46 protein-coding genes, 1 tRNA gene and 1 pseudogene (1 of these 48 only partly in view) are annotated in these 57671 nt (G+C 69.2%); 26 read left to right on the top strand and 22 right to left on the bottom strand.

The features are described 5' to 3' along the window. Positions 1-367: 367 nt before the first annotated feature. From ACWEQQ_RS34265 to ACWEQQ_RS34255, 3 genes and pseudogenes are all read right to left on the bottom strand, one after another. A pseudogene (locus tag ACWEQQ_RS34265) lies at positions 368-1669 on the bottom strand (YibE/F family protein); the annotation flags it as partial. A gap of 588 nt (positions 1670-2257) precedes the next feature. Further along, positions 2258-3517 (bottom strand): pyridoxal phosphate-dependent aminotransferase, encoded by a 1260-nt coding sequence (locus tag ACWEQQ_RS34260; RefSeq protein ID WP_452345659.1) that lies wholly within the window; start codon positions 3515-3517, stop codon positions 2258-2260. A gap of 67 nt (positions 3518-3584) precedes the next feature. Next, positions 3585-4946, bottom strand: coding sequence for an XRE family transcriptional regulator (locus ACWEQQ_RS34255; RefSeq protein ID WP_452345656.1), 1362 nt, complete (start codon positions 4944-4946; stop codon positions 3585-3587). Positions 4947-5201: 255 nt separating this feature from the next. Here ACWEQQ_RS34255 and ACWEQQ_RS34250 point away from each other — a divergent pair, with 255 nt between their 5' ends. After that, positions 5202-5651: a hypothetical protein gene (locus ACWEQQ_RS34250; RefSeq protein ID WP_452351121.1), complete on the top strand. Its 450-nt coding sequence runs from the start codon at positions 5202-5204 to the stop codon at positions 5649-5651. Positions 5652-5891: 240 nt separating this feature from the next. Here the strand turns inward: ACWEQQ_RS34250 and ACWEQQ_RS34245 are convergent, their stop codons facing one another. The 3 genes from ACWEQQ_RS34245 to ctaD form a co-directional block, all read right to left on the bottom strand. Then, positions 5892-7301 carry an Hsp70 family protein gene (locus tag ACWEQQ_RS34245; RefSeq protein WP_452345654.1) on the bottom strand — a complete coding sequence of 470 codons (1410 nt, stop codon included), beginning with the start codon at positions 7299-7301 and terminating at the stop codon, positions 5892-5894. Positions 7302-7482: 181 nt separating this feature from the next. Beyond that, entirely contained in the window at positions 7483-8055 is a 573-nt protein-coding gene (gene dcd / locus ACWEQQ_RS34240; RefSeq protein ID WP_452345653.1) for a dCTP deaminase, read from the bottom strand. Positions 8056-8183: 128 nt separating this feature from the next. Next, positions 8184-9938, bottom strand: a complete 1755-nt coding sequence (gene ctaD, locus ACWEQQ_RS34235; RefSeq protein ID WP_452351120.1) for an aa3-type cytochrome oxidase subunit I — start codon at positions 9936-9938, stop codon at positions 8184-8186. A gap of 298 nt (positions 9939-10236) precedes the next feature. On the opposite strand from ctaD, the gene ACWEQQ_RS34230 reads away from it, so the two are divergent. Next, positions 10237-10310 (top strand) — tRNA-Gly (locus ACWEQQ_RS34230). Between the two features lie 71 nt (positions 10311-10381). Here ACWEQQ_RS34230 and ACWEQQ_RS34225 read toward each other — a convergent pair. From ACWEQQ_RS34225 to ACWEQQ_RS34210, 4 genes are all read right to left on the bottom strand, one after another. Then, a complete protein-coding gene (locus ACWEQQ_RS34225) occupies positions 10382-10804 on the bottom strand; it encodes a hypothetical protein (RefSeq protein ID WP_452351119.1) in 423 nt (140 codons plus the stop codon). 151 nt (positions 10805-10955) lie between these two features. Continuing rightward, positions 10956-11288, bottom strand: coding sequence for a hypothetical protein (locus tag ACWEQQ_RS34220; protein ID WP_452345650.1), 333 nt, complete (start codon positions 11286-11288; stop codon positions 10956-10958). A gap of 50 nt (positions 11289-11338) precedes the next feature. Next, entirely contained in the window at positions 11339-11635 is a 297-nt protein-coding gene (locus ACWEQQ_RS34215; protein WP_364609652.1) for a hypothetical protein, read from the bottom strand. Next, the gene (locus ACWEQQ_RS34210; protein WP_040862373.1) at positions 11622-11846 is read right to left on the bottom strand and encodes a hypothetical protein; all 225 of its coding nucleotides are present in this window, start codon (positions 11844-11846) and stop codon (positions 11622-11624) included. The genes ACWEQQ_RS34215 and ACWEQQ_RS34210 overlap by 14 nt, the downstream gene beginning before the upstream one ends. A 102-nt stretch (positions 11847-11948) precedes the next feature. On the opposite strand from ACWEQQ_RS34210, the gene ACWEQQ_RS34205 reads away from it, so the two are divergent. The 4 genes from ACWEQQ_RS34205 to ACWEQQ_RS34190 all read left to right on the top strand — a co-directional run bounded on the left by ACWEQQ_RS34205 (position 11949) and on the right by ACWEQQ_RS34190 (position 15585). After that, on the top strand, positions 11949-12728 hold the full coding sequence (locus ACWEQQ_RS34205) for an alpha/beta fold hydrolase (protein WP_452351118.1): 780 nt from the start codon (positions 11949-11951) through the stop codon (positions 12726-12728). A 9-nt stretch (positions 12729-12737) separates the two neighbouring features. Continuing rightward, positions 12738-13496: a crotonase/enoyl-CoA hydratase family protein gene (locus ACWEQQ_RS34200; RefSeq protein WP_452351117.1), complete on the top strand. Its 759-nt coding sequence runs from the start codon at positions 12738-12740 to the stop codon at positions 13494-13496. 155 nt (positions 13497-13651) lie between these two features. After that, positions 13652-14758, top strand: a complete 1107-nt coding sequence (locus ACWEQQ_RS34195) for a DUF4185 domain-containing protein (RefSeq protein WP_452351116.1) — start codon at positions 13652-13654, stop codon at positions 14756-14758. A gap of 101 nt (positions 14759-14859) precedes the next feature. Then, positions 14860-15585, top strand: coding sequence for a class I SAM-dependent methyltransferase (locus ACWEQQ_RS34190; RefSeq protein WP_452351115.1), 726 nt, complete (start codon positions 14860-14862; stop codon positions 15583-15585). An 80-nt stretch (positions 15586-15665) separates the two neighbouring features. On the opposite strand, the gene ACWEQQ_RS34185 is transcribed toward ACWEQQ_RS34190, so the two are convergent. After that, a complete protein-coding gene (locus ACWEQQ_RS34185; RefSeq protein WP_452351114.1) occupies positions 15666-16271 on the bottom strand; it encodes an alpha/beta hydrolase family protein in 606 nt (201 codons plus the stop codon). Positions 16272-16572: 301 nt separating this feature from the next. On the opposite strand from ACWEQQ_RS34185, the gene ACWEQQ_RS34180 reads away from it, so the two are divergent. The 6 genes from ACWEQQ_RS34180 (at position 16573) to ACWEQQ_RS34155 (ending at position 25277) form a co-directional block, all read left to right on the top strand. Beyond that, positions 16573-18399, top strand: coding sequence for an acyl-CoA dehydrogenase (locus ACWEQQ_RS34180; RefSeq protein WP_452345658.1), 1827 nt, complete (start codon positions 16573-16575; stop codon positions 18397-18399). Between the two features lie 627 nt (positions 18400-19026). Then, on the top strand, positions 19027-20055 hold the full coding sequence (gene gnd, locus ACWEQQ_RS34175; RefSeq protein WP_452345644.1) for a phosphogluconate dehydrogenase (NAD(+)-dependent, decarboxylating): 1029 nt from the start codon (positions 19027-19029) through the stop codon (positions 20053-20055). A 70-nt stretch (positions 20056-20125) separates the two neighbouring features. After that, entirely contained in the window at positions 20126-21298 is a 1173-nt protein-coding gene (locus ACWEQQ_RS34170; protein ID WP_452345643.1) for a glycoside hydrolase family 3 N-terminal domain-containing protein, read from the top strand. A 174-nt stretch (positions 21299-21472) separates the two neighbouring features. Continuing rightward, complete coding sequence (locus tag ACWEQQ_RS34165) at positions 21473-22081, top strand: TetR/AcrR family transcriptional regulator (protein WP_356995924.1); 609 nt, start codon at positions 21473-21475, stop codon at positions 22079-22081. Positions 22082-22194: 113 nt separating this feature from the next. Continuing rightward, positions 22195-23580 carry a DUF5685 family protein gene (locus tag ACWEQQ_RS34160; RefSeq protein ID WP_452351113.1) on the top strand — a complete coding sequence of 462 codons (1386 nt, stop codon included), beginning with the start codon at positions 22195-22197 and terminating at the stop codon, positions 23578-23580. A 92-nt stretch (positions 23581-23672) separates the two neighbouring features. Next, positions 23673-25277 (top strand): FAD-dependent monooxygenase, encoded by a 1605-nt coding sequence (locus ACWEQQ_RS34155; RefSeq protein ID WP_452351112.1) that lies wholly within the window; start codon positions 23673-23675, stop codon positions 25275-25277. Positions 25278-25481: 204 nt separating this feature from the next. Here the strand turns inward: ACWEQQ_RS34155 and ACWEQQ_RS34150 are convergent, their stop codons facing one another. Then, positions 25482-26348, bottom strand: a complete 867-nt coding sequence (locus ACWEQQ_RS34150; RefSeq protein WP_452351111.1) for a MaoC family dehydratase — start codon at positions 26346-26348, stop codon at positions 25482-25484. Next, entirely contained in the window at positions 26348-27706 is a 1359-nt protein-coding gene (locus tag ACWEQQ_RS34145; protein ID WP_452351110.1) for a 3-oxoacyl-ACP reductase, read from the bottom strand. The genes ACWEQQ_RS34150 and ACWEQQ_RS34145 overlap by 1 nt, the downstream gene beginning before the upstream one ends. Positions 27707-27911: 205 nt before the next feature. Here ACWEQQ_RS34145 and ACWEQQ_RS34140 point away from each other — a divergent pair, with 205 nt between their 5' ends. Continuing rightward, positions 27912-29234: an acetyl-CoA C-acetyltransferase gene (locus ACWEQQ_RS34140; protein WP_452351109.1), complete on the top strand. Its 1323-nt coding sequence runs from the start codon at positions 27912-27914 to the stop codon at positions 29232-29234. A 139-nt stretch (positions 29235-29373) separates the two neighbouring features. On the opposite strand, the gene ACWEQQ_RS34135 is transcribed toward ACWEQQ_RS34140, so the two are convergent. Both ACWEQQ_RS34135 and ACWEQQ_RS34130 read right to left on the bottom strand, forming a co-directional pair. Beyond that, positions 29374-30708, bottom strand: coding sequence for an ADP-ribosylglycohydrolase family protein (locus ACWEQQ_RS34135; protein ID WP_452351108.1), 1335 nt, complete (start codon positions 30706-30708; stop codon positions 29374-29376). Then, the gene (locus tag ACWEQQ_RS34130; RefSeq protein WP_452341064.1) at positions 30705-31145 is read right to left on the bottom strand and encodes a hypothetical protein; all 441 of its coding nucleotides are present in this window, start codon (positions 31143-31145) and stop codon (positions 30705-30707) included. Before ACWEQQ_RS34130 ends, ACWEQQ_RS34135 begins: the two co-directional genes overlap by 4 nt. Positions 31146-31378: 233 nt before the next feature. Between ACWEQQ_RS34130 and ACWEQQ_RS34125 the strand changes: the two genes are divergently transcribed. The 4 genes from ACWEQQ_RS34125 to ACWEQQ_RS34110 all read left to right on the top strand — a co-directional run bounded on the left by ACWEQQ_RS34125 (position 31379) and on the right by ACWEQQ_RS34110 (position 37796). Next, a complete protein-coding gene (locus tag ACWEQQ_RS34125; RefSeq protein WP_364609603.1) occupies positions 31379-31867 on the top strand; it encodes a universal stress protein in 489 nt (162 codons plus the stop codon). 169 nt (positions 31868-32036) lie between these two features. Then, positions 32037-33149: an isochorismate synthase gene (locus ACWEQQ_RS34120; protein WP_452351107.1), complete on the top strand. Its 1113-nt coding sequence runs from the start codon at positions 32037-32039 to the stop codon at positions 33147-33149. A gap of 200 nt (positions 33150-33349) precedes the next feature. Continuing rightward, entirely contained in the window at positions 33350-33520 is a 171-nt protein-coding gene (locus ACWEQQ_RS34115) for a DUF2613 domain-containing protein (protein WP_354841234.1), read from the top strand. Positions 33521-33566: 46 nt separating this feature from the next. Beyond that, positions 33567-37796 carry an alpha-(1->3)-arabinofuranosyltransferase gene (locus tag ACWEQQ_RS34110; protein ID WP_452351106.1) on the top strand — a complete coding sequence of 1410 codons (4230 nt, stop codon included), beginning with the start codon at positions 33567-33569 and terminating at the stop codon, positions 37794-37796. Positions 37797-37833: 37 nt separating this feature from the next. Here the strand turns inward: ACWEQQ_RS34110 and ACWEQQ_RS34105 are convergent, their stop codons facing one another. Continuing rightward, positions 37834-38985 (bottom strand): acyltransferase family protein, encoded by a 1152-nt coding sequence (locus ACWEQQ_RS34105; RefSeq protein ID WP_452351105.1) that lies wholly within the window; start codon positions 38983-38985, stop codon positions 37834-37836. Between the two features lie 200 nt (positions 38986-39185). Between ACWEQQ_RS34105 and ACWEQQ_RS34100 the strand changes: the two genes are divergently transcribed. The 3 genes from ACWEQQ_RS34100 to ACWEQQ_RS34090 all read left to right on the top strand — a co-directional run bounded on the left by ACWEQQ_RS34100 (position 39186) and on the right by ACWEQQ_RS34090 (position 43919). Continuing rightward, positions 39186-40322, top strand: coding sequence for a DUF3068 domain-containing protein (locus ACWEQQ_RS34100; RefSeq protein ID WP_452341060.1), 1137 nt, complete (start codon positions 39186-39188; stop codon positions 40320-40322). A gap of 171 nt (positions 40323-40493) precedes the next feature. Beyond that, positions 40494-41870, top strand: a complete 1377-nt coding sequence (locus tag ACWEQQ_RS34095) for a polysaccharide biosynthesis protein (protein WP_452351104.1) — start codon at positions 40494-40496, stop codon at positions 41868-41870. Between the two features lie 45 nt (positions 41871-41915). Beyond that, positions 41916-43919 (top strand): hypothetical protein, encoded by a 2004-nt coding sequence (locus ACWEQQ_RS34090; protein WP_452351128.1) that lies wholly within the window; start codon positions 41916-41918, stop codon positions 43917-43919. Positions 43920-44007: 88 nt separating this feature from the next. On the opposite strand, the gene ACWEQQ_RS34085 is transcribed toward ACWEQQ_RS34090, so the two are convergent. Then, the gene (locus ACWEQQ_RS34085) at positions 44008-45177 is read right to left on the bottom strand and encodes a glycosyltransferase family 4 protein (protein ID WP_452351103.1); all 1170 of its coding nucleotides are present in this window, start codon (positions 45175-45177) and stop codon (positions 44008-44010) included. Between the two features lie 185 nt (positions 45178-45362). On the opposite strand from ACWEQQ_RS34085, the gene ACWEQQ_RS34080 reads away from it, so the two are divergent. Next, positions 45363-46190, top strand: coding sequence for a class I SAM-dependent methyltransferase (locus ACWEQQ_RS34080; RefSeq protein WP_452351102.1), 828 nt, complete (start codon positions 45363-45365; stop codon positions 46188-46190). Here ACWEQQ_RS34080 and ACWEQQ_RS34075 read toward each other — a convergent pair. Beyond that, on the bottom strand, positions 46152-46454 hold the full coding sequence (locus tag ACWEQQ_RS34075; protein WP_354841217.1) for a hypothetical protein: 303 nt from the start codon (positions 46452-46454) through the stop codon (positions 46152-46154). The genes ACWEQQ_RS34080 and ACWEQQ_RS34075 overlap by 39 nt on opposite strands. Before the next feature lie 203 nt (positions 46455-46657). Further along, complete coding sequence (locus ACWEQQ_RS34070) at positions 46658-46861, bottom strand: hypothetical protein (RefSeq protein ID WP_452351101.1); 204 nt, start codon at positions 46859-46861, stop codon at positions 46658-46660. Between the two features lie 239 nt (positions 46862-47100). On the opposite strand from ACWEQQ_RS34070, the gene ACWEQQ_RS34065 reads away from it, so the two are divergent. Then, the gene (locus ACWEQQ_RS34065; protein ID WP_452351100.1) at positions 47101-48534 is read left to right on the top strand and encodes an aldehyde dehydrogenase; all 1434 of its coding nucleotides are present in this window, start codon (positions 47101-47103) and stop codon (positions 48532-48534) included. 211 nt (positions 48535-48745) lie between these two features. On the opposite strand, the gene ACWEQQ_RS34060 is transcribed toward ACWEQQ_RS34065, so the two are convergent. The 3 genes from ACWEQQ_RS34060 to ACWEQQ_RS34050 all read right to left on the bottom strand — a co-directional run bounded on the left by ACWEQQ_RS34060 (position 48746) and on the right by ACWEQQ_RS34050 (position 53172). Beyond that, complete coding sequence (locus ACWEQQ_RS34060; RefSeq protein ID WP_452351099.1) at positions 48746-50572, bottom strand: phosphoenolpyruvate carboxykinase (GTP); 1827 nt, start codon at positions 50570-50572, stop codon at positions 48746-48748. Positions 50573-50742: 170 nt separating this feature from the next. After that, the gene (locus tag ACWEQQ_RS34055) at positions 50743-52458 is read right to left on the bottom strand and encodes a hypothetical protein (RefSeq protein ID WP_452351098.1); all 1716 of its coding nucleotides are present in this window, start codon (positions 52456-52458) and stop codon (positions 50743-50745) included. A gap of 45 nt (positions 52459-52503) precedes the next feature. Next, positions 52504-53172: a GTPase domain-containing protein gene (locus ACWEQQ_RS34050; RefSeq protein ID WP_452351097.1), complete on the bottom strand. Its 669-nt coding sequence runs from the start codon at positions 53170-53172 to the stop codon at positions 52504-52506. Positions 53173-53412: 240 nt separating this feature from the next. Between ACWEQQ_RS34050 and ACWEQQ_RS34045 the strand changes: the two genes are divergently transcribed. The 4 genes in view from ACWEQQ_RS34045 to ACWEQQ_RS34030 are tightly spaced (at most 58 nt apart) and all read left to right on the top strand, a layout consistent with a single transcriptional unit that may run on beyond the window. Next, the gene (locus ACWEQQ_RS34045; protein WP_452351096.1) at positions 53413-54786 is read left to right on the top strand and encodes a lipase family protein; all 1374 of its coding nucleotides are present in this window, start codon (positions 53413-53415) and stop codon (positions 54784-54786) included. Between the two features lie 58 nt (positions 54787-54844). After that, positions 54845-55678: a tRNA (guanosine(46)-N7)-methyltransferase TrmB gene (trmB, locus tag ACWEQQ_RS34040; RefSeq protein ID WP_452341049.1), complete on the top strand. Its 834-nt coding sequence runs from the start codon at positions 54845-54847 to the stop codon at positions 55676-55678. Further along, complete coding sequence (locus ACWEQQ_RS34035) at positions 55675-56445, top strand: NYN domain-containing protein (RefSeq protein WP_364609557.1); 771 nt, start codon at positions 55675-55677, stop codon at positions 56443-56445. The genes trmB and ACWEQQ_RS34035 overlap by 4 nt, the downstream gene beginning before the upstream one ends. After that, positions 56445-57671: the start of an MMPL family transporter gene (locus ACWEQQ_RS34030; RefSeq protein WP_452351095.1), read on the top strand. Its footprint extends 2058 nt past the window's final position; the window shows 1227 of its 3285 coding nt (coding positions 1-1227); the start codon lies at positions 56445-56447; the stop codon falls past the right edge of the window. The genes ACWEQQ_RS34035 and ACWEQQ_RS34030 overlap by 1 nt, the downstream gene beginning before the upstream one ends.

Below are 57671 nucleotides of genomic sequence, written 5' to 3'. Positions count from 1 at the left end.
CGCTCGGATTGAACCACGACGAGGTCGTGTACCGCCGCTCCTCCGGCGGATTCGGATTCGGATTCGGCTGCACCACACCGGTTCTCGGTACCGTCGGCGACTCACTCCCGCCGGAAACACCGGGCTGGGCGCCGGTTCGCGCCACGGGCTGTTCCCCGGTCCATGAATCCCGCTGTTGCGCACCGGTTCTCGGCACGGCCTGTTGCTCCCCGCTGTGCGGTCCGCTCGGCTGAGCACCTCGGCGCACCACCGGTTGCGAACCCGAGGGGTACTCGCCGGTGCGCGGATCACCGGCGCGACGCATCGCGGGCTGGGATCCGGTGCGCGGCCCACCCGTGCGGCGCGGCGTATTCCGTTGCGCCCCCGCACTTCGCGTCCGCTTGGCGCCCGCACCCGCGCGCACCTCGGCCGGCTTGGCGCCCAGCGGCCGGGCCAGCAGCACCGCGATGGCGGTGGTGAGCGGCACCGACAGGGCCAGCGCGATGCCGCCGACCGCCGACCGCGCGATCTCGATGCCCACCGCGTCGCCGGTCAGCACGTCCCGTATGGGCCGCCCGGCCACGCTGAACAGCAGCAGCAGCGGCAGCGCCCCACCGGCGTAGGCGAGCACCAGGGTGTAGACGGTACTGGCGATATGGTCCCGGCCGACCCGCATGGCCGCGGAGAAGATGCTGCGACGGTTGGCCTTCTGGTCCAGCGCCGCCAGCTCGAAGGCAGCGGAGGCCTGGGTGATGGTGACATCGTTGAGCACACCGAGCGAGCCGATGATGAATCCGGCCAGCAGCAGCCCGGTAATGCTCACGTGCTGGATATAGGCGGCGACATTGGTGTTCTGCTCTTCGGACAACCCGGTGAGGTGGGTGGCCTCCAACGACACCCAGGACAGCACCGCCGCCAGCACCATCGAGGTCAGCGTCCCCAGCAATGCCGAACTGGTGCGCAGATTCACCCCGTGCGCCAGATACAACACGGAGTAGAGGATCACCGCCCCCGCGACCAGCGCCACCGGTATCGCCGGTTTCCCGTCCAGCAGCGCCGGCAGCAGGAACATCACCAGCACCCCGAACGCAATGACGAGCCCGATCAATGCCCGCAACCCCCGCCACCGCGCCACCGCGATAATGACCACCGCGAAAACGATCCCGATGATGCTCAACGGCAACCCACGCGCGAAATCATCGAACGAGTACAGCGTCGCCCCGCCCGGATCCTGCGGCGTCTTCGGCGCCGCCTGCGGCACAATCCGAATCTTGTCCCCCACCCGCAAATTCGGCTGATCCGGCGTAGGCGAATTGACGAAGACCGTCCAACTCCCCTTGTCCGCCCCCGAATCGATCGAGATCACACTCCGCGCACACTGCCGCTGAGCCGCCGCGAGCAACTCCGGCTCAACAGTGAAAACCTTCCCGTTCGACACATCCCCACAGGGCCCGAGATCCTGCTTGACCACGGTCCCCGCCTCGGAGTGCACCGCACCCCCGCCCCCGTTCTGCATGGGCAACGGAATATCGATGTGCTGAGAACTGGGCCAAAGCCAAACCAGCCCGACAACCACCGCCACCCCGATCACCGCCAATAGCCCGACGACAACGCGTGCAGCATTAGTCCCGATAGCAATAGGCCCGGAGTGGTCGTGATGGTGATGATGAGAGTGCTGGTGATCGCTCACCCGAGGAGCCTAAACGAAAACCATTCCTGACATGCTGAGAGGTACTCCCCGCCCATCAGACGAAGGTTCTTCCCGATTCCCAAGGCGACAACTGATTTCGCAACGTTCGGGGTAACTCACCGGGTACCCCCGAAATCATCTCGGCTCCCAACGCAGGCACGGACGCGAACCCGACAAAGGCTTCAAGCCGTCCGCTAAAGGCCCGGGGAGACGGGGGAGAGTGTGGGAGGGGCGGCGGAGAGCAGGGGGATGTCTCCGCCGCCCGGGTCAGCGGCCCAGGGGGGGTAGGCCGGCTAACCAGGGCCGGACGGCCCAGGGGGGGTAGGCGGTCCGGCCGGGCACCTGAGTGCCGAGGACCACTGTACACAAAAGACGGTTCTTTGCGCTAGCTAAGTCTCTAAAAACCCAACTTTTTCGTACCAGCGGTTTGTTTTAGCCAGGGTCTCACCCGCGCCATCCACCCCGAGCAGGGGTGTCCACAGGCGGACAAGATCGAATAACCGCAGGTCGGACCGGGTATTCGCGAAGGCGCGCCGGTACCCCAGCGTACCCCGCGCGTACCCGGTGATCGAGAATTTCCGGCTGGAATTACTGGCGATAGCTCCCGAGGAAGTTCCCGAATCGCTCGATGGCGACCGAGAGGTCCCGCGCCCACGGCAGCGTGACGATGCGCAGGTGGTCGTGGTGCGGCCAGTTGAACCCGGTCCCCTGCACCATCAGGATCTTCTCCTGCAGCAGCAGATCCAGCACCAGCTTCGAATCGTCGTGGATCTCATGGACTTCCGGGTCCAGCCGCGGGAACGCGTACAGCGCGCCGGTGGGCTTCACGCACGAGACGCCCGGAATGGTATTGAGCTTCTCCCAGGCCACATCCCGCTGCTCGAGCAGCCGCCCGCCCGGCAGCACCAGGTCGTCGATGCTCTGATGTCCGCCCAGCGCCACCTGAATGGCATGCTGCGCTGGCACATTCGGGCACAGCCGGGTGGAGGCCAGCAGGTCGATGCCCTCCAGGAAGCCGCCCGCGTGATCCTTGGGACCGGTGATGACCAGCCAGCCCGAGCGGTAGCCCGCCACCCGGTACGCCTTGGACAGGCCGTTGAAGGTGAGGCACAGCAGGTCCGGGGCGAGCGTCGCCAGCGAGATGTGCTTGGCGCCGTCGTAGAGGATCTTGTCGTAGATCTCGTCGGCCAGCAGCAGCAGCTGATGCTTGCGGGCCAGGTCCACCACCTGCTGCAGCACCTCGGCGGAGTACACCGCGCCGGTGGGGTTGTTGGGGTTGATCACGACGATCGCCTTGGTCTTGTCCGTGATCTTGGATTCCATGTCGGCGATGTCCGGCTGCCAGTCATTGGACTCGTCGCACAGGTAGTGCACCGGGGTGCCGCCCGCGAGCGAGGTCATGGCCGTCCACAGCGGATAGTCCGGCGCGGGGATGAGCACCTCGTCGCCATTGTCGAGCAGCGCCTGCATGACGATGGTGATCAGCTCGGAGACGCCGTTGCCCAGGTAGACGTCGTCCACATCGAATTCCGGGAAGCCGGGCACCAATTCGTAGCGGGTGAAGATGGCCCGCCGCGCCGGCAGGATGCCCTTGGACTCCGAGTAGCCCTGCGCGTAGGGCAGCGCCGCGATGATGTCGCGCATGATGACGTCGGGCGCGTCGAATCCGAACGGCGCGGGATTGCCGATGTTCAGCTTCAGAATCCGGTGCCCCTCGGCCTCCAACCGTGCCGCGTGCGCGTGTACCGGACCCCGGATCTCGTAGAGCACGTTCTGGAGTTTGGTGGACTGTTCCAGGACGCGGGGGGACCGATGCGGAAGGTGACTCGATGGGCTCACCCCGTTAATGGTGCCATTCGCCCGCAACCAGGTTTCTTCGTGTCCAGCACACGGCTACCGGACGGTAGCGGGGCGGCTACCTCGAGGTATCGGGCGGCAGCACGCTGCGGGCGGCGGTGGAGCCGCAGAAGTCCTCGATCCGCTCGTCCAGGTCCTGTGCTTCACCGGCGTCCCGGAACTCCGGGCCGGCCAGCCGCTGGCGCACCGCGCTGAGCCGTTCCTCCAACTGCGCGATCCGCTTGTCCTCGTCCAGTTCCAGCACCGGCTCCAGCGCGGCGGCGGCGCCGTCGAGGCTGCCGTTGATCAGGTGGGCGGCCGCATTGTCCACCCGGGCCAGCGACTCCGCGCCGTAGGAGCGCTTGTCGGTCGGGCCGTTCACGTACAGGTCGATGGCCCGGCTGGTGGCGTCCAGGGCGGGCTCGGCCTGGCCCAGATGGATATAGGTGGCGCCGGCGTAGTAGTGACTCTTGGGCTGGTTGAACCCGAACACGCCGCCGACCTCGTCGTGCAGGTTGTCGCTGGATTCGCTGTCGCGGGCGTCATCGGCGGCACGGATGCAGCGCTCGGTGTCGGCGGTGCTGCCCAGCCGCGACCAGATGCGGGCCTCGATGTTCAGCAGCCGCACCCGCGAGGTCGCGGATTCGGCGTAGCGCTGGCCGCTCTGGGCCAGCAGGACCGCGCGGCGCGGCCGCTCGGACCGGTACTCGATGAGCGCCTGCATGCCGCGGGTCCAGGCGCGCAGCGGATCGTGCTCGCACAGTTCGGCGTAAGCCCAAGCGGCCCTTGCCTGTTCACCGGCCGCGTCGAAATAGCCCAGATCCGTACTGGCATTCGCCAGCAGACCGGACAGGGTGCCCGCCAAGAGGTACAGGTGCGCCGTATCGGACGGACGCTGATGGCCTTCCAGCAACCGGTACACCCGACGCCGCACCCGCAGCATCTCCACCATCATCGGCACCGGCGGCATGTGTACGTAATCGTTGGCGATGCGCGTGACATCCGCATCGAGCTGTTCCAGCAGGGTCGCACCCACATTGGTGCCCTCGGCCCTCCCCGCGTGCTCGCTTGCTTCGTGAGCAGCCGCCATGATCAGATCCCTCTCCGAAATCGCCGCTAACGCATCGCCCCTCATCGCACCCGTATCGACGAGTGCCAGCAGTTCCGCGTCGCTGGAATAACTGGCCTGCGCCGGCATCCCGCTCCGAAACTCGGAACCGCCTTGGCGCACATCGAAACCGGGAACGGCGGGGCGGTCGATCAAGGGCTGGTCGATCAAGGCCGCGAACCGTGCCCGCACAACATCGTCGGACCTGGCAAGGGAAGTATCGAGGGCGGCCTGATTGATGGGGCGGGGATGCACCCGATCGCCCCCGGCCTCCCATTTCGAGACCAGTCGTTCGTGCACACCCAGGTGGGCGGCGAACTCCCGGATACTCATGCGCTTGGCATCGCGGAGGGCCCGGGCCTCTTTGCCTGACCAGTGCCGGACCACGGTGCCATCCCTTCCGAACGAACTCCGAACTCCAGGGTACGAGCGGAAAGTGGCCGCGACCACATCCGAAACCTTCTCGGTACCAGGCGTTATACGCACCGGTAATAGTGGCGGCGGAAAGGCAGCGGAAGGCGGGTGTGCGGGCGTTCTCACCGTGGCTCCGGCGCGCGACCCTGGTGACCGGGGGAAGGAGGCGGGGACGTGAACGCGGACAGGCTCAGAACAGTCGAGGACTGGGTTTCGTACTACCGGCACGAGTTCGCGCTGCCGGTCATCGAACGCGGCGGATTCGTCATGCTTCCCGTCAGCGCGCAGATCGGGGTGCTGCACCTACCGGTCGCGCGAGCCGAAATGGTGCGCGGCGCACTGCAACAGCAGCGCTGCGGCGGGCCCATGCTGGCCCGGCAGATTCGCTGGAGCTTTCTGGCCGAACCGGATTCGCGGCCCGGCGACCAGATCATGATGGCGCTCAACCGGCTCGATATCGGCATTCCGGCCATCGGCAGCGCGGTCATGCTCCCCACCGGCCTCGGCCGCTGGACGCGCGAGGGCTGCCACTGGGTGACGCCACCCGCACGTGATTCCACACTCCCACCCCTGTCGGCGATCATCACGACAGCTCTGGCGGTGGGAGCGGAAAGCGAGGACTGAACGCAGCCGGTCCTCGCACCACCGAGTCCGCCCCTCCTGGCAGTCGACGGGGCGGACTCGGTTCTTTTCGACTCTCGAAACTCTGAGGGGCTTCGCCCCCAAACCCCCAGGGAGAAGGGTACTTGGGGGCTGCGCCACCAAACCCCACTGGCGGCTGCCAGGCTCGTTCCCGGCCCTGGTCGCGGCTGCGAACAGTTGATAAGTCTGGCCCACAACGGCTTTCGGGCTCGACGGGGAGCGTCAGCGCGCTTGCTGGGGCGGAGCGGGTGGGAAGAGCGGGGGGAGAGTGGGGACGACCACGGGTGGGAGGCCCGGGATGATCGTGATGGTGTTCGGGCCGGGCGTGGTGGTGGGGGCCTCGGTGGTGGTTGTGGTGTAGGTGTGAGGCTGAGGTGCGGCCAGGGACTCGTTGGTGGCGTCGGTGGTGGTGGGCGATGCGGCCCCGGGTTCGGTGGAGGGGCGGGTGGTGCTGGCCGGGACCGAGCTGGTGACGGCGTCCTGGCGCTGCGAATCATGGGTCAGGACTTGGGATCCCCAGCCGAGGGTGATACCGATGGCGGCCACCACGACGAGCGCGCCGACGGCGACGCCGGCCAGGCTGACCTCACGGCGGCGGCCGAATTTCTCCGCCGCACCCGGGCGAGCCGGCCAGGACTGGCTGGGCTCCGGGGGTGTGGGTACGGCGTCCTCGCGCGGGGCGGCGGGGAAGGGCGCGGGTGCGGGCCGGTGCAGGACCGGGCGGGCCAGCATGGCCGCGCCGCGGGTGACCACGGTGTCGGGGGCGGCCGGGACGATGACGGGGACGCCCAGCCAGCGTCGCAAAACCTTTGCCACCAGCGGAATCTGGGCGCAGCCGCCGAGCAGGGCGACCGCCTGCACCGGCTGCTCGGAGCGCAGGATGACATCGCGCGTCATGCGGGCGGAGGATTCGACGGCCAGCATGATGAGGGCCTCGAAGTTCTCCTGCGACAGCAGCACCAGGCCCTCGGTGGAGGGCAGCGCCACGGCGCTGCTGCTGGAGAGCTGCTCCTTGGCCTCGCGGCAGAGCTTGTCGAGCGCGATGAGCCCGGTGTGGTCCGGCGGATGAGCGATTCGCCCGGAGGCGATCTGCTGTTCGCGGATCAGCGCGTCGAGATAGTCGCCGCTGATATCGCTGGTGCGTTCGTTGAAGCAGACCTGCCGGGTGCCGGTATCGACGACCGTCACCGACAACCCGGACGCGCCTAGGTCATAGAGCGCGACGGTGCCGAAACCCTGCAGCTCCCCGGAGTATTCGAGGAATTCCAGCGCCGCCACCACGTCGGGCACCAGCTCGTAATTGGTGAACTGCCGCCGCGCCAGCTCGGCCCGGATGGCCCGCGCGTGATTCTCGTCCCGGTAGGCGATGGCGGTGGCGCTGATCCGCGAATCCGCGGCGAGCACCGCCCCGACGGCGTCGGCGACCAGCTCGTCGACCCGGCGCTCGCCGACCGGCACCGCCTGCACGTCGAACGCGTCCGGCGGGCCGTCGAATCCGCTGCGGGCCCGGGCGTATCGCTGCTGTGGGGGCGCGCCGAAATTGCGTGCGGCCGATTCGGCGGAATCGCCGGTGAACGGACGTGCGACGCGAACCGCGCCCGCCCCCACCGAAACTCCCAGAACCGAACTCATCCGCTGCCCATCTCGTCGACACACACCCGTCGTCGCCACCTTACGACGTACCGGGCCATCCGTACACCCGCGGTACCCGCCCATCGGACGGCGTATTCGCGCCACGGACGACGGTCAACTGTCCAGGCAGCGGCCGAATTACGCCGCGCGCCGGGTCGAAACCGCTACCCCGTAGTGCAACTCACTTGGACACGGGAAAATTCAGATAGGCCCGCGACGGCGTCGGCCCCCGCTGACCCTGATATTTCGAGCCCGCCGCGGCACTGCCGTACGGGTGCTCGGCCGGACTGGTGAGCCGGATAAGACACAGCTGCCCGATTTTCATACCGGGCCACAGGGTGATCGGCAGGTTCGCCACATTCGACAGTTCCAGCGTGATGTGCCCGCTGAATCCGGGGTCGATGAAGCCCGCGGTGGAGTGGGTAAGCAGGCCCAGCCGACCCAAGCTGGACTTGCCCTCCAGCCGGCCGGCCAGATCGTCGGGCAGCGAGCACACCTCGAGCGTGGAGCCGAGCACGAATTCACCGGGATGCAGCACGAACGGCTCCCCCTCGACAGGTTCCACCAGGGTGGTCAGCTCGTCCTGCCGCTGCGCCGGATCGATATGCGTGTAGCGGGTGTTGTTGAACACCCGGAAGAGACTGTCCAGCCGCACATCGATACTCGACGGCTGCACCAGCTTCTCGTCGAACGGCTCGACCCCGAGACGTCCATTGGCGATTTCCTTACGGATGTCGCGATCACTAAGCAGCACTGTGCCATTTTGCCCTCCGCTTCGCTCCGGGCGGATCGCGGCCCCCCAGGTCTCGTTCTTCCCGCCCTCCGCTCCTCCGCTGCGCGCAGTCGCTCCGCTCGCTCCAGAACGAGACGGGCCGCGATCTTTCAGTGCTCTACCGGCGGGTTTTCCGGCGTGAACACCTTGATGACCTGTTTCGGTTTACGCAGACCCCAGGTGGCGTGGGCCTCGGCGCGCATACGGGGGACCATGTGCGGGTAATGCAGTTCGAATGCGGGGCGCTCGGAGCGGATGCGCGGCAGTTCGTAGAAGTTGTGCCGGGGCGGCGGGCAGGTGGTTGCCCATTCCAGGGAATTGCCGTAACCCCAGGGGTCGTCGACGGTCACCACTTCGCCGTAGCGGTAGCTCTTGAAGACATTCCACACGAACGTGACCATCGAGAATCCGAGAATGAACGAGCCGATGGTGGAAATGGTGTTGAGCGTGGTGAATCCGTCGCTCGGCAGGTAATCCGCGTAGCGGCGCGGCATGCCCTGGTTACCCAGCCAGTGCTGCACCAGGAACGTGGTGTGGAAACCCAGGAACGTGGTCCAGAAATGCAGTTTCCCGAGCCGTTCGTCCAGCAGCCGCCCGGTCATCTTGGGGAACCAGAAGTAGATGCCGGCGAAAGTGGCGAACACGATGGTGCCGAACAGCACGTAATGGAAGTGCGCCACAACGAAATACGTGTCCGAGACGTGGAAGTCCAGCGGCGGCGAGGCCAGGATGACGCCCGAGAGCCCGCCGAAGAGGAATGTCACCAGGAAGCCCACCGAGAACAGCATGGGTGTCTCGAAGGTCAGCTGCCCGCGCCACATGGTGCCGACCCAGTTGAAGAACTTCACCCCGGTCGGCACCGCGATGAGGAAGGTCATGAACGAGAAGAACGGCAGCAGTACCGATCCCGTCGCGTACATGTGGTGTGCCCACACCGCGATGGACAGCGCGCCGATGGCCAGCGTCGCGTACACCAGCGTGGTGTAGCCGAACAGCGGTTTGCGGCTGAACACCGGGAAGATCTCGGTCACGATGCCGAAGAACGGCAGCGCCACGATATAGACCTCGGGATGCCCGAAGAACCAGAACAGATGCTGGTAGAGGATGACCCCGCCATTGGCCGAGTCGTAGATGTGCCCGCCCAGGTGCCGATCCACCTCCAGGCCCATGAGCGCCGCGGTGAGGATCGGAAACGCCAGCAGCACAAGCACACTCGTGACCAGGATGTTCCAGGTGAAGATGGGCATGCGCCACATGGTCATGCCGGGGCAGCGCAGGCAGATGACCGTGGTGATCATATTGACCCCGCCCAGGATGGTGCCGACGCCGGACACCGCCACGCCCATGATCCACAGGTCCGCGCCCACGCCCGGCGCGTGTTCGGCCAGGCTGAGCGGGGTGTAGGCGGTCCAGCCGAAGTCCGCCGCGCCGCCCGGCGTGATGAATCCGGCGGTCGCCATGGTGGCCCCGAACAGGTAGAGCCAGTAGCTGAGCGCGTTCAACCGCGGAAAGGCGACATCCGGCGCGCCGATCTGGAGCGGCAGCACCGCATTGGCGAATCCGAAGACGATGGGCGTCGCATAGAACAGCAGCATGATGGTGCCGTGCATGGTGAACAGCTGGTTGAACTGTTCCGGCGTCAGGAACTGCATGCCCGGCCGCGCCAGCTCCGTCCGCATCAGCAGCGCCATCAGGCCGCCGACCAGGAAGAACGCCATGGCCGTGAACAGATACATGTTCCCGAGCATTTTGGGATCGGTGGTGGTGATGGCCTTCCACAGATACGACCCCTGGGGTCCCATCCGCCGTGGAAATGGCCGCACGGGTTCGAGCTCGGGAACTTCACGAGCGGGCACCGCGGTCATACGTCCTCCTCGACCGCCGAGCAGGAGCACCGAGCGCACGCTTCAGCTAACGTTCAGCGCATCCAAACTTCCTGTGGTGGACGGGTTTTCGACCCTGCGGGCCAGTCTACGACCGCCCGTAGGCGGAACCAGCTGCTTCTGCGAAAGAGCTCCGCGATCTTCGGCGCGTCGCCCCCGACACGGGGAACCCGGGGGCCGGACACACCCGCGCTCACCCGACCGCGACCTGCGAGGAGATCCGAGAAGTTGCACCGGGCGAGAAGTGGTCTGATAGAGTCGCGTGCGCAAGCAGGACCGCGCCGGTGTGGTGTAGTGGCAACACGCTACCTTCCCAAGGTCGAATTGCGGGTTCGATTCCCGTCACCGGCTCCACGTGAAAGGCCCCCGTCCATCGGACGGGGGCCTTTCACCTGCCACAGCAGGACTTTCCGCATGTCACCGCACTACTTGACGCACTCCGTGGCGATTCGCTTGGTGGCCTTGCCCGCCTTGATCAGATCCTCGGTGCCGAGGCTGACCTTGGCCGGGTTGGTGCCGTTGGCGCTGTCGATGATCTTCTGGATGCCGCTGTCGGACAGGCCTTCCTGAAGGTAGATACCGGCCACACAGTCCGCGGTCTGCTGACCGAGTTTGCCCTTGTCCTGCAAGGCCTTCGAGATCTGCTCGGCGGTCAGCGCGCTGCCGCCCGGGCTGGTGGTCGCCCCCGCCGAGGTGGCAGGCGCGCCGGACACGCTGGTCGCGGCCGCCGAGGTGGCGGTCACCGCGGGTGCGGTCGTGGTGGCGGGGGTGGCCGATTGCTGGTCATTGCTGCACGCGGACAGCAGCGGCAGCGCCAACAGCGCCACCACGACGACGGATTTCCGCATTTGTGATCCCTCCCGGACGCCGGGCCGATCCCGGTCGATGCTGAGATTGCACACCGGCACCCCGGAGTTGACAAGCGGAGATCGAAAACCGCGGGCCGCCAAGGCCCCCGGCGATCGCGGTGACGATCGCGCTACCGCGGTGACCGCGGCGCTACTGCGCCGACTGCATGCAGGCGGTGACGATCTTGGTGGCCGCGGCCTGCGCCTTGTCCGTGTCGTCCTTGCTCATGCCGGCCGACTCCATGTCCGTCACATTGCCGGACTTGGCGTCGTTCTTGATCATGCGACGCAGTCCGTCCTGCGAAATACCCTGTTCCACGAAGACTTTCGCGGCGCAGTCGGCGAACTTGGCTTCGAGACCACCGGCCTGCAGGGATTTGGACACATCAGCCTGGGTGACATCGGCGGGCTTGTCGCCGCTGCCGCCGCACGCGGCCAGCAGGGGAAGCGCGACGAGCGCGGCGGCCAACAAGGAAATGCGCACTGGTGCCTCTACTCTCGAGGTTCGACGGGAGAACTGCCGCAGGCACCCTCTCACAGATCCATGGCGGCGCGCAGCGCTGTGTCGATTCGCTCGGCCGTTTCGCTGTCGACTTCGGCGATGCGACGCTCCAACCAGCCACGATAGATGCGGCCCAGATTGCCGGCGTGGACCCAGCCGTGGCCCGGAATGGGCACGGCCAGGATGTCCCGGGGATCCCCGGCCTCGACCTCGGCGGCGATCAGCCAGGGGCGCGGCGACTCGTTGATGCCGTCGCTCGAGATGAGGATGATGGTGCGGGTTCGGGTGGTGCCGTGCGGGTGGTAGACCCAGAGTTCACCCCTGCGCACGCAGCTCCTTTTCGGCGGCGAGCTTTTCCGCCTCGTCGGCCGCGGCGAGTTCGACCGGGTCCGGCACCGGGCCGCACCCCAGCCGCACGGCTTCGCGGCGCGCGGCGCGGGAGATCCACGCCGACGGCGACATGCCCGCGCGGGCGGCGGCGTCCTGTGCATAGGACCAGGCCGCCTCGTCCAGCGACAGTGTCACTTTCCGGGTTGCCATACCTTTTATCGTACCGCCGGAGCAGAATTTTCCCGCCTGTTGGCGACACGTCAACGACTGTAGGGTGAGATTCGCAGGGATCAGGACAGGGGAGCGTCGGGCATGACGAAGTTGAACCATCACCGGACCGGCAGCGGCGACCCCCTCGTGCTCGTGCACGGCGTCGGCAGCCGCTGGCAGGTATGGGAGCCGATCATCGGCGCCCTGGCCGAATCCTTCGACGTGATCGCGGTGGACCTGCCCGGATTCGGCGACAGCGCACCGATCGAGCACACCACCGTCTCCACCCTCGCCGACGCCCTGGTCGAATTCCTCGCCGCCGAGGGCATCGAGAATCCCCATCTGGCAGGCAATTCCATGGGCGGCGGCATCGCGCTGGACCTGGCCGCGCGGGGCCTGGCGCGCTCGGTCACCGCCTACTCCCCCATCGCGTTCTGGGACACCGCGGGCCGCGTCTGGTGCCAGCAGGCGCTGGGCCGCGCCAAGCAGCTCTCCAGGGTGCTGCATCCGGCCGTGCCCGCGGTGCTCGGAAACGTCGTCGGCCGTTCCACTTTCCTCGGGCTGGTGTTCGGCAAGCCCTGGGCGATCGACGCCCAGGTGGCCGTGGACACCGTCGAGGGCCTGCTCGGCGCGGCGGGCTTCGATGCCGCGCTGGCCTCCTTCACCGACTTCCGGCTCCCCGACCGCACCGCCCTCGGCGACATCCCCATCACCATCGCCTGGGGCAACCGTGACATTCTGCTCACGTACGCCACGCAGTCCCGGCGCGCCCGCGCGGAACTGCCCGGCGCGCGGCACGTCACCCTGCACGGCAGCGGCCACACGCCCTTCTTCGACGATCCGGCCGACTGTGCACGTCTGCTCCTGGACCAGCTCGGATAAGGAAAGACCGTGAGCCACAACGTTTCCCTCACCTTCGACGGCGACCGGGCGTACGTGGCCCTGGACCGGCCGGACAAGCACAACGGCCTGACCATCGACATGCTGAACGAGCTGGTCCGGGTCGCCGGGATCATCGGGAAGCGCTCCGACATTCGCGCCGTCATCCTGTCCGGCAACGGACCCAGCTTCAGCTCCGGCCTGGATATCGCCAAGGCCATGGGCAACCCGCTGGACGTGGTGCGCAACTTCATCCCGCTGCCCTGGCGCGGCACCAATACCTTCCAGGAGGCCTGCTGGGCCTGGCGGCGACTGCCGCAGCCGGTGATCGCCGTGGTGCACGGGCGCTGCTACGGCGGCGGACTGCAGATCGCGCTGGCCGCCGATTTCCGGTTCGTCACACCGGATTCGGAGTTCGCGGTCATGGAGGCCAAGCACGGGCTGATCCCGGACATGACCGGCGCGGCCACCCTGTCCCGGCTCATCGGCCTCGATCAGGCGCTGCTGCTCACCATGACCGCCGACCCCGTGGACGCCGCCTACGCCGAGCGCATCGGCCTGGTCACCGAGGTCACCGCCGACCCGCGCGCGGCCGCCGAGAAACTGGCCGACCGCATCGCCGCCCGCTCCCCGCAGGCGGTGGCCGGCGCCAAGAAACTGTTCGACCGCTCCTGGCACGCGTCGGTGCGCCGGACCCTGGCCGTGGAACGCGCCACGCAGCTGCCGCTGATCCTGAAGCAGGCGCTCGACCGTGGTAGGAATGGAAAGTAAGCCAATTCACGGCAAATAACTCGGTTTGCAAGCCCCGAATTTCGGGTATGGCTGTTAGCATTTTCACACTTTGCCAACGAGTCGAACGCATTGTGCGGCCCGTCACATACGGTGTGTCCGCGCATTATTCGGCGAGACCCGGAGGAAGCACCGCATTGACCAAGACCGCCCCGCTGCTGCTTTCCGCGATAGCAGGTGCCACGGCCTTGCTCCTTACCGTGACCACGCCGGCTGCAGCCAATCCGAATGCAATCAACCCGATTCCGGTGCTGAACGGCTCGAACGGTCTGCCGCAGCTGCCGGGCCGCACCAAGGCGGTCTTCCAGGTCACCGGAATGGCCAGCCCCAACAACACCCAGACCTACAACGTGCTCGGGACCGACCTGGGCATCATGTGGGACAACGGAAACGGCGAGATGCTCACCGCATTCGGTGACACCGCCGGCCTGGGCCTGCCGAATCTGCTGGTCGGTAGCACCTGGGCGTGGCGTTCGAACATCCTGCTGCGCTCACACACCCAGGACCCTGCGAACGGTATCTACTTCGACTCGGTGGTGCGCGACATCTTCGGCCAGGCGAGGGATCTGATCCCCAGCCCGAAGATCCCGTTCATCGAGATCAGCCGCATCCCCACCGCGGGAGTCTCGGTCGGCGGCACCCAGTTCATGAGCCTGATGTCGGTGAAGAGCTGGGACGACGTGGGCGAGTGGACCACCAACTACTCCAGCCTCGCGGTGTCCGGCGACAACGGCGAGAACTGGGTGGAGCTGCCCGCCACCCGCCGCCCCGACGACGGCGGCAACGCGAACTTCCAGATGAACGCCTTCGTCAAGCGCGACGGGTTCCTCTACGAGTTCGGCACCGCATCCGGCCGCAACCACCCGGCATACGTCGCCCGCGTCCCCGAAGGGGCGGTCACCGATATGGGCGCGTACGAGTACTGGGACGGCGGCAAGTGGCAGAAGGACGTCAATGCGGCGCAGCCGGTGATCGGCGGCGGCATGGCGGAGATGTCGGTGCAGTGGAACGACTACCTGGGCCAGTACGTCATGCTCACCACGGATCCGTGGAACTCGGTGGTCATGTACACCTCGCCGAGTCCCGAAGGCCCTTGGAGCGCACCGTCGGTGCTCATCGACACGCGGGAACTGCCGACGGCGTACGCGCCGTACATCTTCCCGTACCAGACCGGGCGTGACCTGTACTTCCTCACCACGGTCCACAGCCAGTACAACGTGCTGCTGATGCACACCACGCTGTAGAAACTCGATTCTCGGGGAAACCCCGATGCGACACTCGGCCGCGAACGCCTCCGCGTTCGCGGCCGAACTCGTCTCGGCGCACAGCTCATAGACTCGTCCCCATGGATGCCGCCGAATGGGACGAGCACTACGCCAATACCGAATTGGTGTGGGGCGCACCTCCGAATGCCACGGTGGTCGAACAGGTCTTCGGGCTGGAGCGGCGGGCTCCGGTCGGCGGCGGGATCGGCGAGCCGCGGCCGGAGCTGCCGCGGGTGCTGGACCTGGGGTGCGGTGAGGGCCGGAACGCGCTGTGGCTGGCCACCCACGGCTGGCGGGTGGACGCCGTCGACTTCTCCCAGACCGGCATCGACAAGGGCCGGACCGTCGCCTCGCGGCTGTCGCGCTCGGTGCGCGGGCGCATCCACTGGATCCACGCCGATGTCATGCAGCTGGACGGCGCCGGCATCACCGGCCCCTACGAGCTCATCCTGCTCGCCTTCCTGCACCTGCCCGCCGCGGACCGCCGCGCCCTGCTGCTGCGCGCGACCGAGATGCTCTCCCCCGAGGGCACCCTGCTGGTGATCGGCAATGACACCCTGAACCTGGCGGAAGGCTATGGCGGCGAGCAGGATCCGGCCCGGACCTTCACCCCGGCCGACATCCTCGCCGACCTCTCCCCCGCCGAGCCCGATATCCGCATCCGCATCGCCGACCGCGTGCACCGCCCCACCGAGGACCGCGACGCCATCGACGCCCTGGTGGTGGCGACCAGGCTCGCGCCGGAACCCCGGGACGAGCCGCTCGCCCTCGAGGCCCCGCAGCCGCCGGCGCTCGACCCCTCCTGACGGCACCCCGCGCCAGCTGTGGACGGCAATTCCGGTGCGCTGCAGGCCGTGTCGGACAGGCGCGGGCCGCGGTGCGGCGTTCAGCTCGCGGACCAGCGCTCCAGCCACGGCGTGAGCACGGCGACGATCTCCTCGAACCCCGACCGATACGAATGTGCCTGTCCCGCAATGACATGCACCTCGGCCGCGTCGGCGGCCTCCGGGATGCCGAACGGGTCGCGGGCGCCGTTGACCACGACGACCTCGATATCCCCGGGAGCGAGCAGTTCCTCGCGCCGCGACTTCTCGGGCTTGCCGGGCGGATGCAGGGGGAACGACAGCGCGACCACGCCCCGCGCTCCGGCCGCCCGCGCGGTCCGGCACGCCACCCGCGCGCCATTGCTGCGCCCGCCCTGGACCAGCGGCACCCCGCGCACCTTCTTCCGCAGTGCCGCAATGATTTCCAGCCACGCCGCGTCCTGTACGTCGGCCTTGCCCGGCGCGCGCCGCCCCGCCACCCGGTACGGCTGGGTCACCAGCGCCACCGCGCCGCCCATTTCCACCGCCGAATCTCGCAGGGCCAGTATGTCTTTCGCCTCGACGCCGCCGCCGGCGCCATGGGTGAGCACGAGCAGGAACTGCGGCCTCGCCCGCCCGCGCCGCTCGATCTCCACCTCCGCCGGTCCGGCACTCGTCTCGATGCGCATGTAGGCACCGTAATCAGGGGCACGGACCGGGCTCGCGCGGCACACCGGCGGACCGGACCGCCGCCGCCGGACCTCGATCGACCAGGCCGCGACGAGCACGGCAACCCCGGGTCCCGGCAACTCGCGTGCTTTCAGTCACATTCGGCGGTGATGACCTTGGCGCACCTCTTACCGGTCGGTAACATGGCGCATAAGTTACCCGCCAGTAGCGCTGCTTTACGGTGTCTACCCGGTGGAGACCTAACGGGCGGGAACGGCACACACCGAACCGCACCCATCTCAATGGAGAGTGAGTACGACCATGGGTCACTACAAGAGCAACGTTCGCGACCTCGAGTTCAACCTCTTCGAGTTCCTCGGCATCCAGAAGCTGCTCGACGCGGGCGCCTACGGCGACCTCGACGCCGACACCGTCAAGGAGATGCTGAACGAGGTCCGTCGTCTGGCCGAGGGCCCGCTGGCGGATTCGTTCGTCGACGGCGACCGCAACCCGCCGACCTTCGACCCGGAGACCCACACGGTCACCCTCCCCGACTCCTTCAAGAAGTCCTACCGCGCCCTCGAGGACGGCGGCTGGTCCAAGGTTCCGGTCCGCGAGGAGCTCGGTGGCCTCGGCGCCCCGTCCGTCGTCGGCTGGGCCCTGGGCGAGATGGTCCTCGGCGCCAACCCGCCGGCCCAGATGTACGCCGCCGGTGCCGGTTTCGCGCAGGTCTTCTACAACAACGGCACCGATGAGCAGAAGAAGTGGGCTCAGAAGATCGCCGACCGCAACTGGGGCGCCACCATGGTGCTGACCGAGCCCGACGCGGGCTCCGACGTCGGCGCCGGCCGCACCAAGGCGATCCAGCAGGAGGACGGCTCCTGGCACATCGAGGGCGTCAAGCGCTTCATCACCTCGGGCGACTCCGACGACCTGTTCGAGAACATCATGCACCTGGTGCTGGCCCGCCCCGAGGGCGCCGGCCCGGGCACCAAGGGCCTGTCGCTGTTCTACGTGCCGAAGTTCCACTTCGACTTCGACACCGACACCCTGGGTGAGCGCAACGGCGTGTTCGTCACCAATGTCGAGCACAAGATGGGCATCAAGGTCTCGGCCACCTGTGAGGTCACCTTCGGCGGCCACGGCGTTCCGGCCAAGGGCTGGCTGGTGGGCGAGGTCCACAACGGCATCGCGCAGATGTTCGACGTCATCGAGAACGCGCGAATGATGGTGGGCACCAAGGCCATCGCCACCCTGTCGACCGGTTACCTGAACGCGCTCGAGTACGCCAAGACCCGGGTGCAGGGCGCCGACCTGACCCAGATGACCGACAAGGCCGCCCCGCGCGTCACCATCACCCACCACCCGGACGTGCGTCGTTCGCTGGCCATGCAGAAGGCGTACGCCGAGGGCCTGCGCGCCGTGTACCTGTACACCGCCGCGCACCAGAACGCCGACATCGCCGAGCTGGTCTCGGGCGCCGACAAGGACACCGCGTTCCGCGTCAACGACCTGCTGCTGCCGATCGTCAAGGGTGTCGGTTCCGAGCGGGCCTACCAGTACCTGACCGACTCGCTGCAGACCTTCGGTGGCTCCGGCTTCCTGCAGGACTACCCGATCGAGCAGTACATCCGCGACGCCAAGATCGACTCGCTGTACGAGGGCACCACCGCCATCCAGGCGCAGGACTTCTTCTTCCGCAAGATCGCCCGCGACCGCGGCGTGGCGCTGGCCCACGTGGCCGGCCAGGTGCAGAAGTTCATCGAGCGTGAGGGTGGCAACGGCCGCCTGAAGGCCGAGCGCAAGCTGCTGGCCACCGCCCTCGAGGACGTGCAGGGCATGGCCGCCACCCTGACCGGGCACCTGATGGGCGCCCAGCAGGACCCGAAGGAGCTCTACAAGGTCGGTCTGGGCTCGGTCCGCTTCCTGCTGGCCGTCGGCGACCTGATCATCGGCTGGCTGCTGCTGGCCCAGGCCGAGGTCGCCATCAACGCCCTCGACAACGGCTCCAACGAGCCGTTCTACCAGGGCAAGATCGCCACCGCGCAGTTCTTCGCCCGCAACGTGCTGCCGGAGCTGACCTCGATCCGGACCGTCCTGTCCAACCTGGACAACGACATCATGGAGCTGGACGAAGCGGCCTTCTGACGCAGGGTCCCGGGGGCCGTGCCCCCGACCCCCAGTACCAAGCGATGCGGCCCGGAATCTTCCGGGCCGCATCGCTTTCGGCGTTTCTTCGGAAGCGGCCTACCAGTACTCACCCGAGGCGGAGGCGGAGATGGTGCTGATGAAGCCGAGGATGAAGTGAGCCAGCCAGTCCATGGGGTACCCGTCTGTCGTACTGAAAAATGAATGCCTCAGAACGCTATCCACAACCGATGCCGAACGGTTGCCCCGAACTTCCCGGGCATGAACCTCACGGCTGCTCGGTCCACGCGGCATCCGATCCCCGCCGCGAACGGCAGCACACTGGCGGCAACCTCAATGTGGCGGCGATTTTCGAGTTCAGACGTTGGCGAATGCCAGGATCTCCACCGCTCACGACCATCCACCTCAGTTGTCAGAGAATTTTCTGCAACGATGATCGGGGGCAAAAATAGAGCTCCGTGCGGTTGCCGGGTCGGGGGTCTGGCAACAGCACGGAGCCATCCCTTCTATCGACACCCATTCCAGGGCGTTACACACCCGTTCCGCCCGAATGGGAAAAATTTCGCGGCCCACCGCTGGGGGGACAATCGAGACGGATCGGAACCGTACGACGCGAGGAGACCACTCATGGAGCTCGGAATGATCGGACTCGGCCGGATGGGCGCGAATATCGTGCGCCGGATCGTGCGGGACGGGCATACCGCCGTCGGCTACGAACGCCACCCGGAGCACATCGAGGAACTCTCCGCCGAACTCGGCGACAGCTTCCAGGGCAGCACCGAACTCCCCAAGTTCGTGGCCATGCTCACCGCCCCGCGCGTGGTGTGGGTGATGATCCCGGCGGGCGCCACCGGCGCGGTCATCGACACGCTGGCCGGGCTGCTGGAACCCGGCGACATCATCATCGACGGCGGCAACAGCCGCTACCACGAGGACATCGCGCGGGCAAAGGCCCTGCGGCCCAAGGGCATCCACTATGTGGACATCGGCACCTCGGGCGGCGTGTTCGGGCTCGAACGCGGCTTCTGCCTGATGATCGGCGGCGAGAACGAGACCGTCGCCCACCTGGACCCGCTGCTGAAGTCGATCGCTCCCGGCGTGGACGCCGCGCCGCGCACCCCCGGGCGCACCGGTACGCCCTCCACCGCCGAACAGGGCTACCTGCACTGCGGCCCAGCGGGTGCGGGGCACTTCGTGAAGATGGTGCACAACGGGATCGAGTACGGCGCGATGGCCGCGTACGCGGAGGGCCTCAACATCCTCCACCGGGCCGATGCCGGCGAGCACCAGGACACCGAGCACTCCGCGGAGGTCACCCCGCTCGAACACCCCGAGTACTACCGCTACGACATCGACGTACCCGAGGTCACCGAGGTGTGGCGGCGCGGTTCGGTGGTCGCCTCCTGGCTGCTCGACCTCACCGCCGCCGAGCTCTACGCCGACCCGAACCTCGATTCCTTCGGCGGCCGCGTCTCCGATTCGGGCGAGGGCCGCTGGACCCTCGATGCCGCCATCGACGAGGGCGTGCCCGCCCCCGTCCTGTCCGCGGCCCTGTTCCAGCGCTTTTCCTCCCGCGGCGAGGGGCTCTACGCCGACAAGGTGCTTTCTGCCATGCGCCAGGCCTTCGGTGGTCACCATGAGCTACCGCAGGGGTGAATGCGCCATGCGTGGTGGCGCACGCGGTGTCGATAGCGGGAGATCGAAGAACTCCGGCTACGGTCGGGGCATGCGCCTTGTACCGGGAATCGTCGTCGCGGTGACCGCACTCGTGCTGTCCGGCTGTTCCAGCAGCGACAACTCGTCCACCCAATCCGCGCAGACCAGCAGCGGATCCCCGAGCAGCACCACCACCATCGCCGCACCGCCGCCGACGACTCCGGCGCAGCAGGATTGCGCGGCCGGCTACCTGTCGCAGTTCACGCTGCGACAGAAGCTGGCGCAGCTGCTCACCGTCGGCGTCACCGGCGAGGCCGATGCCGAGAACGTGGTGAAGACCGAGCAGATCGGCGGCATCTTCATCGGCAGCTGGACCGACAAGGCCATGCTGGCCCAGCACCAGGTGGACGCGGTCCAGAAGGCCTCGCGGACACCGCTCATGGTGACCATCGACGAGGAGGGCGGGCGGGTCTCGCGCGCCAAGGACCTGATCGGGGCCGCGCCCTCGTCCCGGGTGATCGCGCAGACCATGAGCCCGGACGAGTTCTACACCTTCAGCCTGGACCGGGCACAGAAGCTGAAGGCGCTGGGCGTGACCGCGGACTTCGCGCCCGACGCCGATGTCAGCAGCCAGCCCGACGATTCGGTGATCGGCGACCGCTCCTTCTCCGACGACCCGGACGTGGTGGTGCAGTACGCGGGCGCCTTCATCCGGGCCTTCAAGGACGCCGGGGTGGGCAGCGTCATGAAGCACTTCCCGGGCCACGGTTCGGGCTCGGGCGACTCGCACACCGGCGCGGTACAGACCCCGCCGCTGGATCAGCTGCAGAACAAGGACCTGGTGCCGTTCCGGCAGCTGGTCGATTCGGGTGCGGCGGTCATGGTCGGCCACCTGGATGTGCCCGGACTCACCACCCCGAATGTGCCGGCCAGCATCAGCCCGCAGGCCATGGCACTGCTGCGGCAGGGCACCGGCTACGGCGCAGCACCCTTCGACGGCGTCATCTTCACCGACGATCTGGGCGGCATGGCGGCCATCACCAATCGCATGAGCATCGAGGACGCGGTGGAGGCCGCCCTGATCGCGGGCGCCGACAATGCGCTGTGGATCACCACGGACGCGGTGCCGAAGGTGCTCGACCGGCTCGTCGACGCGGTCAGCAGCGGCCGCCTACCGGGAGCCCAGGTGGATGCCTCGGTGCTTCGCATGGCAAAGTTCAAGGGCTCCGCGCCGCACTGCTGAGCAAACTTCCGGTTTCGAGTACCTCTCACGGATCGGCCCGCCGCGGCGCGAAAGCGCTGTTGAGCGCGGTATTGGCGAAGGACCGGCAATTCACGCTCATGGAACTTACCATGGAGTAAGATAAGGACTTCGACGCTCGTGGAGAGCGTCGACTGTCCGGTCTTAGGAGAGTGAATGGCAGGCGGAACGAAACGGCTTCCTCGCGCGGTGCGCGAGCAGCAGATGCTCGACGCCGCCGTGGAGGTCTTCTCGCGCAAGGGGTACCACGACACCTCCATGGACGCCATCGCCGCCGAGGCGAAGATCTCCAAGCCGATGCTGTACCTCTACTACGGATCCAAGGACGAGCTCTTCCGCGCCTGCATCCACCGCGAGAGCATGCGGTTCATCGAGGCGGTCGCGGTCGCGGGCAACCCCAAGCTCACCCCGCACGAGCAGCTGCGCGCGGGCCTGGAGGCCTTCCTGTCCTACGTGGACCAGAACCGGCTGTCCTGGCAGGTCCTCTACCGGCAGGCGCTGGGCCAGCAGCCCTTCGCCTCCGAGATCGCCAACAGCCGCGACCGGGTCATCGAACTGACCGCCAAGCTGCTCGAATCCAGCGCCAAATACGCCGAACCGGGCACCAATTTCGAGGTGGTGTCGGTGGCCGTGATCGGCGCGGGCGAGGCCATCGCCGACCGGGTCGCCAGCGGGCAGATCGATATGGCCGAGGCCGTGAACCTGCTCGACGATCTGGCCTGGCGCGGTCTGTCCGGCAGTAAGAAGAAGACCGAACCGGTCTGACCGGTGCCGGGCCGTCCGTCGCCCGGCCGACTTGCCGCCACGCCCCTCGCCTGCCACAGTTCGCTGCGATCGTGTTGCAGGACGGCCGCTTCGGCCGGGGATGGGGATCGTCGTTGTTCGGCTTGCTGAAGCCGTGTGCGCACAGTGCGGTGCGGCACGGTATCGACCCGTCGGCCTGGCAGACCCACCTGTGTGGTCTCTGCCTGGGTTTGCGTGACGGCCACGGCCAGCTCGCGCGCGCGGCGACCAATACCGATGCCATCGTCCTCGAAATACTCACCGAGGCACAGCAATCCGAGCCGTCCGCCCGCACCGGCGCGGGCCCCTGCCCGTTGCGCGGCATGCGCCGCGCCGAGGTGGTCGCCGCCGGCGCGCCCGGCGTGCGCCTCGCCGCGACCGCCTCACTGCTGCTGGGCGCGGCCAAGATTCGCGACCATGTCGACGACGGCGATGCCCACCGCCTGGCGCGCCGCCCGCTCACCCGCGTCTCCACCCGGTGGCACACCCGGGCCCGCGCCGCCGCCGAGCCCCTCGGTCTCGACGTCGAACCACTGATCGCCGCGATCGAATCGCAACTGCGGCTGGAGAATTCACCCGAGAGCACCCTCGCCGAGCTGACCGCGCCGACCCAGCTCTGCGCGGCGGAATTGTTCGCGCACACCGCGATTCTCGCGAACCGGCCCGAGAACGCCGTCGCCCTGCGTGAGGCGGGATGGCATTTCGGCCGTATCGCGCACCTGGCCGACGCGCTCGAAGACCTCGACGCGGACAACGCCCAGGGTCACTTCAACCCGCTGTCGGCCACCGGAACCACTCCGGAACAGGCGCACGCCCTTGTCGCCGAATCGAATTCGCTCCTGCGCGCGGCCCTCGGCCGCGTCGCCCTGGACCGCGCCGCCACGGTCCGCTGGATCCTGCTCGACCCGCTGGGAGGCGTGGTCCGCAAGCTGGGCCGGGCCGCGGGCATCGCGCACACCTGCACCACCCACACCTGTCGCACCCACTCCGCGACGGCACCGCGCGGTGGGCAGCCCTGGCAGCCGGGTCCCGGACCGGACTATCCCGGGCCCGGCGGGCCGCCGTATCCCGGCTCGGAGCCGCAGTTTCAGCCGCCGTGGCAGCCGGGCGCGCCGTTCACGCCGCAGCCGGGGCTGGTGCCGCCCGGGCCGGGAGGACCGCCGATGCAGCGGCCGAACCTGCTCGAGGGGCTGGGGATCATCGGCACCCAGTACTGCACCGGCTACGCGTGTTTCAAGTGGCACACCCGCCCGTGCAGCGGGCATCGCAAGGCGCCGTGGATCGATCGCTGCGACTGCGACTGCTGCGATTGCTGCGGCAACTGCAACTGCGGTGGCGGCCATCACCACGCCGCGGGCGGCGGTGGCGGCTGCTGCGACGGCCACGGCTGCTGCGACTGCAATTGCGGCGGGTGTGATTGCGATTGCTGCGACGGCGACTGCTGCGACTGTGACTGCTGCGGATGCGATTGCAGCTGCTGAACATCGCGAGCCGAGACCGGCACGGCCGCCCCTCTCACGTCGTGTGATCGCCGTGCAAGGGGCATGCAAGCGGTCGTGCCCAGGCTGGAGGCATGACAACGGCACATGTTCCGGTCCTGGTGGCCGGCGGCGGTCTGGTCGGATTGTCCGCCGCACTGTTCCTCGAATACCACGGCGTCCCTTACGTTCTGGTGGAGCGGCGGGCGACCGCCTCGCCGCTGCCGCGTTCGCGGGGGCTGCACACCCGCACCGGTGAGATGTACCGGCAGGCCGGGGTCGAGGCGCAGATCCTGGCGGCGGCGGCGAGCGCGTTGCGGGCGGGGAAGTTCGGCGGCGCGTTGACCGGCGAGTCGGTGCGGACCGCGGAGTCGCTGGATCTGTCGGGGCTGGGCGCGGCCATGGCGGCCGCGGACCCGAGTCCGTCGCAGTTCGTGTTCCTGCCGCAGGTGGAGCTCGAACCAGTGCTCGCGCAGGCCGCCCGGGAGCGCGGCGGCGACCTCCGATTCGGCACGGAGCTGGTGGAATTCGAGCAGGACGGGACGGGTGTCAGCGCGCTGCTGCGGGACGCCTCGGGCGCGCGGTCGCCACTGCGGGCCGATTACCTGATCGCGGCGGACGGTGCGGGGAGTCCGATCCGCCGGGCGCTGGGCATCACCGGCCGGGAGCTGCCGCCGACCCACCACTATCTGAATGTGTTCGCCCGCACCGACCTCACCGGCCTGCTCGACGGCCGCGCCTTCAGCCAGTGCGAGATCACCGGACCGGCGGTGCGTGGACTCGTGTTGTCCAAGAACAACACCGATGAATGGTCCTTCCACATCGAATACGACCCGGCCACCGAATCGCCCGCCGACTGGCCGGATGCGCGCTGTGTCGCGGCCATTCGCGCCATGGTCGGCGCACCCGATCTCGAGGTGCGGATCCTGGCCCGCAGCGCTTGGGACACCGGCACTTTCGTGGCCGGTGAATACCGCCGCGATCGAATCTTCCTGGTCGGCGATGCGGCGCACCGCCACGCGCCCTGGGGCGGCTACGGCGGCAACACCGGCGTCGCCGACGCGCACAATCTGGTCTGGAAACTGGCGGCCACCCTGCACGGGAACGCCGGTCCGGCGCTGCTGGATTCCTATGCGGCCGAGCGCCGCCCGCGCGCCGAGGTGGCGGTCGAGCAGTCGCGTCTGGGCACCGACTTCCGGACCCGCTACGGCATCGAAACCCCCGGCAATGCCGACGATCTGGCCCGCCGGCTGGATACGGCGACGGTGATGACCCGCTACCGCTATACCTCGACGGCCGTCCTCACCGCGCCCGGCGCCGCCCCGCATGTCGCGACCCTCCAGGGCCGGACGGGAACCCGCCTCCCGCACTGGTGCGTCGACGCCGGCTGGTGGACCCCCTCCACCCTGGACCTGTGCGGCCCGGGCTTCACCCTGCTGGTCGCGGGTCCGGCCGGGGCCTGGCGCACGGCCGCCGCACAGGCGCGGCGCGCCACCGGTATCGACCTGGCCGTGCACGCCCTGCCCGCGGCCGACTGCGCGACGCATGCCGGGCTGGCCGCGGGCGAGGCCCTGCTGGTCCGGCCGGATCACCACATCGCGGCCGGTCCCGATTCCGGGCTGACGCCGGACTGGCTCGGTGACGTGCTGACGCTGCTGGTCGACGGCAGCAGTGCGCCGATGCACTCGCCCATCGCCTGACCCGCTCCGGAAATACAAGAGCCGCACACTGTTTCGGGCCGGATGTAGAAACCCCTGCGTGGCGACATCCGAATTCGAAACAGTATGCGGCTCTTCACCCCCGTCGGGCGGACCGCCGGATGGCGGCCGCGCCCGAATCTTCGGGTGTCAGGCTCGACACTTCCTCGCACTGCGGATTTTCGACCCTACCCGCGCGGCGAGGTTTCAGCGCAGCGTAGCGGTGAGGTGCGGGTAGCCCTTCTTCGGGTTCTTCAAGGACAGGTCCCACCCACCGGACACCTGGTCCGCGTACAGGTTCACCGTGGACGGCAGGAAGATCGGCTTGCCGAACTTCACCGCGTAGGTGACCTGGTCGGGGATCCGGCCCTCGAGCGCGCCGAGCGCGGTGGCGGCCGACCACATGCCGTGCGCGATCGGCTTCGGGAACCCGAAGGCCTTGGCGCCCAGTGCCGAGGTGTGGATCGGGTTGTGGTCGCCCGAGGCGCCCGCGTAGCGGTTGATCATCTTCTGATCGACGCGCAGCGCGCGCAGCGGCGGGGGCGGCACCTCGTCCGGCTTGGGCTCGGGCTTGGGCCCGCCCGACAGCGAGGTGCGCTGCTGGTGCAGGAAGGTGGTGACCTGACGCCACACCAGCTCCCGGCCCACACTGACCTCGGTGACGGCGTCCACCAGCAGGCCCTTGGGGTGCTCGCGCAGGTTCTCGATGTGGGTCTCGAAGTCCAGCGGCTCGGACACCGAGATCTCACGGGTGCGCTCGATGACGTTCTCCGCGTGCACCGCGCCCACGGCCACGAACGGGAAGTCGCGGGCGACGACCAGCTGCATGGCCAGCGGGAAGCTGAGCACGAACGGATAGGTCAGCGGCAGTGCGTCGCCGAAGCGCAGGCCGGTGGCCCGGCAGTAGGCGGCGAGGTGGTCCGGGTCGATCTTGAAGCCCTCGAGCCGGACCCTGCGGTCCGGCAGGGTGGGCTTGCGGGCCGACAGACCCGGCACCGGCAGCGCGCCCAGGGCGGCCTTGACGAACAAGCCGCTGTTCTTGGGCACCTCGGCGAGGTTGATGGTCTGCGTCATCATGCTCCGATCAGGGCCTGGCCGCAGACGCGAACGATATTGCCGGACACCGCATTCGACGCCGGGGAGGCGAAGTACGCGATGGTCTCGGCGACGTCCACGGTCTGACCGCCCTGCAGCAGCGAGGACAGCAGGCGCCCGCCCTCGCGGGTGGCCAGCGGGATGGCGGCGGTCATGGCGGTCTCGATGAAACCGGGGGCCACCGCGTTGATGGTGATGCCCTGCTCGGCCAGCTTCGGGGCCTCGGCGTTCACCATGCCGATGACACCGGCCTTGGAGGCGCCGTAGTTGGTCTGGCCGCGGTTGCCGGCGATGCCCGCGATGGAGGACACGTCGATGACCCGGCCACCCGTGCGGAGCGCGCCCGCGGCCACCAGGCCCTCGGTAATGCGGTGCGGCGCGGCCAGGTTCACGTTGATGACCGAGTTCCAGCGGCCCTCGTCCATATTGGCGAGCAGCTTGTCGCGGGTGATGCCGGCGTTGTGGACGACGATGTCGATGCCGCCGAAGCGCTCGGTGGCGAAGCCGGCCAGCTTCTCGGCCGCGTCGGCGGCGGTGACGTCGAGGGCGAGCGCGGTGGCGCCGACCTTGTTGGCGGTCTCCGACAGCGCCTCGCCGGCGGCCGGGATGTCGGCCACGATCACGGTCGCGCCGTCCCGGGCGAAGACCTCGGCGATGGTGGCGCCGATGCCGCGGGCGGCACCGGTGACCACGGCGACCTTGCCCTCCAGGGGCTTGTCCCAGGAGGCCGGGGCGGTCGAGTCGTCCTTGCCGACCCGGAAGACCTGGCCGTCGACGAACGCCGACTTGCCCGACAGCACGAAGCGCAGGGTGGACTCCAGACCCGTTGCGGCCGTGGCGGCCTCGGGGTGCAGATAGACCAGGTTGCTGGTGGCGCCGCGCAGCAGCTCCTTGCCGACCGAGCGGGTGAAGCCCTCCAGCGCGCGCTGCGCGATCTGGGCGTCGACCGACTCGGTGAGCTCGGGGGTGGTGCCGATGACCAGCACCCGGCCGGAGGCGGCGATACTGCGCATGGCGGGCTGGAAGAACTCGAACAGCTGCTGCAGCTCCTCGATGGTGCGGATGCCGGTGGCGTCGAAGACCAGCGCGCCGAACTTCACGCCCGGGGTGACCGCGTCCACGAAGGTGTAGTCGCTCAGCAGGTTCCGCACGGCGTCGGCGACGCGGCCCTTGCCGCCCAGCAGCACCGGGCCCGGGAGCGCGGCCTCGCCGGCCTGGTAGCGGCGCAGCGTCTCCGGCTGCGGCAGGCCCAGTTTCGAGGCCAGGAACGCGCCCGGCGCGGAGTGAACGAACGATCCGTACAGGTTGGGAGCGCCCTTGCTCTTGCTGGCAGCCACGTTTCCTACCTTCTCTTGTGTGGGTGAGTGGTCCTCGCCCGCTCGGGCCTTGCGCACCGGCCTCGGGAGCCGTGTTGCGCACATGTGCGGGGTACGGTGTCGACAATGAACTTACTCCAGAGTAAGTTTAATGTAAACCGAGTGGCGCGCATCCACCGGAATGGCGCGCGCCGGAAATCCCACCGACGAGACACTGGAGACTCGAGTGACCACCAAAGCCCGTTCGGCGAAGGCCGCGGCCAAGACCACCAAGCAGGCCCGCCCGGTTGCCATCCTCGGCGGTAACCGCATCCCGTTCGCTCGTTCCGACGGCAAGTACGCCCACGCGTCCAACCAGGACATGTTCACCGCGGCCCTGAACGGCCTGGTCGCCCGCTTCGGCCTGCAGGGCGAGCGCCTGGGCCTGGTCGTCGGCGGCGCGGTCCTCAAGCGCGTCGGCGAGCACGGCATGATCCGCGAGAGCGTGCTCGGCTCCACCCTGTCGCCCTACACCGCGGCCCACGACCTGCAGCTGGCCTGCGGCACCGGCCTGCAGTCGATTGTCACCGTGGCCGACGGCATCGCCCTGGGCCGCATCGAGAACGGCGTCGGCGGCGGCACCGACACCACCTCCGACGCGCCGATCGGCGTGAGCGAGGGCATGCGCGAGTGGATGCTCGACGCCAACCGCGCCAAGAAGAACTCCGACTACGTGAAGCTCGTCGGCCGGCTGCGCCCCTCGATGGTCGGCATCGAGATCCCACGCAATGCCGAGCCGCGCACCGGGCTGTCCATGGGTGAGCACGCCGCCATCACCGCCAAGGAATTCGGCATCTCCCGTGAGACGCAGGACGAGCTGGCCTACCTGTCGCACAAGAACATGGCCGCCGCCTACGACCGCGGCTTCATGGACGACCTCGTCACCCCGTTCCTGGGCCTGACCCGCGACGACAACCTGCGCCCGGGCTCCACCATCGAGAAGCTGGCCACCCTGAAGCCGGTCTTCGGCACCAAGCTGGGCGACGCCACCATGACCGCCGGCAACTCCACCCCGCTCACCGACGGCGCGTCCGCGGTGCTGCTGGGCTCCGAGGAGTGGGCGGCCTCGCGCAACCTGTCGCCGCTGGCCTACCTGGTGGACTCCGAGGTCGCCGCGGTGGACTACATCCACGGCCCCGACGGCCTGCTGATGGCTCCCACCTACGCGGTGCCGCGCATGCTGGCCCGCAACGGCCTGACCCTACAGGACTTCGACTACTACGAGATCCACGAGGCCTTCGCCTCCGTGGTGCTCGCCACCCTGCAGGCGTGGGAGTCGGACCAGTACTGCAAGGAGCGCCTGGGCCTGGACGGCGCGCTCGGCAAGATCGACCGCGCCAAGCTGAACGTGAACGGCTCCTCGCTCGCCGCGGGTCACCCGTTCGCCGCCACCGGCGGCCGCATCATCGCCCAGACCGCCAAGCAGCTGGCCGAGAAGGGTGGCGGCCGCGCGCTGGTCTCCATCTGCGCCGCGGGCGGCCAGGGCGTCGTCGCCATCGTCGAGCGGTAGTTCGCCAGGGGATACGCCCTGAAAACCCTTGGAGGATAGGGGCATTGGCCCCCAACCCCCGTTACTGCGTTCGAGGGCGGTGCCCGGCCGGGCACCGCCCTCGCCGCTGTCGGGATCACCGCCACGACCCAATTCGGTGTCAGCGCACCAGATTCAGCGTGCGGCGGGCCAGGTCGGAGATACGGGTTCCGTCGTAGCCGGCGACGGAGCTGTGGACGGTGTCGTGGAACGGCGCGGTCCAGTGGGCGGGGATGGCGGCGGCCCCGGCGAGGATGCCCGCCACCGAGCCGGCGGTCGCGCCGTTGGAGTCGGTATCCCAGCCGCCCTGGACGGTGAGGGCGATGGTGCGGGTGAAATCACCTTCACCCCAGAGTAATCCGGCGGCGATGAGGCAGGCGTTGCCGATGGCGTGGACCCAGTTGTAGTGGGCGTGGCGGGTGTGGATGGCGGTCACAGCCCGGTCCCAGGACATGCCGCCGCGGTGGTCGTCGGCGACCTCGGACAGGGCCAGTGCCAGGCGGGAGCGGGCGGGGATGACCGAGTGCGCGACGGCCAGCGCTACGGCGGGGCCGGGGGCGGTGAAGGCGGCGGCGATCAGCGCACCCGACCACATGGCGGCCCATAAACCATTGCCTACGTGGGAGATCGAGGCGTCACGAGCCGCCGCGGCGGCCGCGCGGCGGGGTTGTCCGGGATGGGTGTAGCCGTGGATGTCGGCGCGGATGAGCCCGCCGATCCACTCGCGGTAGGGGTTGCGGTAGATGGCGGTGCCGGGCGGGGCGAAACCGTCGATGAGATTGCGGTAGGCGACGCGTTCGGCGGTGTAGGTCTGCAGGAACGGCAGGCGCTCGAGCCAGAGGGCCGCGACGTCATCGGGGGTGAACGACTTCCCGTGCTGCTCCAGCAGATGCAGACCGAGAATCGGGTAGTCGACGTCGTCGTCACGGGGACAGCCGTCGATACGGCCGAGAGTGGCTGTGTGCCAGGATCTTCGGCCATCGGACTCGGGCGGCAGCGGGTCGGCGACGGGGACGTAGTCGCGCAGCGGATAGGCCCCGCTCGCCTCCAGATACCCGCGGATACGTGCGGGCGTCCAGACGAAGCCGTTCTCCAGGGGTTTGCCCAGCGTGCAGCCGATACAGCGGCCGAGCCAGCCGCCGTGGATGCGGTCCAGCAGCTCCGGCTCGCCCAATGCTGGAATCGAATCCGCTTCGAGGTCAGCCGGATTCGCATGCCACGGCGCGTCCACCCATTCGGTGTAGGGCCAGTCCGGCAGTCGCGGCGCCCGCTCGACCCGATCCAGCAGCCGCCAGCAGGCCCCCGGAATCGCCTGCTCGGTGTGCGTGAGATCGCGTACTTCCTCCGCGAAATCGTCTACCGCGTAACCGGATTCGGCGCGCTGACACCACTCGTAGTACAGCAGGGCGCGCGGATCGGCCTCATGGTGGCCGAAGAAGGCCGACTCTATGGTCACAACACCGCCTGGGTGGCCGCGACCACCTCGGAGAGCAGGGGCAGGGATTCCTCGCGCTGTGGCGCGCGCGCCCACCAGCGGCCCTCATGGGTGTGACGGCCGAATCCGGTGGGCAGGATGACATTACTGCGATGCGGGCCGATGTCGACGCTGTTGCGCTCGAGCAGCTCGAGGCATTCGTCGGACGGGTAGCCGTCGAAGACCGCCAGGAAGGTGCGGCGCGGCGGCTTGTCGCGCACCAGCACCGGACCGGCCAGGCCGCGACTGACCAGTTCGTCAAGGATCAAGGCCCCCAACGGTTCCGGGGTGTTCAGCGCCGCGATGGTGTCGACCAGCGGTAGGACCACGAAGCCCGGTGTGGTCACATGCACGTGGGGGAGACCGAACAGGGAGCGGTACACACGCGCCCACTCCTGCGGGGTCGTCAGCTCGTCCAACCGCACAATCCACCCCTCGTCCGGGCCCTGCTCCAACGACGGCGATGTCGATCGTCGGCGAGAGCCGACGTTTTCAGTGAAAACCCGTCCCCCGCATCGCACCACCGGTTTGGGTGAATCGTGAGCGAACTGTGGAGAACTTGCGACGCGACGAAGATTGCCAAGTCCACTGAACGGTCTGTTTCCGGGGTAGCCTCGGGGTACAGCCAGGCGTTCCTACCAGGAGGTTCGTCATGCCCTGCGACTTGATGCTGATTGCCTACGACGGCTCCGAGAATGCCCGGCGGGCCGTCGAATACGCGGGACGGTTCCTGGCCGCCGACAGAGCCGTGGTGCTGACGGCGTGGGAGCCGATGGTGCGCCAGGCCGCGCGGTTGTCGGGACTGTCCGGGGTGATGCAGCCGGAGTGGATGACCGACGACGAAATAGAGGACATCGCGCTGGTGGACGCCCGGAATATCAATGCCGAAGGCGTGCGGCTGGCCAAGCTGGCCGGCCTGAACGCCGAGGCGCGCACCGCCGAGTGCACCACCACCATCTGGAACGCCATCGTCGAGACCGCCGACGAGCTGAACGTGGACATCATCGTGGCGGGCACCCGCGGGGCCACCGGCATCCGGGCCCTCATGCATTCGAGCGTCGCCGACGCCGTGCTCAAGCACTGCCATCGCCCGGTGCTCATGGTGCCGCCGGGCCGCGAACCCGCCGAAAAACGGGCCTGACGCCGGGAAACCCGGGACGGCCGGGGTCCACGCGCCCCCGGCCGGAGCGGGGCATTGCGGGAAAGATGCTGGGCCGCAACGGAATACCCGTACCTGCCCGGCGGCCCGGTGAGAGATGCGTCGCTCCGCGGTCCGGGCCGTCCGGCCCCGGGGCTATGGTCGAACCATCATGGACGGATTTCTGCTCGCGACGCCGGACGGTGTCGTACGCACCTCTGGCACCCGCGCCGCCTTCGATTCGGCGGCCGCCGCGAGCATGGCGCTGCGGTCCGGGGCAGCCGAGCTGATCGTGGGCGCGCTGCCGTTCGATCCACGCCGTCCCGCCGCCCTGGTGACGCCCGAGCAGGCCGCGCACACCGCCGGACCGTGGCGCCCGGCCGCCCTGCCGGACCTGCCCGAGGTCCGCATCGTCTCCGAAATACCCAGTGCCGCAGAGCATGTCGCGCGCGTTACGAGACTCGTGGCGCAGCTGGGCGATCCGGAGCAGCCGCTGCGCAAGGTGGTGGCGGCCCGGTCGCTGCTGGCCGAGGCACAGGCCCCGCTGGAGCCCGAGGTGATCGCCGCGCACCTGGTGACCCGGCATCCGCGGGCCGCCGTCTACGCCGTCGACCTGTCGGCGGCGGGACGCCCCGGCGACACGCTGCTGGGCGCCACGCCCGAGGTGCTGATCTCCCGGCACGGCCGCGCGGTCACCCTGCACCCGCTGGCCGGCACCCTGCCCCGGCTCGCCGATCCGGAGGCGGACGCGGCCCAAGCCCGGGATTTGCTGGCCAGTACCAAGAATCGCGACGAGCACGCCTTCGTCATCGACTGGATCCGCGAACTGCTGACACCCGTCTGCGCCGAGCTGACCATCCCCGACGGACCCGAACTGCTGTCCACGCCCGAGGTCTGGCACCTGGCCACCCCCATTCGCGGCGTGTTGCGCGATCCGGCCACCACCGCCCTGGACCTCGCGGTCCTGCTGCACCCCACCCCCGCGGTCTGCGGCACCCCGACCGCCCTGGCCCTGGACGCCATCGCCGACCTCGAGGGCGACCGCGGCTTCTACGGCGGCGCGGTCGGCTGGTGCGACGCGGCCGGTGACGGCGACTGGTTCGTCGCCATCCGCTGCGCGGAACTCGCCGCCGACGCCTGCTCGCTGCGCGCCTTCGGCGGCGGCGGCATCGTGGCCGCTTCCGACCCGCACACCGAACTCCACGAAACGACCGCCAAGCTCCGCACCTTCCTCGGCGCGCTCACCCGCCTCCCCGAGACTCCTGCGCACGGCTGGGAGCCGTGAGCATCGAGCACGCGTGCCGACGGTTGGGAGCCGAACCCATTCCGGAGGTCCCCGGCGAGTTACCCCACCGTCACCAAATCAGTCGTCACCACGGCATACGACAACATGCCCGCCGAAGGCTCGGGGTTGTGGGGAGCCCGAGGGGCGAAACCTGCTAGGTTGGCCCGGTTACGCATGCGTCCGATGTTGGGAGTACCGCGATGAAGTTTGCCGTTCCTGGTGCAGCGAGTGCTGTCGGTGGAGCCCTGGTCGGGCTGGCGGCGGTCCTGGTCATCACAATGGCGGCTTCGCAGGACAAGCGGCCCGAGATCGATCGCAGCGGCGAGGCGGGCTCGTCGCTATTGAACAACGTTGAGTACGGCTCACGCTGACCGGACGACCTCCGAACCAGGCCAACCCGAAGACTCACAGTCCGATGTGACCGGTCCGGGCGAGGACCGGTCTCCGACGACACTTCAGGACTCTGCCGGCACGGCCCCGCTGGGCCGCCGCTGGCTGCTCGGCAGTGTCATCGCCGCCTTCCTGCTGACCTTCCTGCAGGTGCCCGGGCAGACCGTCGCCGATACGAAATACGATCTGGCGCAGAATCCGCTGGGCTTTCTGGCCCGCGCCTCCCATCTGTGGAGCAGCCAGGCCCCGATGGGGCAAGTGCAGAACCAGGCCTACGGCTACTTCTTCCCGCACGGCGCGTTCTTCTCGCTCGGGCATCTGCTCGGCCTGGCCGGCTGGGCGACCCAGCGCATCTGGTGGGCGCTGCTGCTGCTCGCGGGATTCTGGGGCATCATCCGGCTCTGCGAGACCCTCGGCATCGGCAGCCGGGGCTCGCGGGTGATCGCGGCGGTCGCGTTCGCGTTCTCGCCCCGCGTGCTCACCACACTCGGCTCGATCTCCTCGGAGACGCTGCCGATGATGCTCGCGCCCTGGGTGCTGCTGGCTCCCGCCGCCCTGGGCGTGGCGATGCAGCGCCCCGCGCGGCGTGGCATGGCGACTCCCGCGGGCAGCGCCCTCGCGCTCGCGCTGATGGGTTCGGTGAACGCGGTGGCCACGGCCGCGGCGTTCCTGCCCGCGGCGCTGTGGTGGTTGTCCTACCGGCCGAATCGAGTGTGGTGGCGCTTCACCCGCGCCTGGATTCCGCTGCTGGTGCTGGGCACCTTCTGGTGGGTGGTGCCACTGCTGTTGCTGGGCAAGGTGAGTCCGCCGTTCCTGGACTACATCGAATCCTCCGGCGTGACGACGCAGTGGGCCTCGCTGGGCGAGGTGCTGCGCGGCACCGACAGCTGGACCCCGTTCGTCTCCCCGGAGCGCATCGCGGGCGCGGTGCTGGTGACCCAGCCCGCGGCGGTGCTGGCCACCGGCCTGCTGGCCGCGGCGGGCATGGCCGGTCTGGCCATGCGGTCCATGCCGAATCGTGGCCGGCTCGCCCTGATCCTGATCGTCGGACTGGCCGGCATCTGCGCGGGTTACGCGGGTGAGCTGGGCGGGCCGTTCGCGGAACAGGTACGCGTCTTCCTGGACTCCGGCGGCGCGCCGCTGCGCAATGTGCACAAGCTGGAACCGCTCATCCGGCTGCCGCTGGTGCTGGGACTCGCGCATCTGCTGAGCCGGGTGCCGCTGCCCGCATCGGTGCCGATGCCGGTGTGGCGCAGGGCCTTCGCGCATCCCGAGCGCGACCGCATGGTGGCGGTCGCCGCGCTCATCCTGACGGCGCTGACGCTGTCGACCTCGCTGGCCTGGACCGGCAAGCTCGCCCCGCGCGGCAGCTACGACCGGGTCCCGGCGTACTGGCAGCAGACCGCGGATTGGCTGGCGCACAACGCCTCCGAGACCCGGGCGCTGGTGGTGCCGGGCGCGCCGTTCGGCAGCCAGGTATGGGGTCTGACCCGCGACGAGCCCCTGCAGGCGCTGGCGAACACCCCGTGGGCGGTGCGGGATTCGGTGCCGCTCAACCCGCCCGGCGCGATCCGCGCCATGGATTCGGTGCAGCGGCTCATTGCCGACGGACGGCCGTCGGCGGGGCTGGCCGCGACGCTGGCCGGGCAGGGCATCGGAATCCTGGTGCTGCGCAACGACCTCGACCCGGAGACCTCGCGCTCCACCCGGCCGATGCTGGCCCACCGCGCGCTCGACGGCTCGCGCGGATTGACGAAGGTCGCCCAGTTCGGGAATCCGATCGGGACCGCCAGGGTGGAGGGCCTGGTCGCGGACGGCGATCTGCGCCCGGCATACCCGGCGATCGAGATCTATCGCGTCGGGTCGACCGTGCCCGGCACCCCCGCCCAGGTGCGCAGCGGCGTCGGCGCGCCGACGTCGTTCCCGGGGGCGTTCACCGTCCCGCTGGACAGCGTCCCGGTGATCCAGGGCGGTCCCGAGGTGGTGGAACGGCTGCGCCGCAATCCCGCGGCGCCCGCCGGGCCGGCCGTGCTGGCCGCCGACGCCGCCACCGCCGGACTGCCGGCGGACGGGGTCACCATCACCGACACACCGATGGACCGGGAGACCGACTTCGGGCGGGTCGACAACCACAATTCGGCGCTGCGGGCCCCGGGCGACGCCCGCCGCACCCACAATCTGGTGCCGGACTATCCGGTGCCCGGCGCCCAGCTGGTGGCGGGCGAATGGTCCGGCGCGACCATCACCGCCTCCAGTTCCGCCGGTGACGCCACCCAGCTGGGCGGCGCCGCGCCCGGCAGCTCGACCGCGGCCGTGGTGGACGGCGATCCGGCCACCGCGTGGATCAGCAATGGCGCCGAACACGCTGTCGGGCAATGGCTCCGGCTGGATCTGGACAAGCCGATCAGTTCCGCGGTGCTGCGCCTGACCACCAGCGCGGCCGCCATCGGCAGCCCGGTGAAGTGGGTGGAGGTGGAGACCGCGAAGGGCACGGTGGCGGGGCGCATCACCGAACCCGGTACGCCAGTGGCGATCTCGCTGCCGCCGGGCCGCACCGACTGGATCAAGATCACCGCCGTGCACACCGAGGACGGCAGTGCCGGTGGCCAATTCGGGATCAGCGAACTGAGCCTGGACGATTACGCCGACCGCGAGAACCCGGTGACCGTGGACATCCGGCACCGTACGGTACTGCCGCCCGCCCCCGCCGGCGCGCAGGTGCGCGGCTGGGACCTGGGACAGGAATTCCCCGGCCGCAGCGCCTGTTTCGACTCCCCCGACCGCGTCCGGTGCAGCAAGGGCCTGGCCCTGGCCGCCGAGGAGCCGGGCCTGTTCGAACGCACCCTGCAGGTGCCGCAGCCGGTCACCGTGTCCCCGGACCTGATCGTGCACACCCGTCCCGGTCCGGCGCTGGAGGCGCTGCTCACCGATCAGGACCGGCCCATCGCCCGGGGTCGCGCCGATGTCGGCGACCCGCGCGGCTCCGCCCTCGCGGCCACCGACGGGGACCCGCGCACCAGCTGGACCGCGCCCGAGACCACCGTCCGCAATCCGGCGGGGCCCAAACCCACACTCACCATCGAACTTCCGGCCCCGACCCTGGTGACCGGTCTGGAGGTGACGCCGTCGCGCGGCGATCTGCCCGCGCACCCCACCTCCGTCTCGGTGAATCTCGGCGACGGCCCGCAGGTGCGCACCGTGAATCCGGACTCCGGCGCGACCAGCCGGGTGGACCTGCACCCCTACCTCACCGATCGCATCGAGGTCAGCATCCAGACCTGGGACGGCGTACTCGACCGCACCGCACTGGGTTTCGCACAGGAGCAGCCGCCCGGCCTGGCCGAGGTGAACGTGCTGGGCCCCGACTACCCCGCCCCCGCCGATCCGGACCGGCTCCTCACCATCGACTGCGCGCACGGGCCCACCATCGCCGCCGCGGGCCGCACCCTGCACACCACGGTGACCGGCACCGCCGCCGAATTGCGTTCCGGCGCACCGCTGCCCGCCACCGTGTGCGGGGCCGACGCGAACAGCGCCGACGATGCGACGAGCGAGAGCGGCTTCGACTTCCCGTCCGGCCGTGTGGATGTCGCGGTCGCGCCGACCGAACTGTTCACCGTCGACGAACTGCGCCTGGACCGCGCCCCGGCGCTCGCCCCGGTGGCCGATCCGAACGGCAGCACCGGCACGCAGGTGCTGGTGCTGCCGCTGAGCACGAATGTCGGATGGCAGGCCAAGTCCGCCGACGGCCACCCGCTGCAGCCCGTGGTGATCAACGGCTGGCAGCAGGCGTGGCTGGTGCCGGCCGGAACCAAGGGCCCGATCACCGTCGCATTCCCCACCGATCGCTGGTACCGCCTGGCCATCTTCGGCGGCCTGCTGTTGCTGATTCCGCTGATCGTGCTGGCATTCCGGGGTGCGCGCTCGCCCGTCCGCGACGATGGGCCGCCGCCGCGCACCTGGCGCAGTCGCACCGTCGCCGGGCTGGGACTGGCCGCCGGGGCCGGTCTCATCGCCGGACCGGTCGCCCTCGTGCTCACCCTGTTCGGCCTGATGGCCGACCGGCTCCGGCCGCAGGTGCTGCCGCGGGCGCTGGTGGCGATCGCGGCCGGCGGTACCGCCATCTCCGCGGCCGCGCTGTCGACCGGGCCCTGGCGTTCGTTCGAGGGCTATGCCGGCGGTTCGCTGTGGGTGCAGTTCCCGGCGCTGGTCGCGGTGATCGCGGTGGGGATCGCGGCCCTGCCGCCACGCCGCTGAATCAGCGTGCCGCCCCGCCGCTGAATCGTGCTGCCGCTCAACCGAAGCGGCGGCGCGTCCACTGCCGCACGGGTTCCTCGACGAGGGCATAGCTGGCGGCCGCCAGCGGCAGCGTGAAGGCCACGGTCAACAGGTAGACCACCACGAAATGCCCGTGGAACGGCACGATGCCGAATACCGGGAAGATGATCGACAGTACGGCCAGATGCCAGATGAAGATGCCGTACGACCAGCGTCCGAGGGTCGCGGCGACCCGGCCCTCCAGCACCCGGTGCCGCCGATCGGGCCGCAGCACCAGCGGGGCCAGCAGGCCGAACCCGATGACCGCGCCGAGCGCCATCTTCATGACGTACTGCCACGGCTGCCCGTGCACGAGACCCGCCGGACCCGCCAGATCGGTGGCCGCCAGCAGCATGGCCACGAAGGCGAGCGGCCACATCAGCCACTGGTTCCCGGCCACCCGCCGCCAGCGCGGGGCGGACAGGTCGGCGAGTTCGGCCAGCAGCATGCCCGCCGCGAACCACGGCAGATAGCCCGGCAGCCAGTTGTCGGCGTGAATGCCCTCGGGCGTGGGCACCGGCAAGAAGTTCCAGCCCAGGCACAGCAGTCCCAGTCCCAGCACCACCGGCACCCGCAGCCGCGCCCGTTGCCCGCGCAACCAGACCAGGGCGAACGCCAGCAGCGGAAGCACAAGGTAGAAGGCGACTTCCACCGAGAGGCTCCACATCTGGGTGAGACCGTCGGTCAGGGTGAAGGGCACGAACACCTGCAGCAGACCGAGATTCGACAGCCACACCCGCAAGCCCGCGGTGTGCGCCGCGCTGGGCAGCAGGATCAGCACCACGCCCACGACCACCCAGTAGGCGGGCAGGATGCGGGCCGCGCGATGCAGTAGATACCGTCCGGCGCTCGGCGCGCGGCCCTGTCCCCGGGCCGCGGCGGCGTGCGGGCGCCACAGCAGGAATCCCGACAGCGCGAAGAACACCGCGACCGCCATGTCGAATCGCTCCCACACCCGGCCCAGCACCGGCTGCCCGGTGGCGCCGGTCTGGAAGGCCACGTGGGTGAGCACCACCCCCAGCGCCGCCAGCGCGCGCATGCCCTCGAGTGCCGGAACGAAGCGACCCAGACGGGCCGCGGGCGGCTCGGCCGGGATCGGGTTCGTCTCGGGATTCAGGGTGGTCGTCATCGCGCCCCAGTCTGCCCTGTCGCCGTTCGCCCGAGCGCCCGGCCGCCTCCGCACGACTGCACCGGGCGGCTATTTCGGGGAGTTTTCCGGCCTCGGCCACCCTCTGGGACCGCTCGGACTGTTAGTGTCTGGGCTCACGAGTGCTGCGCGGCGACCGCAGTACTGGAGGAAACACGTGTTCGACGACGAGGAGAACCTGCATGGCACTCAGTGCCGGTACCAGAAGGACGGTGGCCTGCGTACTCGTGGGGCTCGGTGCGATGCTGCTCGTCGCCGCGATCATGGTCCCCACCTATACGGTCAGTCGGCTGGCGAAGACCCCGCTGGACCTGGAGATCACGACCGTCGCGACCAATCCGCAGAACGGCGCTCCCAGTGAGGTGCTGGACTCCAAGTCGCTGACCTCGGGAACGGGCTCGGCGAAGGTGGACCAGAACGTCCCGCTCGTCTCGCAGCGCTTCCTCACCGTCGAAGACCCGTCGGACGCTTCGGAAATGACCATCCAGGCCGGTCAGACCCTGCGCCGCACCGACAAGCAGGGCGACACCGGCCTGCTGACCGCGACCATCGACCGCGTCACCGTGAACCGCAAGACCGGTGAGCCGGTGGAGTCGGTGGACGGCGGCCCCAACGGTGCGATCGCCGTGACGGTCGACAAGAAGGGCGAGAGCGTGATGGACCCGGTGCAGCACACCGGCCTCCAGTACCGCTTCCCGATCGGCACGGACAAGAAGACCTACCCGTACTTCGACCTGAACGTGCGCAAGACCTACGACATCAACTATGTCGAAGAGACCGAGATCAACAATCTGAAGGTCTACCACTTCCAGATGGCCGTGCCGGTCACCGATCTCTCCACCGTCGCCAACTCGCCGACCAACAAGCTGACCCTGCCCGCCGAGAAGTGGGGCGTCGAGGGCGACGGCGACGTCACCATGGCGCGCTTCTACACCAACACCCGCGACCTGTGGGTCGAGCCGCAGACCGGCACCGTCATCAAGGGCCAGGAGCAGATCCACCTGTTCTACGCACGCAGCGGTGACAAGCCCGAGGTGACCGCCCTGAAGTCGACCCTGGTGTTCGACGAGAACACCATCGAGTCGCAGATCTCGGTGGCCAAGGACAACATGGACAAGCTGTCGCTGTACGGCCGCATCCTGCCGATCATCCTCGGCGTCCTCGCCCTGGTGTTCCTGATCGTCGGCCTGCTGCTCGGCTTCCTCGGCAAGAACGGCAACGGGCGCACCCCGGTCCGCCGCGTCGCCCCGTCCCCGTCCGGCGGTCCCGGCAACTTCGACGCCCCGACCCAGCAGATCGACATGAACAAGAAGCCCTAGCGGCTCCCGGTTCACCGCGGCCCAGCACCTGTGAAGGTGCTGGGCCGCTTCCGTTTCCGCCCGAGGCGCTGCGGAGAGTCCCGCGCCGGCCGGTGCCGGCGCCACCGGGGCGGGAGCGAGGCGCAGGGGTGCGCGGCCGGAGTGGTCGAGACGGATGGGAGCATTGCGGGCGTGCCCGTTGTACGCCGTCTGCCCGTGGTCAAGGACCTGACCTTGGTGACGGCGGGGGCGATGACCGCGAATGTGGCGGGCTACCTGTTGCAGCTGCTGGCCAGCCGATGGCTGGGGGTGTCGGGGTACAGCTCGTTCGCGAGCCTGCTGGCGGTGCAGATGCTGTGCGCGGTGCCCGCGCTCGCGTTGCAGAACGTGGTCGCGCGGGAGGTGGTGCGGGGTGCACCGGTGCGCGCCGCGCGAGAATTGACCGCGCGCTGCGCCGGCCTGGTCGCGGTGGTGGCGCTGGTGCTGGTTCCGGTGGTCGGCGCGGTGCTGAAGGTCGGCGTGGCGGCGTCGGCGGGTGCGCTGTGTTCCGCGCCGGCCCTGGTGCTGCTCGCGGGCGAGCAGGGAATCCTGCAGGGGCGCAGCCGGTTCCGGGAGCTGGCCACCGTACTGGGCGGAGCGGCCATCGTCCGGGTGACGCCCGCCCTGATCGTGCTGGCCTGCGGTTTCGGTTCGGCGCCCGCGCTGTGGGCCGGCGCGGGTGGTGCCACCCTGGCGGCGATCGTGGCCCGCCGGATCACCGATCGCGCGCTGACCGACCACGGCCGCGAGGCCGACGCGATCCTGCCGAACGACAGCGACGGCAACACCTCCGGCTCGCCGACTTGGTCGAGTCCCGCTGTCACCGAGCAAGTTCCGGCCGTAGCCCCGCTCCCGGGAGCAGATTCCGGATCCGCGGCACCGCGCCGGACAGCGGCCTTGGGCCTCGGCGTGGCGGCGGTGTTCCGGGCCGTGCAGGTGCAAGCGGCCTTGACCGCTTTATCGGCGGCGGATCTGCTGGTGTCGCGAATCATCCTGGACGAGAACGACGCCGGACGTTATGCGCTGGGGGCCATTGCCGCGAAGATCGCGTTCTGGCTGCCGCAGGCGGTCGGCGTGGTGCTGTATCCGAAGATGGCGCAGCCGCAGCACTCCGTACGCGCCGTGCGGTCGGCGCTGGCGGTGCTGGTGGGGATCGGGGCCGTCACGGTCCTCGGGGCGGCGGTGGCCGCCCCACTGGCGCCGCTGTTCGCGGGGCGCGATTACGCACCGATCGAGGGACTGCTGTGGCTGTTCGCGCTCGAGGGCGCGCTGCTGGCGGTCCTGCAGGCCGCCCTGCTGTCGGCGATCGCCGCCGACCGGACGGCACCGGCCGCTATCACCTGGGTCGGGCTCGGCGTGGGGAGCGCGGTCATGCTGACCTGCGCGCACTCGGTGCTGTCGCTGATCGTCATCGCCACGGCGACGGCTGCCCTCACGACGCTGGTGATCACCGGCCTGGCCCTGCGGGGCGCGCGCGACGAGACCGAGAACCCAACGCGGGTCCCCGAACTCGGGCCGAACGGAACGTAGGGTGCCGGTGTGAGTTCGCAGGGTCGGGGGTGGGGTTGGGTCAGGTTGGTACCCGCCGGGTACAGCCTGGTGCTCGCGCTGATCGTGCTGGGGCCACTGCTCGGGTCCGGATACCTGCTGCTGCGGGACGCGGTCAGTACACCGCGGTCGTATCTCACCGATTCCGCGCTGGGGCTCGGCGATGCCGCGCCGCGCGCCGTGCCGCAGGACGCGCTGATCGCCGTCGGATCGACCGTGGTGGACGGCGGCCTCCTCGTGAAAGCGTTGCTGCTGACCGCGCTGTGGCTGGCCGGCTGGGGTGCGGCCTGCCTGGCCCGCGACCTGCTCCGGGTATCGCTGGGCCCGCAGCTGGTGGCGGCGACCGTCGCCATCTGGAATCCCTATGTGGCGGAGCGCCTTCTACAGGGCCATTGGAGCCTCCTCACCGGTTATGCGGCGCTGCCCTGGATCGCCCTGCTCGCCACTCGCTTACGCGCGCGCTCGGCAACGGCCGGACGGGCGGGCGGGCTCGGCACGTGGGCCGGGCTGGCCGGGTGTCTCGCCGCGGCGGGGCTCACGCCGACCGGATCGCTGCTCGCGGGGCTGGTGGCACTACTGCTGGCCGGCAAGCGGAATCTGCCTGTCACGGCGGCACTGTGGATCCTGTCGGCGGCCCCGTGGCTGACAGCGACGGCACTGTCGGGTGCGGGCGCGGAACCCTCGGATCCGGCGGGCATCGCCGCCTTCGCAGCCCGCGCGGAACCGTGGCTCGGCACGCTCGGCAGCCTCGCCGGTCTGGGCGGCATCTGGAACAGCACCGCCGTACCCGGGTCGCGCACAACCTTCTTCGCCCTGGTCGCAACTGTGCTCCTGCTCGCTCTGGTGGCAAGCGGCGTACGCGCGGTCCTCGGCGCCGGCACGGACTCCGAATCCCGTTCGAGCGCAGCGGCCCGCAAGCGGGATCGCACCGACGTGCGGGCGGACGACACGGCCGAACCGGGCAGCGTGCCAGATGCGGACGTCGAATCTCGTTCGGGCACAGCGGCCCACGACCCGGATCACCCCGACCTACGGCCGGACGGCACGGCCGAGCCGGGCAACGTGCCGGATGGTGAATCGTCCCGGGATCCGATGCACGACGAGGCGCGGGTTGCGCGGCGGCGGCTGGTCTGGCTGGCGGTGGCGGCGATCGTGCTGCCCGCGCTGGGGGCGACCGGGTGGGGGTTGTCGGCGGGTGAGTTTCTGGTGACGAGGGTGCCGGGGGCCGGGCTGCTGCGGGATACCCAGAAGTTCGTGGCGCTGGCCGTTCCCGCGTATGCCCTGTGCGCGGCCGCCGGATGCCGGGTGGTGGGGCGCTGGATTTCCAGCATGGTCGTGGATGGTGTGAGCGCCGCGTCGCCGCGGGCGCGAACCGGCGGGGCCGCAGTGCTTTTCCTCGCGATCCTGTTCCTCACGCTGCCGGATCTGGCGTGGGGAGTCGGGGGCGCGTTGCGGCCGGTGCAGTATCCGGCCGGATGGCAGCGGGTGGCCGAGGCGGTCGACGCGCCGGGTGATGTCGCGGTGCTGCCGGGCGGGATGTTCCGGAAGTTCCGGTATTCGGGCAGTGCGCCGGTCCTGGATCCGGCTCCGCGCCTGCTGAAGCGAGATGTGCTGCAAACCGGTGAACTTCCCGTGCGCGGCGGCGTGGTGTCCGGCGAGGGCGAGCGGGCCCGGAAGGTGGAGAACCTGTTGTTGCACGGCGGGTCCGCGAACCGGCTGGCCGAGCTGGGGGTCGGCTGGGTGCTGGTCGAGGGCGGTACGCCCGGACCGATGGGTGAATCGAAAACCACTCTGGCGCAGTTGAATCCGGTCTACGCCGACCGGGATGTGCAGCTGTACCGGGTACCCGGCGATATCGCCGCCCACGACGCCTCGGCCGCGAACCGCCGCCTGTCGGGCGCCGCGCATCTGCTGTGGGCCGCGCTGCTGGCCGGCGGATTCCTCACCGCCGCAATCTGTTCCGTGACGCGGCGATCAGTCCCGCGGAAAGCCGAGCGCGAATCCCACCCCGATCACGACAATGCTGACTGACGCAATGACGAGAATGATCCACATGCCTCGATGCTATGAACCGTAGGAGAAACGCGTCGCGGCTTTGCCGAATTGCGATGCCCGCGAATCACACTCGCGCGGGCGCGATCAATCCGCTCACCCGCTCGCCGCGTGTCACCGCGGACAGCACCTCGTAGACGCCGTTCCCGGTCTGTTCCCAGGAGAATTCCCGCGCCCGCGCCCGCGCCTTCTCCCCCAGCACCATCCGGGACTCCGGATCGCCGAGCAGTTCGCCCACGGCCTCGACGAGCTGGGCCGGATCGTCGACCAGCAGCCCGGTCACGCCGTCCACGATGGAGTCGGTGAGCCCGCGTGAACTGCGGTACCCGACCGTGGGCACCCCGTGCTGGGCCGCCTCGATGACCGCCAGCCCCCAGCCCTCCTTGCGTGAGGGCAGCACATGTACCCAGGCGCGGCCCAGCAGCCGGTGCTTCTCGTCCTCGTCGACGTGGCCGTGGAAGGTGACCGCGTCGGCGATCCCGAGCTCGTCCGCGTGGGCGCGCAGATTGGGGGCCCACCAGCCGTCGCCGACCACGTCCAGGTGCAGGCCCGGGATCCGCCCGCGCAGCCCGGCCACCACGGCCATGGCGTCCTCGATCTGCTTGTGCGGCACCAGCCGCGAGAGCACCACGATGCTGGGGTGCGCGGTGCGGGTGGCGTCGTCGCCGGCCGGCACCTGCGCGGGGATCGGTTCGGCGCCATTGCGCACCACCGCGATCCGCGTCCCGGCCACCCCGAGCGCGGTCAGCTCCTCGGCCGACGGCAGCGAAACCGTCAGGTACTGATTGCCGCGGTGCACACGCGGTGACAGCCGCGATTCGATCCACCAGCCGATCCGCCCGACCAGCCGCCCGGCCACCGGCCACTGCTCGCGGTGCCCGTGATGCACGAGCACCACGGTCGGCGCGGCCGTGGCGGCCCGGGCAAAAAAAGGGATGCCGTTCTGGGTGTCGATGACCGCGTCGGGCCGCAACCCCTTGAGCGGGCCGATCCCGAACCGACCCAGCGCGATGGCCGCCAGCGCCCTCGGATACACCGTGAACCGCCCACCGCCACGGCTGATCTCGATGCCGTCGATCGACTCCCGCCTTGCCGCACCCGGATAGCCCGCGGTCCGCAGCGTGACCTTGACACCGCGTGCGGCCAGCTGCGCCCCGACCTGCTCCAGATATCGCTCGCTCCCGCCACCCTGTGGATGCCCGGTGTCGCGCCAGCACAGCAGCAGCACTTCATGCACGGGCGGATTCTCCAGGGGTCAGGGTCGGTCGGGGACAGGCAGACAATGGGCTCCACCATATAGCCCGCCCGCCCGTTCCGGGCCAGCAGCGGTCATCCGACCTGCGCGTGCCGCGAATCGATGCCGGAGTGCGAGGTTGCGAGCGGGTGTCCGGGCCGGTGCGCGGCTGTGCGAAACTTGCCGCCGTGCTTCGAGCCGATCAGACCAGACCGCGCCGCCCGCGATTCGCCCGCCGGGCGACGCTGCGCCGGTCGCTACGGCTGCTGAGCAGTTTCCGGTTCGAGCAGACCGATCCGGCCGTGTTCTACGGCGGGGTGGCGGCCGATACCGCCGATCTGGTGTCGGACTTCTACCGGGATCTGACCGGGAAGTCGCTGCGCGGGGCGATCGTGCTGGATGTGGGCGGCGGTCCGGGCTATTTCGCGGAAGAGTTCGGCCGGGCGGGGGCCCGCTATCTGCCGGTGGAGCCGGATCCGTCGGAGATGCACGCGGCCGGTTTGCGGGTCGCGGGCTCGGTGCGCGGGTCGGGGATGGCGCTGCCGTTCCGCGATGACGCGGTGGAGGTCTGCATCTCCTCGAATGTGGCCGAGCACGTGCCGCAGCCGTGGGTGATGGCCGCGGAGATGCTGCGGGTCACCAAACCCGGTGGCCTCATGGTCTTTTCGTACACGGTGTGGCACGGGCCGTTCGGTGGCCACGAGACCGGGCCGTGGCATTACCTGGGCGGGGAGTACGCGGCGCGGCGGTATCGGCGCAAGCACGGGCGGGAGCCCAAGAACCGTTTCGGGCGTTCGCTGTTCGCGGTGCGGGCGGCCGAGGGCGTGCGGTGGGCGCGCGAAACTCCGGACGACATCGGGATTCTCGCGGTGTTCCCGCGCTATCACCCGCGCTGGGCCTGGTGGATGGTGCACGTCCCGGTACTGCGGGAGCTGCTGGTCAGCAACCTGGTGGTGGTGGCGACCAAGCGGCCGCGGTCAGCGTATGGAGAATCCGCGCCGCCAGATCCGGCGTAGGCCGGTGCAGGGTTCAGGTTCGCCCCACGGTGACTCCTGGGTAGCCAACCCGACCGTCTCCAAGGCGGTCAGGCCGACCTGACCTGCGAGCGCATTCACGGTGGCAACCGCTTCGGCCGCCTGTAACGCGGCGGCGGCTTGCTCGGTGGTCAGGGTCCGGCCCGGCAGGAAGGACACCACCCAACCGCCTGCGCCGACGCTTTTCGCCTGATGCGGCGTGAGATCACTGGTCATCAGCGATCTGCCGACCACTTGCACCGCCATGACTCGGACTCCCCTGTGCGGTAACGGTTCATGAATCGAGCGAGCTATCCACGGTAGCTATAAAGCATGCTCGCTACGGCTGCCGAATGCAATAGTGCGTTCGGTGAAAAGCCAACCAACAGGTCGGAATTCGATATTGTGGACTGCTACCAGTTTGCCGCAAGGATGCGGAAGGGCTTGCAGTCCTGCATATCCGGAGCGGATCAGTCCTCGGGCAGCAGGAGTCGAAAGACGGGTTGCCCCTTCCGGACCGTCGGATAGGTGGCCTCCACCACCTCGACGTGCCACCCCGGCGGCAGCACCCGCTGCAACTGACCGGCAGCCCGCTGCATGGGAGTGCTGATACCCGGTGAGTCGACATCGGAGAGCTCGGCGAGCAGGAAATCGACAAGGCGCACATCGGACATGCGGGGATCTACCTTTCGAAGAGCTAATAGATAGCAACCGACCAGAATGGTGGAGAAAGGCGTACTGGACCGAGCATAGGCCACGTCCGGGCAACCCCGAATCCGAATCAGGTTTCGCCGTGCCGCTGACCGGGCGACTTAGAAACCGAGGAGTCCCATTTCAAAGAAGATCCCGGTCAGCGGGACATTTGCCCCACATGCCGGGGACAGCGCCGAGCGCAAAACTGTAACGTGTTCTCATGGAGTACCAGAGTCTGTTCATCGGTGGCCGCTGGACCGCGCCGGCCGGCGCCGACACCCTGCCCGTCGTCTCGCCCGCAACCCTGGAAACCGTCGGCAGCGTGCCCGTCGTCACCCGCGCCGACGTCGACGCCGCGGTCGCCGCGGCCCGCCGGGCCTTCGACAGCGGACCCTGGCCGGCCACCCCGCCGGAGGAGCGCGCCGCCCTGCTGACCCGCGTCGTCGCCCTGCTCGATCAGAAGGCCGGCGACCTCACCGCCGCCCTCTCCGCCGAGATGGGCGCGCCCACCCTGGCCGCGAGCACCCTCAACTACGTCCCCGCCCGCGCCACCCTCGACTTCTACGCCGGACTCGGAAAGTCCTTCCCCTGGACCGAATCTCGCACCGGCCTGTTCGGCACCACCCGGGTCTCCCGCGAACCGGTCGGCGTGGTCGCCGCCGTGATCGCCTGGAATGTCCCGCTCTTCCTGGCCGTCAACAAGCTCGCGCCCGCCCTGCTGGCCGGCTGCAGCGTCGTCCTCAAGCCCGCGCCGCTCACCCCGCTGGCAGCCAACCTGCTCGCCGACATCTTCGCCGAGGCCGGGCTGCCCGAGGGCGTGCTGTCGGTGCTGCCCGCCGAGGCCGACGCCGCCGAATACCTGGTCTCCCACCCGGGCGTGGACAAGGTCACCTTCACCGGCAGTACCGCGGTCGGCCGCAAGATCGCCGCCATCGCGGGCAGCCAGCTCAAGCGCTGCTCGCTGGAACTGGGCGGCAAGTCCGCCGCGATCCTGTTGCCCGACATGGACATTGCCGACATGCCCAAGCTCGCCTTCGCGGGCCTGATGAACAGCGGCCAGGCCTGCGTGGCCCAGACCCGCATCCTCGCCCCGCGCGGCCGCTACGACGAAATCCTCGACGCCCTCACCGCTTCCGTGGGCCTGCTCCCGGTCGGCCTGCCCGACGACCCCAATGCCCAACTGGGCCCGCTCATCTCGGAGAAGCAGCGCGAGCGCGTCGAGGGCTACATCGCCAAGGGCCAGGACGAGGGCGCGCGCCTGATCCTGGGCGGCGACCGCCCCGCCGACCTCCCCGGCTGGTACGTCCGCCCCACCGTCTTCGCCGACGTCACCAATGCCATGACCATCGCCCGCGAGGAGATCTTCGGCCCGGTCCTCTCGGTCCTGCCCTACGACACCGAGGAGGAGGCCGTCGCCATCGCCAACGACAGCGACTACGGCCTCGCCGGCTCGGTCTGGACCACCGACATCGAGCACGGCGCCGCCATCGCGGCCAAGGTCCGCACCGGCACCTACGCCATCAACTGGTACGCCTTCGACCCCTGCGCCCCCTTCGGCGGCTACAAGACCTCCGGCATCGGCCGCGAGAACGGCCCCGAGGGCCTCGACGCCTACTGCGAGCAGAAGTCCCTGCTCATGCCGATGGGCAGCTGATCCACGCTCGTAAAACGCGAAGAAGGGCTCGTCCGCACCGGAGTGGCGCGGACGAGCCCTTCTTGTTGGCTTTCGTTCCGGTGCAACTGATTTCGCGAGGCGAGGGTAACTCCTGGGGTACCCCCGAAATCGGGTTGGCACCCGACCGCCGGCACGGGTACAGGTCAGCGGGCGGCTCCCAGGCCGCCCGCTGAAGTCCCGGGGAGGCGGGCTAGCCCAAGCGCTGCTTCAGGGCCTCGAACTCGTCGCGGATGCCGGAGGGCAGCTTGTCGCCGATGAACTCGAACCACTCGTCGATCAGCGGGATCTCCCGCTTCCACTCCTCGACGTTGACCGCGAGCGCCTCGTCGACGTCGGCGGTGTTCACGTCCAGGCCCTCGAGGTCGAGGTTGGCGGCCGTGGGGACATTGCCGATCGGGGTGGCCTCGGCCTCCGCGGTGCCCTCGATGCGGTTGACGATCCACTCCAGCACGCGGGAGTTCTCGCCGAAGCCGGGCCACAGGAAGCGGCCGTCCTCGCCGCGGCGGAACCAGTTGACGTAGAAGATCTTCGGCAGCTTCTGGGCGTCGGCGTTCTTGCCGAGGTTGATCCAGTGGCCGATGTAGTCACCCACGTGGTAGCCCATGAACGGGATCATGGCCATCGGGTCGCGGCGCACGGTGCCGACCTTGCCCTCGGCGGCGGCGGTCTGCTCCGAGGACAGGGTGGCGCCCATGAACACGCCGTGCTGCCAGTCGAAGGACTCGGTCACCAGCGGGACGGTGGTCTTGCGGCGGCCGCCGAAGAGGATGGCCGAGATCGGCACGCCCTGCGGGTCGTCCCATTCGGGGGCCAGGGTCGGGCACTGCGACATCGGGGTGCAGTAGCGCGAGTTCGGGTGCGCGGCCAGGGTTTCCGACTCGCGCTCGTACCAGTCGTTGCCCTTCCAGTCGATCAGGTGATCGGGCTGGCCCTCCAGGCCCTCCCACCACACGTCGCCGTCGTCGGTGAGCGCGACGTTGGTGTAGACGGTGTTGCCCGCGTCGATGGTCGCCATCGCGTTGGGGTTGGAGGAGTGGTTGGTGCCGGGCGCGACGCCGAAGAAGCCGAACTCCGGGTTGACGGCGTAGAGCTGCCCGTCCTCGCCGAAGCGCATCCACGCGATGTCGTCGCCGAGGGTCTCGGCGCGCCAGCCCGGAATGGTCGGCTGGATCATGGCGAGGTTGGTCTTACCGCAGGCCGACGGGAACGCGGCGGCCACGTAGTACGCCTTGTTCTCCGGCGAGATCAGCTTGAGGATGAGCATGTGCTCGGCCAGCCAGCCCTCGTCGTGCGCCATGGCCGAGGCGATGCGCAGCGAGTAGCACTTCTTGCCCAGCAGCGCGTTGCCGCCGTAACCCGAACCGTAGGACCAGATTTCGCGGTCCTCGGGGAAGTGGGTGATGTACTTGGTGTCGTTGCACGGCCACGGCACGTCGGCCTGGCCCTCGGCCAGCGGCGCGCCCAGCGAGTGCAGCGCCTTCACGAACGGCCGGTCGGCGCCGAGCTTCTCCAGGGCGGCCTTGCCGGCGCGGGTCATCACGCGCATCGACACCACGACGTACTCGGAGTCGGTGATCTCGACGCCCAGCTTCGGGTCCGCGGCGCCCAGCGGGCCCATGCAGAAGGGCACCACGTACATGGTGCGGCCCTTCATGGAGCCGCGGTACAGCTCGGTCATGGTGGCGCGCATCTCGGCCGGGTCGACCCAGTTGTTGGTCGGACCGGCGTCGGCCTCGGTCTTCGAGCAGATGTAGGTGCGGGATTCGACGCGGGCGACGTCGGAGGGGTCGGAGAGGGCGAGGAACGAGTTGGGCTTCTTGCTCTCGTTCAGCTTCTTGAAGGTGCCCGCCTCGACCAGCTTGGTGGTGAGGGCGTCCCACTCCTCGTCGGAACCGTCCGACCAGACCACGCGGTCGGGCTGGGTGAGTTCTGCGACCTCCTGTACCCAGGCAAGCAGTTCCTTGTGCTCGGTGGGCGCGGTGCCATCGTGAAGACCAGGAATGGTCGCTGAGGTCATGAAAACTCTCCTGAGATGGGCGGCCCCGAGGTCATCGAGCCGAGGACCACGGCTCGCGACACCGAGTGCCACCAATTGCGGCAGGGCTCCCGCTGGTTCTCGCCGCTTGCCCGTACCGGCTGGACGCGCGTACAAGAACGCAACGGATGCCCTGGTTCCTGCCATAGAGGTTAACGCCATATATCGGGGTGTACGGAATCGGGTTGTCCACTCGGTACCGGGTCGAAACCTCCGACCAGCCGCTGAGCGAATTCAAGTGCGGCCAGGTCACGGTCGCATGCCAGCAGTAAAGCGGGGCGCCGCTGCGCCGCCTGCCGCAATTGCGCCTCCAATTCACCGACCCGCAGATCGGTTTCCACCATGCGCGCGGTGGCACTGCGGTGCACTTCGTCGGTGAGCCGTTCCTCGGCGTCGACCAGGGCCGTGGCGACCCGCTGTTCCAGCTGCGCGCGGGCGTCCACCAGCGTGTCCGCCACCCATTGCCGCAGGTGAGCACCATCGGCGAGGTGCCGGCGGGCGCGCACCACCCAGCCCGCGGCGGCGGCACCGAGGAGCAGACTGACCGGCACGATCGCGAAGTCGAAGGCCTGCAGCAGGGCCAGCGGCGCCACCACCAGCCGGCCCAGTCCGAAGCCGGCCGAGGCGCCGAGCGCGACCACCAGGTGGTCCTCGGCACCTCGCAGCCGCGGGCCCGGCGTGGGGACCGCCCTCGACACCCGTTCCGCGGGTGCCGGAAAAGATATATGCCATTCCTCCGCGACGGATTCTTCGACCTGACGACACAATTCGCCGATCCGGGAGCGAATCGAGCGATCCATCTCCTGTGTGAGTTTTTCCACAGAATCGCTCACATGCCGCGGAAATTCGGCGTGTGCGCGGCGCGGCAGGCGTTCGATTTCGGCCCGCAGGTCCCCGTGCAGTGCCCGGATTCTGGCTCCGACCTCGTGCAACAGATCCACTCGCGCCAACTGCAGCCGATTCCGCACGATCGTCATGGCCGAGCCCCGCCCGCCGTCACTCACCGCCAGCAGCCGCGCCCGCTCCTCCCGCAGTCCCGCCACATCCCCGCCGTCCCGCAACTTCCCGAGCTGCGCCCGGATCCGCCGCCGCGTCTCGGCCACCACGCGCTCCCGCACGATCGCCACCTGATCCGCCACCGCTCCCGCCCCCGCCGCCGCCACCAGCCGCGCGTGCAACAGCCCCACCCCCGACCGGTCCAGCAGCGCCGGATCCCCCGCCGCCCGCGCCACCGCCGCCATCCGCGCCGACACCGGCACGATCTCCGCCCCGCTCTCGCCCCCGGCCTTCGCCAGCAGCTCGACATCCAGCTTCCGCACCTCCCGCCACTGCCGATGCGCGTGAATCCCATCCAGCGCGAACACGATCCGCGTCCCGTCCGCCCGCAGCGCCCGCACCCGCGCCAGCATTTCGCCGCCGATCAGCGCCCCGGCGTCGAGCACGACGAGCGCCACCGGACACGGGCGCGCCCCGGGTCCCGCGCCGGTCGAGGACGCCGGATCGGCGTCCGCGGTGCCGGCTCCGGCCGCTGTGACGACGATGAGGTCGATACGCGGCTGGAACCGAGCCAACTCGACCCGCAATGCCGCCGCGTGCGACTCGTCGCCGCTGAGGAGCGCGATCGCGGTGACTCCGGCCCGCGGCTCCGGGACAATCGCCCGCAGCAGGGCCAGACCGTGCGGATTCCAGCGCATGACAACGGCTTCCACCACCGCGGGCAGCTCGGCCGGCGATACGGGAGGTTCGGCGACGGGTGCACCGCCCCGGACGGACCGGTCCGCATCGGCCGGGGCCGGCCGCTGCAACGGCGGCAGTTCGAGCCCGTGCAGCGGCGGCGAGTCAGCGGGGCGGGGTTCGGGGATCAACACCGCTGATTCGTATCCGGCGGCGTATTCGGCTTGGCCCCGGGCGAATCAATCGCCGAGGGCAGCGGCGACGGCCTCGTAGCGGCGGTGGAGTTCGTGGTGGAGGGGGTCTATTCCGCTGGCGCAGTGGAGGATCTGCAGTAGCAGCTGCGGGGGCAGGGTGGGGTGGCGGCGCAGGGCTGCGAGGGCGCAGGAGACGCCGAAGAGATCCCAGCGGTCCAGCAGGGCTCGGCGGGATTCCAGGTCGGGGGCGAGGTCGGCAGCGGTGAAGAGGTCGTGCGAGAGGGTGAGGGGTGGGTCGGGGCGGTCGCGATGGCGGTGGAGGGTGCGGAGGTCGGCGTCGGTGAGGGTGCCCGAGCGGGTGCGCGCGGCGAGGGACGCGACCACCGGGAAGACGGGCAGACCGAGTTCGGCGCTGAGGTCGGCGGCCGCCACGGCGGCGTCGGGCCACCGGGCGCCGATGGCATCGGCCTTGTTGAGTACCACAAGGGCGCGGTCCGGGTGGACGGTGGCGAGCAGGCGGCGGTCGGCGTGGCCGGCCAGGCCGGGGAGAACGTAGAGGACGAGATCCGCGTCGAGTGCGGGGTCCGGTTGCCCGGGCTGGTCGACCGGCCGGGTTTCTTCCGCGGTGAGCAGCGACAGTGCATGTCGCAGGGTGGTTTTGCCCGCACGGGCCCGGCCCGTCACCTGGATGCGCGGAGATCGCCCGACCGGCACGCGGGCAGCCTAGCCGGAAGCCCCTGGGCACGTGGGCATTTCGGATCACAAACACGCAGGTCAGGCGGTGAGGAAGCAGACCGGTCCGGGTCCTTCTGTGCGCCCGCACAATTCGACGCAACCGCTCTTCACAGACACCTGCGATTGCCCTACTCTGGCGATTCGGTCGGCATCAGGGCCGATGCACGGCTGCGGCGATCCCTCTCGGTCCACGGCCGGGCGCGACGAGGGGAGGTGGCGATGACCGTCAATGCGGACGTCATCGAATCATCCGGGACACCGGGCCCGAAAGGGACACTACGACCGGCAGCGGCCGGGCAGCCGAGCAGCCGCCCGCTGCCACCGGGCCGGGACCCCTTCTTCCATCCGCCGCGCGGGTTCGCCCGCCACGCGGCGGGCACGATGCTGCGCAGCCGCCCGGTCGACATCGCGCTGTTCGGCCTGGTGCCGCAACACGTGACGGCCTGGCAGCTGCTGTACCGCAGCCAGGATCTGCACGGCCGGCCCGAGGTCGCGGTCACCACCGTGCTGCTGCCCGAGGGCGCCGAACCAGATGCGGAGCGCCCGCTGCTGGCGTTCCAGACCGCCATGGACGCCGTGACCGACCGCTGCGCCCCGTCCTACGCGCTGCAGCGCGGCGCCCTGTCCCCCGGATCCATCACCCAGCTCGAATGGCTGTTGGTCGCGAACGCGCTGCGCCGCGGCTGGGCGGTCAGCATCGCCGATCATGAAGGGCCGCAGGGGAATTTCGGCGTGGCGCGCGAGCCCGGCTACCGCGGTCTCGACGGTGTCCGCGCCGCACTGCGTTTCGCGCCGCTGGGTCTGCGCGCGGACACCAGGGTCGCCGTGTGGGGCTATTCCGGTGGCGGCATGGCCAGTTCGTGGCTGGTGGAGATGGCTCCCGAGTACGCGCCCGAGCTCAATATCGTCGGGGCGGTGCTGGGCGCGCCCGTCGGTGATCCCCGCCACGTGTTCCTGAACCTGAACGGCGGCCTGTTCGCGGGCTTTCCGGCGATCGTGATCGCCGCGCTGCAGCAGGTCTACCCGGCGCTGGCCGAGGTGGTGCGCCGCGACTTCACCCCCGAGGGCCGTCGCCTGCTGGACCGCGCCCGCTCCCTGGGCCCGATCGCGGTGCTGCCGCTGCTGGTGGGCCGCCGCATGGACGACTATCTGCGGCGTCCGCTGGCGGAGATCCTGCCGGATCTCGAGGACATGTTCGACGAGCTGCGCCTGGGCAATCGCACGCCCGCGTGCCCGGTGCTGGTGGTGCAGCCGGTGCACGACCAGGTCATCGATGCCGCGGGGATCGACGGTCAGGTCGAGCGGTACCGGGCGGGCGGCGCGGCGGTCTGGTATGTCCGCGATCGCCTCAGCGAGCATTTCTCACTGCTGCCGCTGGCGACCCCGATGAGCCTGGACTGGCTGGCCGATCGGCTGGCCGGGAAGATTCTTACCGAACCCACAACCAAGACCGTCTGGTCGGTAGCGCTGTCCCCGGCACATTGGCGCGGCATGGTGGAAATGGCAACTACCGCAATGCGAGTCACCCTCGGACTGCCGCTGCGCCCGGCCGCCACACCGGCGTCCGGCGAGGTCTCGGGCCTGGCAGCCTGAGTGATCGCGGTCGCCGCAACCGTGGTCGATTGCTGCGCGAACTATCCGGTACTGGACAATGGACGCCGTGAACGACGCCGCGAACCACACTGCCGAGCCAGTTCCCGGGCCGCGGCCCGCCCAGCCCAACGGTGACGCCGATCACTCGGAAGCCGCCATCGGCCGGCCGGATCGGCCCGCGGGCAACCGCCTCTACCCCCGGGTCACCAGCTTCCGCGCCCGCCGCGGCGCGGTATCGCCCGCGCGTCAGGACGCCTGGGATCGGGTGTGGCCGGTGATCGGCAAGGACGTCTCCGACGAAAAGCTGGACGCCGACGCCTGGTTCGGGCGCTCGGCGCCGCTGATCATCGAGATCGGCTGTGGCACCGGCACCGCCACCGCGGCCATGGCGCAGGCCGAGCCGCAGTTCAACCTGATCGGCATCGAGGTCTACAAGCCGGGTCTGGCCCAGCTGGTGCAGCGCGTCGAGCGCGAGGGCATCGACAACCTCCGGCTGCTGCGCGGCGATGCCGTGGATGTCCTGGAAAATATGATTGCTCCGGAATCGCTGACCGGGGTGCGCGTGTTCTTCCCGGACCCGTGGCCGAAGGCGCGCCACCACAAGCGGCGGCTGTTGCAGCCGGAAGCCTTCGCACTCATCGCAAGTCGGCTGATTCCGGGCGGCGTGTTGCATGTGGCGACCGACCATGCGGACTACGCCGAGTGGATCGGCCTGTACGGAAATGCGGAACCCCAGCTCATCGGCATGAACGAGCCGACCGGAGGGGATCCCGAGGCCTACCGGAACAAAGCACCGATTGGTTTCGAACGCCCGATTACCAAGTTCGAAAACAAAGGACTCCGCGCGGGTAGCGCCATCACCGAGTTCATCTGGGGGAAGATCGAATCATGAGCGTCAGTGAGATGGCCCACGGTGTGTCGGAAGTTGCCGGAATAATGCACGGCACCGATTCGACCGAACTATCGGGCACCACAGGGCTCCACGGCAACGCCGGGGTCGCCCTGGGCGGCACCGCCACCGATGTGCGCCGCGTCCTATTGGTCTGGGATGCGCCGAACCTCGACATGGGCCTGGGCGCCATCCTCGGCGGACGCCCGACCGCCGCCTATCGCCCGCGCTTCGACGCGCTGGGCCGCTGGCTGCTGGCCCGCACCGCGGAACTGTCGGTGGGCAGCACCACCCGGGTCGAACCCGAGGCCACGGTCTTCACCAATATCGCCCCCGGCACCGCCGATGTGGTGCGCCCCTGGGTCGAGGCGCTGCGCAATGTCGGCTACGCCGTCTTCGCCAAACCCAAGATCGACGAAGACTCCGATGTGGACAGCGACATGCTCTCTCACATCGAGCTACGCCGTCGCGGCGCGGGTCTGGCCGGGATCATGGTGGCCTCCGCCGACGGGCAGGCGTTCCGCGCCCCGCTCGAGGAGATCGCCGGCTCCGGCGTGCCTGTTCAGGTGCTGGGTTTCCGCGAGCACGCGAGTTGGGCGGTCACGTCGGATATTCTCGAGTTCATCGACCTCGAGGACATCCCGGGCGTGTTCCGTGAACCGCTGCCCCGGGTCAGCCTCGACTCGCTGCCCGACGAGGGTGCGTGGCTGCAGCCGTTCCGGCCGCTGTCGGCCCTGCTCACCTCCCGCCCCGCTCAAGGAGTCGCTTAGTGTTCACCCGCTGGGGCGACCTGGTCTACAAGCTGCGCTACACCGTGCTCGGTGTTGTCGTGGCGGCAATGCTCTCGCTCGGAGCCTTCGGATTCGGGCTGGAGGACCATCTCAGCTCCAGCGGATGGTTCGACCCGAACTCCCAGTCCTCTCAGGCCGCGGTCCTGAAGGACCAGGTGTACGGACGCGATCACAACAGCGACGTGGTGGTGCTGTACACCGCGCCGGACGGCAGCACCATCGATGATCCCGCGTGGAATCAGAAGATCATCGACAACCTGAACAACCTGCCGGTGAAGCACCCGGAGATCAGTCAGGTCAACGGCTCGCCGTGGAAGACCAACACCGGCCAGCAGCTGGCCCAGGCCGCCAGCCAGGACCGCAAGCACGCCTTCGCCTCCGTCGCCATCAAGGGCGACAACGACACCGACATGGTGCGGAACTACCGGAAGGTGAAGGACGCCTTCTACATTCCGGACGTCAAGGTCGAGGTCGCCGGTCTGCAGCCGGTCGCGGGCACGCTGAACGACACCATGGCGCAGGACCAGAAGCGCATGGAGATCATCGCCATTCCGGTGGTGGCCATCCTGCTGTTCTTCATCTTCGGCGGCATCGTGGCGGCGGCCCTGCCGCTCATCATCGGTGGTCTCACGGTGCTCGGCGCGAACGGCATCGTCATGGCGATCACCAAGTTCACCGAGGTGAATTCGTTTGTCTCCCCGGTAGTCTCGATGATCGGCCTGGGCCTGGCGATCGACTACGGCCTGTTCATCGTGAGCCGCTTCCGCGAGGAGGTGGCCGACGGTTACGACACCAAGGCGGCGGTGCGGCGCACGGTCGTGACCTCGGGCCGCACCGTGTTGTTCTCCGCCACGATGATCATCGCGGCCAGCGCCGGCATGCTGCTGTTCCCACAGGGCTTCCTCAAGTCGGTGGCCTACGGCACCATCGCGACGGTCGCACTGGCCGCGGTGTCCGCGGTCACCATCCTGCCCGCGCTGCTGTCCATTCTGGGTCCGCGCGTGGATGCGCTGGGGCTCAAGCGGTTCCGCAAGACCAAGACCGCCGAGCAAATCGAGAACGGTTTCTGGGGCAAACTCACCGCCTGGGTGATGAAGCACCCGCTCAAGGTCGCCATCCCGCTGACCATCGGCCTGCTGCTGCTGATCATCCCGGTGAAGAACCTGCAGTTCGGCGGTATCAGCGAAACCTATCTGCCGCCGGAC

Source organism: Nocardia sp. NPDC004123, assembly GCF_053603795.1.
The sequence above is the reverse complement of the archived record's forward strand: the minus strand, read 5'-3'. Positions and strand labels throughout refer to the sequence as shown.

Excerpts from the sequence above, each read along its gene's own strand:
- ACWEQQ_RS34255 (WP_452345656.1), bottom strand. The coding sequence starts at position 4,946 with ATGAGTATCCGGGAGTTCGCCGCCCACCTGGGTGTGCACGAACGACTG.
- ACWEQQ_RS34245 (WP_452345654.1), bottom strand. The coding sequence starts at position 7,301 with ATGAGTTCGGTTCTGGGAGTTTCGGTGGGGGCGGGCGCGGTTCGCGTC.
- ctaD (WP_452351120.1), bottom strand. The coding sequence starts at position 9,938 with ATGACCGCGGTGCCCGCTCGTGAAGTTCCCGAGCTCGAACCCGTGCGG.
- ACWEQQ_RS34225 (WP_452351119.1), bottom strand. The coding sequence starts at position 10,804 with ATGCGGAAATCCGTCGTCGTGGTGGCGCTGTTGGCGCTGCCGCTGCTG.
- ACWEQQ_RS34210 (WP_040862373.1), bottom strand. The coding sequence starts at position 11,846 with ATGGCAACCCGGAAAGTGACACTGTCGCTGGACGAGGCGGCCTGGTCC.
- ACWEQQ_RS34205 (WP_452351118.1), top strand. The coding sequence starts at position 11,949 with ATGACGAAGTTGAACCATCACCGGACCGGCAGCGGCGACCCCCTCGTG.
- ACWEQQ_RS34190 (WP_452351115.1), top strand. The coding sequence starts at position 14,860 with ATGGATGCCGCCGAATGGGACGAGCACTACGCCAATACCGAATTGGTG.
- ACWEQQ_RS34185 (WP_452351114.1), bottom strand. The coding sequence starts at position 16,271 with ATGCGCATCGAGACGAGTGCCGGACCGGCGGAGGTGGAGATCGAGCGG.
- ACWEQQ_RS34180 (WP_452345658.1), top strand. The coding sequence starts at position 16,573 with ATGGGTCACTACAAGAGCAACGTTCGCGACCTCGAGTTCAACCTCTTC.
- gnd (WP_452345644.1), top strand. The coding sequence starts at position 19,027 with ATGGAGCTCGGAATGATCGGACTCGGCCGGATGGGCGCGAATATCGTG.
- ACWEQQ_RS34170 (WP_452345643.1), top strand. The coding sequence starts at position 20,126 with ATGCGCCTTGTACCGGGAATCGTCGTCGCGGTGACCGCACTCGTGCTG.
- ACWEQQ_RS34165 (WP_356995924.1), top strand. The coding sequence starts at position 21,473 with ATGGCAGGCGGAACGAAACGGCTTCCTCGCGCGGTGCGCGAGCAGCAG.
- ACWEQQ_RS34155 (WP_452351112.1), top strand. The coding sequence starts at position 23,673 with ATGACAACGGCACATGTTCCGGTCCTGGTGGCCGGCGGCGGTCTGGTC.
- ACWEQQ_RS34150 (WP_452351111.1), bottom strand. The coding sequence starts at position 26,348 with ATGACGCAGACCATCAACCTCGCCGAGGTGCCCAAGAACAGCGGCTTG.
- ACWEQQ_RS34125 (WP_364609603.1), top strand. The coding sequence starts at position 31,379 with ATGCCCTGCGACTTGATGCTGATTGCCTACGACGGCTCCGAGAATGCC.
- ACWEQQ_RS34120 (WP_452351107.1), top strand. The coding sequence starts at position 32,037 with ATGGACGGATTTCTGCTCGCGACGCCGGACGGTGTCGTACGCACCTCT.
- ACWEQQ_RS34115 (WP_354841234.1), top strand. The coding sequence starts at position 33,350 with ATGAAGTTTGCCGTTCCTGGTGCAGCGAGTGCTGTCGGTGGAGCCCTG.
- ACWEQQ_RS34105 (WP_452351105.1), bottom strand. The coding sequence starts at position 38,985 with ATGACGACCACCCTGAATCCCGAGACGAACCCGATCCCGGCCGAGCCG.
- ACWEQQ_RS34100 (WP_452341060.1), top strand. The coding sequence starts at position 39,186 with ATGGCACTCAGTGCCGGTACCAGAAGGACGGTGGCCTGCGTACTCGTG.
- ACWEQQ_RS34075 (WP_354841217.1), bottom strand. The coding sequence starts at position 46,454 with ATGGCGGTGCAAGTGGTCGGCAGATCGCTGATGACCAGTGATCTCACG.
- ACWEQQ_RS34070 (WP_452351101.1), bottom strand. The coding sequence starts at position 46,861 with ATGTCCGATGTGCGCCTTGTCGATTTCCTGCTCGCCGAGCTCTCCGAT.
- ACWEQQ_RS34065 (WP_452351100.1), top strand. The coding sequence starts at position 47,101 with ATGGAGTACCAGAGTCTGTTCATCGGTGGCCGCTGGACCGCGCCGGCC.
- ACWEQQ_RS34060 (WP_452351099.1), bottom strand. The coding sequence starts at position 50,572 with ATGACCTCAGCGACCATTCCTGGTCTTCACGATGGCACCGCGCCCACC.
- ACWEQQ_RS34045 (WP_452351096.1), top strand. The coding sequence starts at position 53,413 with ATGACCGTCAATGCGGACGTCATCGAATCATCCGGGACACCGGGCCCG.
- trmB (WP_452341049.1), top strand. The coding sequence starts at position 54,845 with ATGGACGCCGTGAACGACGCCGCGAACCACACTGCCGAGCCAGTTCCC.
- ACWEQQ_RS34035 (WP_364609557.1), top strand. The coding sequence starts at position 55,675 with ATGAGCGTCAGTGAGATGGCCCACGGTGTGTCGGAAGTTGCCGGAATA.